The organism is Cohnella sp. WQ 127256, assembly GCF_024519285.1.
GTDB lineage: Bacteria > Bacillota > Bacilli > Paenibacillales > Paenibacillaceae > Cohnella.
The window spans coordinates 1,672,319-1,729,989 of the sequence record NZ_JAMZCY010000001.1; the positions used below are offsets into that span (position 1 = coordinate 1,672,319).

53 protein-coding genes and 1 riboswitch (2 of these 54 running past the window's edge) are annotated in these 57,671 nt (G+C 44.7%); of the genes, 18 read left to right on the plus strand and 35 right to left on the minus strand.

The genetic code is table 11. From position 1 onward, the window contains the following. A protein-coding gene (locus M1K58_RS07465) for a KamA family radical SAM protein (protein ID WP_256758022.1) crosses the window boundary here: on the minus strand, positions 1–954 show its 5' portion. The gene continues 228 nt to the left of window position 1, outside the view; 954 of the gene's 1,182 nt are visible here — the first part of the coding sequence; its start codon is at positions 952–954; its stop codon lies beyond the left edge, outside the window. Positions 955–1,145: 191 nt separating this feature from the next. Further along, a riboswitch (cyclic di-AMP (ydaO/yuaA leader) is annotated at positions 1,146–1,285 on the minus strand. 149 nt (positions 1,286–1,434) lie between these two features. Here M1K58_RS07465 and M1K58_RS07470 point away from each other — a divergent pair. Next, positions 1,435–2,589, plus strand: coding sequence for an AI-2E family transporter (locus M1K58_RS07470; protein ID WP_372339115.1), 1,155 nt, complete (start codon positions 1,435–1,437; stop codon positions 2,587–2,589). An 83-nt stretch (positions 2,590–2,672) separates the two neighbouring features. Here the strand turns inward: M1K58_RS07470 and M1K58_RS07475 are convergent, their stop codons facing one another. The 10 genes from M1K58_RS07475 to M1K58_RS07520 all read right to left on the minus strand — a co-directional run bounded on the left by M1K58_RS07475 (position 2,673) and on the right by M1K58_RS07520 (position 12,947). Continuing rightward, complete coding sequence (locus M1K58_RS07475; RefSeq protein ID WP_256758023.1) at positions 2,673–3,068, minus strand: hypothetical protein; 396 nt, start codon at positions 3,066–3,068, stop codon at positions 2,673–2,675. 137 nt (positions 3,069–3,205) lie between these two features. After that, positions 3,206–3,541: an antibiotic biosynthesis monooxygenase gene (locus M1K58_RS07480; RefSeq protein WP_256758024.1), complete on the minus strand. Its 336-nt coding sequence runs from the start codon at positions 3,539–3,541 to the stop codon at positions 3,206–3,208. Between the two features lie 48 nt (positions 3,542–3,589). Then, positions 3,590–4,594: a siderophore ABC transporter substrate-binding protein gene (locus M1K58_RS07485; protein WP_256758025.1), complete on the minus strand. Its 1,005-nt coding sequence runs from the start codon at positions 4,592–4,594 to the stop codon at positions 3,590–3,592. Positions 4,595–4,657: 63 nt separating this feature from the next. Then, on the minus strand, positions 4,658–5,416 hold the full coding sequence (locus tag M1K58_RS07490) for an iron ABC transporter ATP-binding protein (RefSeq protein WP_256758026.1): 759 nt from the start codon (positions 5,414–5,416) through the stop codon (positions 4,658–4,660). Beyond that, a complete protein-coding gene (locus tag M1K58_RS07495; protein ID WP_256758027.1) occupies positions 5,413–6,360 on the minus strand; it encodes an iron chelate uptake ABC transporter family permease subunit in 948 nt (315 codons plus the stop codon). The genes M1K58_RS07490 and M1K58_RS07495 overlap by 4 nt, the downstream gene beginning before the upstream one ends. After that, on the minus strand, positions 6,353–7,303 hold the full coding sequence (locus M1K58_RS07500) for an ABC transporter permease (RefSeq protein ID WP_256758028.1): 951 nt from the start codon (positions 7,301–7,303) through the stop codon (positions 6,353–6,355). Before M1K58_RS07500 ends, M1K58_RS07495 begins: the two co-directional genes overlap by 8 nt. 90 nt (positions 7,304–7,393) lie before the next feature. Then, positions 7,394–8,959, minus strand: a complete 1,566-nt coding sequence (locus M1K58_RS07505) for an AraC family transcriptional regulator (protein ID WP_256758029.1) — start codon at positions 8,957–8,959, stop codon at positions 7,394–7,396. 120 nt (positions 8,960–9,079) lie between these two features. After that, the gene (locus tag M1K58_RS07510; protein WP_256758030.1) at positions 9,080–9,280 is read right to left on the minus strand and encodes a copper ion binding protein; all 201 of its coding nucleotides are present in this window, start codon (positions 9,278–9,280) and stop codon (positions 9,080–9,082) included. Positions 9,281–9,441: 161 nt separating this feature from the next. Further along, positions 9,442–10,641: an MFS transporter gene (locus M1K58_RS07515; RefSeq protein ID WP_256758031.1), complete on the minus strand. Its 1,200-nt coding sequence runs from the start codon at positions 10,639–10,641 to the stop codon at positions 9,442–9,444. 29 nt (positions 10,642–10,670) lie between these two features. Then, a complete protein-coding gene (locus M1K58_RS07520) occupies positions 10,671–12,947 on the minus strand; it encodes a PAS domain S-box protein (RefSeq protein WP_256758033.1) in 2,277 nt (758 codons plus the stop codon). Positions 12,948–13,159: 212 nt separating this feature from the next. Between M1K58_RS07520 and desA the strand changes: the two genes are divergently transcribed. The 3 genes from desA to M1K58_RS07535 all read left to right on the plus strand — a co-directional run bounded on the left by desA (position 13,160) and on the right by M1K58_RS07535 (position 16,068). Next, positions 13,160–14,218: a Delta(5) desaturase DesA gene (gene desA, locus M1K58_RS07525; protein ID WP_256758034.1), complete on the plus strand. Its 1,059-nt coding sequence runs from the start codon at positions 13,160–13,162 to the stop codon at positions 14,216–14,218. Between the two features lie 96 nt (positions 14,219–14,314). Further along, on the plus strand, positions 14,315–15,469 hold the full coding sequence (locus tag M1K58_RS07530; protein WP_306220186.1) for a sensor histidine kinase: 1,155 nt from the start codon (positions 14,315–14,317) through the stop codon (positions 15,467–15,469). Next, positions 15,466–16,068, plus strand: coding sequence for a response regulator transcription factor (locus M1K58_RS07535; protein WP_256758035.1), 603 nt, complete (start codon positions 15,466–15,468; stop codon positions 16,066–16,068). The genes M1K58_RS07530 and M1K58_RS07535 overlap by 4 nt, the downstream gene beginning before the upstream one ends. Here M1K58_RS07535 and M1K58_RS07540 read toward each other — a convergent pair. Beyond that, positions 16,061–17,176 (minus strand): glucosaminidase domain-containing protein, encoded by a 1,116-nt coding sequence (locus tag M1K58_RS07540; protein ID WP_256758037.1) that lies wholly within the window; start codon positions 17,174–17,176, stop codon positions 16,061–16,063. The genes M1K58_RS07535 and M1K58_RS07540 overlap by 8 nt on opposite strands. A 375-nt stretch (positions 17,177–17,551) precedes the next feature. Between M1K58_RS07540 and M1K58_RS07545 the strand changes: the two genes are divergently transcribed. The 4 genes from M1K58_RS07545 to M1K58_RS07560 all read left to right on the plus strand — a co-directional run bounded on the left by M1K58_RS07545 (position 17,552) and on the right by M1K58_RS07560 (position 22,087). Next, positions 17,552–18,649: a GerAB/ArcD/ProY family transporter gene (locus tag M1K58_RS07545; protein ID WP_256758039.1), complete on the plus strand. Its 1,098-nt coding sequence runs from the start codon at positions 17,552–17,554 to the stop codon at positions 18,647–18,649. After that, positions 18,642–20,123, plus strand: a complete 1,482-nt coding sequence (locus M1K58_RS07550; RefSeq protein WP_256758041.1) for a spore germination protein — start codon at positions 18,642–18,644, stop codon at positions 20,121–20,123. The genes M1K58_RS07545 and M1K58_RS07550 overlap by 8 nt, the downstream gene beginning before the upstream one ends. Next, entirely contained in the window at positions 20,120–21,271 is a 1,152-nt protein-coding gene (locus M1K58_RS07555) for a Ger(x)C family spore germination protein (RefSeq protein WP_256758042.1), read from the plus strand. The genes M1K58_RS07550 and M1K58_RS07555 overlap by 4 nt, the downstream gene beginning before the upstream one ends. Before the next feature lie 171 nt (positions 21,272–21,442). Continuing rightward, entirely contained in the window at positions 21,443–22,087 is a 645-nt protein-coding gene (locus M1K58_RS07560) for a metal-dependent hydrolase (RefSeq protein WP_256758043.1), read from the plus strand. 130 nt (positions 22,088–22,217) lie between these two features. On the opposite strand, the gene M1K58_RS07565 is transcribed toward M1K58_RS07560, so the two are convergent. From M1K58_RS07565 to M1K58_RS07605, 9 genes are all read right to left on the minus strand, one after another. Next, positions 22,218–22,571 (minus strand): PH domain-containing protein, encoded by a 354-nt coding sequence (locus M1K58_RS07565; RefSeq protein WP_256758044.1) that lies wholly within the window; start codon positions 22,569–22,571, stop codon positions 22,218–22,220. Positions 22,572–22,654: 83 nt separating this feature from the next. After that, the gene (locus M1K58_RS07570; RefSeq protein ID WP_256758045.1) at positions 22,655–27,055 is read right to left on the minus strand and encodes a DEAD/DEAH box helicase; all 4,401 of its coding nucleotides are present in this window, start codon (positions 27,053–27,055) and stop codon (positions 22,655–22,657) included. Between the two features lie 17 nt (positions 27,056–27,072). Continuing rightward, entirely contained in the window at positions 27,073–28,812 is a 1,740-nt protein-coding gene (locus tag M1K58_RS07575) for an ABC transporter ATP-binding protein (protein ID WP_256758046.1), read from the minus strand. Positions 28,813–28,886: 74 nt separating this feature from the next. Next, on the minus strand, positions 28,887–29,405 hold the full coding sequence (locus M1K58_RS07580; RefSeq protein WP_256758047.1) for a GNAT family N-acetyltransferase: 519 nt from the start codon (positions 29,403–29,405) through the stop codon (positions 28,887–28,889). 10 nt (positions 29,406–29,415) lie between these two features. Further along, positions 29,416–30,234, minus strand: coding sequence for a M15 family metallopeptidase (locus M1K58_RS07585; protein ID WP_256758048.1), 819 nt, complete (start codon positions 30,232–30,234; stop codon positions 29,416–29,418). Positions 30,235–30,508: 274 nt separating this feature from the next. Beyond that, the gene (locus M1K58_RS07590) at positions 30,509–30,784 is read right to left on the minus strand and encodes a YqkE family protein (protein ID WP_256758049.1); all 276 of its coding nucleotides are present in this window, start codon (positions 30,782–30,784) and stop codon (positions 30,509–30,511) included. Positions 30,785–30,830: 46 nt separating this feature from the next. After that, positions 30,831–31,736, minus strand: coding sequence for a glycerophosphodiester phosphodiesterase (locus M1K58_RS07595; protein ID WP_256758280.1), 906 nt, complete (start codon positions 31,734–31,736; stop codon positions 30,831–30,833). 171 nt (positions 31,737–31,907) lie between these two features. Next, positions 31,908–33,392 (minus strand): DHA2 family efflux MFS transporter permease subunit, encoded by a 1,485-nt coding sequence (locus M1K58_RS07600; protein WP_256758050.1) that lies wholly within the window; start codon positions 33,390–33,392, stop codon positions 31,908–31,910. Beyond that, complete coding sequence (locus tag M1K58_RS07605; protein ID WP_256758051.1) at positions 33,385–33,840, minus strand: MarR family winged helix-turn-helix transcriptional regulator; 456 nt, start codon at positions 33,838–33,840, stop codon at positions 33,385–33,387. The genes M1K58_RS07600 and M1K58_RS07605 overlap by 8 nt, the downstream gene beginning before the upstream one ends. Before the next feature lie 215 nt (positions 33,841–34,055). Between M1K58_RS07605 and M1K58_RS07610 the strand changes: the two genes are divergently transcribed. Next, a complete protein-coding gene (locus tag M1K58_RS07610) occupies positions 34,056–35,021 on the plus strand; it encodes a helix-turn-helix transcriptional regulator (protein ID WP_256758052.1) in 966 nt (321 codons plus the stop codon). Positions 35,022–35,109: 88 nt separating this feature from the next. Here the strand turns inward: M1K58_RS07610 and modB are convergent, their stop codons facing one another. From modB to M1K58_RS07630, 4 genes are all read right to left on the minus strand, one after another. After that, positions 35,110–35,775 (minus strand): molybdate ABC transporter permease subunit, encoded by a 666-nt coding sequence (gene modB / locus M1K58_RS07615; RefSeq protein ID WP_256758053.1) that lies wholly within the window; start codon positions 35,773–35,775, stop codon positions 35,110–35,112. A 27-nt stretch (positions 35,776–35,802) separates the two neighbouring features. After that, positions 35,803–36,588 carry a molybdate ABC transporter substrate-binding protein gene (gene modA, locus M1K58_RS07620; protein ID WP_372339117.1) on the minus strand — a complete coding sequence of 262 codons (786 nt, stop codon included), beginning with the start codon at positions 36,586–36,588 and terminating at the stop codon, positions 35,803–35,805. A 199-nt stretch (positions 36,589–36,787) separates the two neighbouring features. After that, positions 36,788–37,333 (minus strand): NADPH-dependent FMN reductase, encoded by a 546-nt coding sequence (locus M1K58_RS07625; protein ID WP_306220187.1) that lies wholly within the window; start codon positions 37,331–37,333, stop codon positions 36,788–36,790. Between the two features lie 99 nt (positions 37,334–37,432). Continuing rightward, the gene (locus M1K58_RS07630; protein WP_256758055.1) at positions 37,433–39,379 is read right to left on the minus strand and encodes an ATP-dependent DNA helicase; all 1,947 of its coding nucleotides are present in this window, start codon (positions 39,377–39,379) and stop codon (positions 37,433–37,435) included. 162 nt (positions 39,380–39,541) lie between these two features. Here M1K58_RS07630 and pdxR point away from each other — a divergent pair, with 162 nt between their 5' ends. Beyond that, the gene (gene pdxR / locus M1K58_RS07635; protein WP_256758056.1) at positions 39,542–40,999 is read left to right on the plus strand and encodes a MocR-like pyridoxine biosynthesis transcription factor PdxR; all 1,458 of its coding nucleotides are present in this window, start codon (positions 39,542–39,544) and stop codon (positions 40,997–40,999) included. Between the two features lie 6 nt (positions 41,000–41,005). On the opposite strand, the gene M1K58_RS07640 is transcribed toward pdxR, so the two are convergent. The 6 genes from M1K58_RS07640 to urtA form a co-directional block, all read right to left on the minus strand. Further along, complete coding sequence (locus M1K58_RS07640) at positions 41,006–41,218, minus strand: hypothetical protein (RefSeq protein WP_256758057.1); 213 nt, start codon at positions 41,216–41,218, stop codon at positions 41,006–41,008. A 234-nt stretch (positions 41,219–41,452) separates the two neighbouring features. Next, positions 41,453–42,148: an urea ABC transporter ATP-binding subunit UrtE gene (urtE, locus tag M1K58_RS07645; protein WP_256758058.1), complete on the minus strand. Its 696-nt coding sequence runs from the start codon at positions 42,146–42,148 to the stop codon at positions 41,453–41,455. Then, the gene (gene urtD / locus M1K58_RS07650; RefSeq protein WP_256758282.1) at positions 42,126–42,905 is read right to left on the minus strand and encodes an urea ABC transporter ATP-binding protein UrtD; all 780 of its coding nucleotides are present in this window, start codon (positions 42,903–42,905) and stop codon (positions 42,126–42,128) included. The genes urtE and urtD overlap by 23 nt, the downstream gene beginning before the upstream one ends. Next, the gene (gene urtC / locus M1K58_RS07655; protein ID WP_372339119.1) at positions 42,905–44,011 is read right to left on the minus strand and encodes an urea ABC transporter permease subunit UrtC; all 1,107 of its coding nucleotides are present in this window, start codon (positions 44,009–44,011) and stop codon (positions 42,905–42,907) included. Before urtC ends, urtD begins: the two co-directional genes overlap by 1 nt. Positions 44,012–44,049: 38 nt before the next feature. After that, a complete protein-coding gene (gene urtB / locus M1K58_RS07660) occupies positions 44,050–44,955 on the minus strand; it encodes an urea ABC transporter permease subunit UrtB (protein WP_256758059.1) in 906 nt (301 codons plus the stop codon). A 127-nt stretch (positions 44,956–45,082) separates the two neighbouring features. After that, entirely contained in the window at positions 45,083–46,324 is a 1,242-nt protein-coding gene (urtA, locus tag M1K58_RS07665; RefSeq protein WP_256758060.1) for an urea ABC transporter substrate-binding protein, read from the minus strand. 282 nt (positions 46,325–46,606) lie between these two features. Between urtA and M1K58_RS07670 the strand changes: the two genes are divergently transcribed. The 7 genes from M1K58_RS07670 to M1K58_RS07700 all read left to right on the plus strand — a co-directional run bounded on the left by M1K58_RS07670 (position 46,607) and on the right by M1K58_RS07700 (position 52,344). Next, the gene (locus tag M1K58_RS07670; protein ID WP_256758061.1) at positions 46,607–46,912 is read left to right on the plus strand and encodes an urease subunit gamma; all 306 of its coding nucleotides are present in this window, start codon (positions 46,607–46,609) and stop codon (positions 46,910–46,912) included. 28 nt (positions 46,913–46,940) lie between these two features. Beyond that, positions 46,941–47,312 carry an urease subunit beta gene (locus M1K58_RS07675; protein WP_256758062.1) on the plus strand — a complete coding sequence of 124 codons (372 nt, stop codon included), beginning with the start codon at positions 46,941–46,943 and terminating at the stop codon, positions 47,310–47,312. After that, entirely contained in the window at positions 47,309–49,030 is a 1,722-nt protein-coding gene (gene ureC, locus M1K58_RS07680; protein ID WP_256758063.1) for an urease subunit alpha, read from the plus strand. The genes M1K58_RS07675 and ureC overlap by 4 nt, the downstream gene beginning before the upstream one ends. A gap of 15 nt (positions 49,031–49,045) precedes the next feature. Beyond that, a complete protein-coding gene (locus M1K58_RS07685) occupies positions 49,046–49,738 on the plus strand; it encodes an urease accessory protein UreF (RefSeq protein WP_256758064.1) in 693 nt (230 codons plus the stop codon). Between the two features lie 28 nt (positions 49,739–49,766). Continuing rightward, on the plus strand, positions 49,767–50,441 hold the full coding sequence (ureG, locus tag M1K58_RS07690) for an urease accessory protein UreG (RefSeq protein WP_256758065.1): 675 nt from the start codon (positions 49,767–49,769) through the stop codon (positions 50,439–50,441). Beyond that, on the plus strand, positions 50,431–51,300 hold the full coding sequence (locus M1K58_RS07695; protein ID WP_256758066.1) for an urease accessory protein UreD: 870 nt from the start codon (positions 50,431–50,433) through the stop codon (positions 51,298–51,300). The genes ureG and M1K58_RS07695 overlap by 11 nt, the downstream gene beginning before the upstream one ends. Positions 51,301–51,432: 132 nt before the next feature. Continuing rightward, complete coding sequence (locus M1K58_RS07700; protein WP_256758067.1) at positions 51,433–52,344, plus strand: DMT family transporter; 912 nt, start codon at positions 51,433–51,435, stop codon at positions 52,342–52,344. Positions 52,345–52,671: 327 nt separating this feature from the next. On the opposite strand, the gene M1K58_RS07705 is transcribed toward M1K58_RS07700, so the two are convergent. After that, the gene (locus M1K58_RS07705; protein WP_256758068.1) at positions 52,672–53,628 is read right to left on the minus strand and encodes a hypothetical protein; all 957 of its coding nucleotides are present in this window, start codon (positions 53,626–53,628) and stop codon (positions 52,672–52,674) included. Between the two features lie 75 nt (positions 53,629–53,703). Then, positions 53,704–54,984 carry an ArsB/NhaD family transporter gene (locus tag M1K58_RS07710; protein ID WP_256758069.1) on the minus strand — a complete coding sequence of 427 codons (1,281 nt, stop codon included), beginning with the start codon at positions 54,982–54,984 and terminating at the stop codon, positions 53,704–53,706. Between the two features lie 325 nt (positions 54,985–55,309). Between M1K58_RS07710 and M1K58_RS07715 the strand changes: the two genes are divergently transcribed. Continuing rightward, positions 55,310–56,485 (plus strand): benzoate/H(+) symporter BenE family transporter, encoded by a 1,176-nt coding sequence (locus M1K58_RS07715; RefSeq protein ID WP_256758284.1) that lies wholly within the window; start codon positions 55,310–55,312, stop codon positions 56,483–56,485. Between the two features lie 79 nt (positions 56,486–56,564). On the opposite strand, the gene M1K58_RS07720 is transcribed toward M1K58_RS07715, so the two are convergent. After that, positions 56,565–57,578: a zinc-binding alcohol dehydrogenase family protein gene (locus M1K58_RS07720; RefSeq protein WP_256758070.1), complete on the minus strand. Its 1,014-nt coding sequence runs from the start codon at positions 57,576–57,578 to the stop codon at positions 56,565–56,567. A 15-nt stretch (positions 57,579–57,593) separates the two neighbouring features. Continuing rightward, positions 57,594–57,671: the final stretch of an aldo/keto reductase gene (locus M1K58_RS07725; RefSeq protein ID WP_256758071.1), read on the minus strand. The gene runs 867 nt beyond the window's last position; 78 of the gene's 945 nt are visible here — the last part of the coding sequence; its start codon lies beyond the right edge, outside the window; the stop codon is at positions 57,594–57,596.

The window sequence follows — 57,671 nt, forward strand, 5'->3', positions numbered from 1 at the left end:
GATTTCGATTTTCCCTGACGTATGACTCATAGAAAGTCGAACACGTTTGCCCAGTCCAGATGTTCGAGCTTTCGCCTGCTCCACGAGTTCATAAACCTTGGCTAGAGGTAATACAAAATCACCATTACCTGCGACAGGCCGATTTATGAAAAAATAGTATGGTGTCACACCTGCCCAAGATAATCTGTCCAGAAGATCGCCGAGAACTTTAGGATCATCATTAATGCCTTTTAGCACAGGGGTTTGGTTAACAACAATTGCCCCCGCATCATGAAGGGCTTGAAAGCCTCGGATGGCTTCCGGAGTAATTTCCCTTGGATGATTGATGTGCGCCATCACATATATTCTTTTCTCAGCGCTAGAGAACTCCCGGATCGCTTCAAGTAAATGCTCGTCTTCATAAATTCGCATAGGGTTAAACACGGGAATCTTAGAGCCCAAGCGAATGATTTTAACATGATCGATTTCCCGTAATCTATGCAAAATTGCACGCAGTTTAGATGTGGCAAGGATCAAGCTATCTCCTCCCGTGAGGAGTACGTTGCTGATTTCCGGATGTGCCGCAATATATTGCAATCCCGGTTCAATGTCCGAGGTCGCTTCATATACGTCATTGCGGAAGAGCCGTTTGCGGAAGCAGTACCTACAGTAGGCTCCACACACTTCGGAGACAATTAGGAGTGCCGTGGATTGATACTTATGCTGACATCCCTTAACCACATAATTCGTATCTTCATCTGATGCATCCCATCTGCCGTATTCCTGCAATTCTTCCTCGTTTGGGATGACTAGCTTGCGGATCGGATCATTTGGATCATTCCAATCAATGAGATTCAAATAATACTCATTGACACGAAACACAAATTTCTCCGTAATTTGCTTCAGCTTTTCACGTTGCTCCTCGGGTATGCGAGTGATTTTTCCGATATCGGTAATATACTTGGGTTGCGGCATTCCATTTCCTCCTCAAGGTATATTCATTCGAATTCGAGAACGAATCCATTCCAATCCCCCATAACTCCCCCTTCTTATTTGAAGTCAAAAAGACCCTACGAGCAGAAGACCATCCCTTCTGCTTGTAGGGTCAAAAGAAAACAAAAAAAGACCCCAACGGGTCATAGAATGAGCAGATATCTGCACATAACAGTCCGACCCATCCATTGCTGACGAGGTTAGCTGTCGGACTCGGGATAGATGGTTCCCTACATTCAATATGAATGATTCGCCCCAGAAAAGTGGTTCCCCCGCTTTCCAGCCTTAGCTGGAAACTAAGCATAGGGCTACTATAGCCCAATCAAAAATATATGTCAATACTTGCATATTGTGAAGGACAACTGGAAACCGTTATTAACAAAGACGACAATTCAATGTTCCAAACATTGTTCTCCCTATTCGAAGTCGGGTAAAATAGAAAATAGCAAAGGGGGAAATTTCGTGGAGCCTGCAAGTAAGTGGTCCGATCGCTTTAAATGGATGTTGCTTAATCAGAAAGTCATCTTATTCCTAGTCGTCATTTTACTCATAAGCTTAAACATCTGGGTACTCGACAAAATTTCTTATGTCTTCCATCCATTCATTGTCATTATGGAAACAGTCTTTCTTCCTTTCCTCCTAACCGGGGTTGCCTACTACTTATTAAATCCGATTGTGGAATACTTCGAAACCCGTAAAGTTCGCCGCATCTATTCCATTATCGTTCTGTACCTCATTATTATTTCCGTCATCACGGTAGTCGTCATGAAAATCGTCCCTTTACTCAGCGAGCAGATCACCAGCTTTATTGGACAGTTTCCTACCTATAGTAAAGATGCACAGTTGAAGTTCGAAGAGCTGATCGGGAATACATATTTCAATCAAATCCAAGACACTCTAGGATTTGATTCAGAGAAGATAGTGAATGATTTCTCCGGTCGTGCTGCCGATCTCATGAACAATGCTTGGTCCGGCATCGGGAGCTTGGTTGGCAAGATCACAGAAACTATTCTGGCCATTATTACGGTGCCTTTCATCCTCTTCTATTTACTGAAGGATCGGAAGAAGCTGACTCCATTCGTGCTGAGCTTTGTTCCGACCAAGCTGCGTGAGCGCTCATTCAACGTCTTGCTGGAGATGAACCACCAGATCAGCTCCTATATACGTGGGCAGATCATCATCAGCTTCTGTATCGGTGCATTGCTGTATATCGGCTACATCATAATCGGTTTGGACTATTCCCTTGTACTAGCTGTTATCGCCGCTTGTACGAGCATAGTCCCTTACCTAGGTCCAGTTATAGCAATTACACCTGCACTAATCGTAGCAATGGTAACTTCCCCTGTGATGCTGCTCAAGATGATTATCATATGGACAATCGTTCAGTTCATTGAAGGTAAATTCATCTCCCCACAGATCATGGGTAAAACGATGCATGTTCATCCGATCACGATTATTTTCGTCATCATTGGAGCTGGCAACTTGTTCGGTATGATCGGGATTATTTTAGCTGTTCCGGGATATGCCATCCTGAAGGTTATTACTACACACTTGTTCCGTTGGTTCAAAAAGCAGACAGGCCTTTACGATCCAGACCCGATTGAACCTAAATCTTAAGATGTGTACGCGTTGAGTAAGAGCTGGGACTAATAAAAGCCGATCCTATTAGGGTCGGCTTTTGTTTGGGATGAGTTACAAGCTCATGGAAGATTACTATTTATTGGATTTGAGGGTACGGTCGCTCCCATTTGTAGATTAACAAGATTTAGCGCTTCTTTCGCATTAGTACTCATACCGCTCTCATTCATATTTGGGCTCGGGGCTGCTATAGTTGGGGGCTGATAATTCTCAGTAGCTGTTGTATCGTCCTCAGACTGCTTCGTTTCGCTTAATAAAATTTTACTTCCATCCGATCCAACGAGGTATTGGCGCACGTACGCCCCTTCTTTTGTTGTAACGAGCTTCCCCTTCTTCTCTTCCGGCTTCTCTTCCTTGTTCTCCACCTTCATAAGGGTTGATTCAAATAATTGTTGAGAAGCACCGTTGCTTGAACGCTGCGAGTAAGTTGATACGGTTTGACCAGCTTGTATCCGCATGATTATTTCCTCTCTTCCCGCACTAATGTGATCTACTTGTATTATCGGAATGGAAATGAGTGGAATGTAGAGATGCTCTCCAGTTTGGTTCCAATACAACAAGAAAGGACATCCACTTGGATGCCCCCCTCTTGTGACTATTCTGTGTCCCGTACAAACTGACCGCTGCGGATCTTCTTTACTTCATACATATTGACCGTCGTGCTAATCACATACTCGGGTGGTGTGCTTCCCTTGTTGTTTCGATGTCCTTGGATATGCTCCGGGCTTTTCTCCCAAGCCTTCCAAGCTTCCTCTGACTCCCAACGAATCAGAACAACGACTTCTTCGTTTTCTTTGCTCCTCTTATTAACCATCACAGAAATATCAATAAGTCCTTCTCTTCCGTCGAGCAGACCTTCCTTGCTAAAGCGCTCCACAACCTTATCGGAATTCCCTTTTTCCACCACAATTGTTCTGGTTTGAATTAACATCTAGTTGAACCTCCTTTACAACTTTCAATCCCAATCCATTTTTCCCTTCTATTGAACCGCTTGAGCCGCTTCTTTAACCATTTCTACTTCCGTTTGAAGGCCGCCACCGGACAGGTACCAATAGTTTGCATTCAAGTAAATAATTTTACCGTTCTTGTAAGCATTTGTTTTCTTAACGAGATCATTCTCGATGACTTCCTTGGCGGGTATTGTTCCATCGCCACTTACAACCGCATCACGGTCGATGACGAATAGAATGTCAGGGTTTTTCTCCGCGATATACTCGTTGGATATTTTGTCGCCATGTGTATCGGTCTTAATCGATTCGTCAACTGCTTCGAACCCGTAAGTATCATGAATGTTGCCGAAACGCGATCCCTTGCCGTATGCGCTAATCTTGCCGCCTGTTGTCAGAACAATAAGTGCTTTGCCTGCTGTGGAAGCTTTACCTTTAAGCTCTTCGACTGCACTATTGTAAGTAGCGAGTTCAGCGGACACTTCAGTCTCTTTGTTAAAAATTTGGCCAATGATGTTGGCGTTCGTTGTGAAAGATTCCGCATATTTGCTGTAATCGAGCGACATTTGAATCGTTGGTGCAATCTTATTCAGTTCTTCATACGCTTCTGCAGTTCTGCCACTGATGAAGATAACATCTGGCTTCAGCTTGTTGAGCTTCTCGAAGTCTGGTTCGAACAACGTTCCCGCATCTTCATATTTCGCATCTTTGAATTGGGATAAGTTCGAAGGAACGGAAGCCTTCGGCAATGCAGTAACCTCGATACCTAACTTGTTCAATGTATCCAATGTCCCAAAGTCGAACACGACAACCTTTGCAGGGTTTGTTTTCACAGTTGCTGTACCTAATGCGTGCGTAATTGTGACTTCAGCAGGAACCTCGGACGCGGAAGCGCTCGGACTAGCTGCAGGTGATGTACTTGGACTTGATGAAGCTGAAGGGCTTGCTGCACCTTCATTATTGTTTTTCGAACCACATGCCGACAGAACCGCAATCAGCATCACAGACATAAGTAGCAAAGATAAACTCTTTTTCACAATCAACCACTCCTAAGTATGTTTTTTTATATAGTCAATTGGGGCATTCACCGCCAACATAACTCAAGCAAAATAGACGCATATTTTCTTGCCCTCAACAACATGAATCGGAATATCCATATCGTATACGCTCTTAAGTACAGCGGAATCGATCATCTCATCGGTCGACCCTTCCTGTACGATTCTGCCATCCTTCATCGCAACAATGTAATCCGAATACGAGGAGGCAAAATTGATATCGTGGAGCACGAGAATGACCGTTTTGCCAAGCTCATCAACTAACCTACGAAGCACCTTCATAATCTGCACAGAATGCTTCATATCCAGATTATTAAGCGGCTCATCAAGCAGGACATAGTCCGTATCTTGAGCAAGAACCATCGCTATAAAAGCACGTTGCTTCTGTCCCCCACTAAGCTCATCGAGGTACTTGTCTCTCATTCCATCAAGCTCCATGTAATGAATGGCCGATTCGACGTGACGACGATCCTCAGCATTTAATCTCCCTTTGGAGTAAGGAAATCTCCCAAACTCCACCAGATCGATAACCTTGAGCCTCACGTTAATGTGGTTCGCTTGCTTTAGGATCGAGATTTTCTTCGCAAGCTCACTACTTTCCGTCTTACCTACATCCATCCCATCAATCAGCACTTGGCCCTGATCCATCTGAAGTAGACGGCTAATGACGGATAGCAGGGTGCTCTTCCCTGCCCCGTTCGGACCGATAAAGGATGTGATCTTCCCTTTGGTGATGGTAGTCGAAACCCCGTGAATTCCATGTTTACCGCCGTAGCTTTTGGTTATATTCCTTGCCTCTATCACGATTTGTTCTCCTTAAGCAGTAAGTATAAAAAGTAGATCCCCCCAACAAAATTGAGGATGACGCTTAGTGTCGTTGAGAATGTAAATACGCGCTCAACGATCAACTGTCCCCCAACGAGAGCGACAATACTAATTAATAGGGTGCAGACGATGACGACCCTATGTCGGAATGTACTCATCATCCTATAAGCAATGTTTGAGATTAGCAGTCCGAGGAACGTAATGGGCCCAACTAGAGCCGTCGACACTGCAACGAGCAACGCTACCGCAATAAGTAATTTCTTGGTGATTCGATCATACGGCACACCCAGGTTAACCGCATGATCTTTCCCTAACGACAATACATCCAAGTATTTGAAGTCCCGGTAGAAGTACACGACGACCCCAATGACCAGCACAACAGATATCATCAAAATATCGGTGTTAACGTTATTAAAGCTGGCAAACATCTTATCCTGAACGATCGAAAATTCATTCGGATCAAGCAGCATCTGCAAGAAGCTAGATATACTTGAGAAAAAAGTGCCACATATTATGCCGACTAGGAGAAGGAAATAGAGATGGTTCCCTTCTCTCCTGAATAGCAGCTTATAGAGCAGCGCTGCAAACAACACCATTAACCCAATCGCAAGGATAAACTGTGTATTTTTACTCATCGTCGTAAGCGCCGTTGAGCCGTAGAAGAACACGATTGCTGTCTGAAGCAATAAATACAGTGAATCTAATCCAATTAAGCTTGGCGTCAGAATCTTGTTATTCGTCATCGTCTGAAAGACGACGGTTGATAGTGCAATCGCTGAGCCCGTTAGCAGCATGGCGAGAATCTTCTTCGCTCTACGCGGGAGGACATAATCCCAATTTCCGCTGCCATCGATGGTCATGAATAGGACAATTAATCCGGTCGCCAGGACAGATAGCAATATCAGCTTCCATTTATCATGCATTACTCTTCCTCCTCAAGATCAGATAGAGGAAGATCCCACTGCCGAGTACGCCGACCATAAGACCAATAGAGACTTCATAAGGATAGATGATAATACGTCCAAGAATGTCGCAGGCAAGCACGAATATGGCACCCAGTAAAGCCGTGTGAGACAAGCTGCTCCGTAAATTATCCCCTTTGTAAATCGAAACAATATTGGGAATGATCAGTCCGAGAAAAGGCAACGAACCTACTGTCAGTAGAATGACCGCTGATACTAATGCCACAATGACGAGACCAAAATTGACAACCTGTCGGTATTTAAGGCCAAGGTTTGCCGCGAAGTCCTCCCCCATGCCCGCAATCGTGAATCGATTAGCGAACACGTAAGCAAGCACGATGAGTGGTAGGCTTACATACAACATTTCATATCGGCCCTTGAGGATGACCGAAAAATCTCCTTGGAGCCAGCTCGAAACGCTTTGCAGCATATTGTACTTGAGTGCTAAGAAAGTCGTTGCTGAACCTACAATACCTCCGAACATAAGACCAATAAGTGCAATCAAGATAGGGTCTCGAAACTGAACCTTGGTCAAAATTCTCATGAATAGCATCGTTCCAACAAATGCAAATACGAACGCGATAAGTATTTTAATTAAGGGTGATGCTCCGGGAAAAAGTAACATGGCCACGAGCACGCCCAAGCTTGCAGAGTCCGTCGTTCCTGCCGTTGTTGGTGAAACGAACTTATTCCGAGCAAGCTGCTGCATGATCAATCCAATAACACTCATCCCAATTCCCGCAATAATAATGCTAATTAGGCGTGGTATTCGGCTGATCTGCATCACTTCCCATTGATACTCCGTCATGCGGAATAAATCCAATGGGCTTAAATCCGTAACTCCGACAAATAAGGATGTAAAAGAGAGCACGACTAACAAAATCCATAGGTATCCGATTTTCATTTCCATTCTCTTTCTTTGATAATGATTATCATTTGCACTTTCAAATCTATTTTACAGAAAAAAAAAGAAACCGGAATGGACATTCCGATTTCAGCATGGACTTTCCTGTTTGGAGAAATCTTCCGTATGTAATTGAGAAACCAACTGATCGACCAATCGCTCATGCATCGCTGAATGATAGAGAAAGGGCTGCTCCAAGCGAATGAATATACAGTGTCGTTCTCTCCCCGCACCTTGGTTTGCGCTCTTCCATTGTTGCTCCAACTGCTCATAATAGGCATCTGAAGCGGAGAATTCGATTAAAAACAAGGCGTTATCACTATCCAGTTCAGTTACACCTTCTATCGTCGCTGTATCCATAAATCCGATCTCGGCTGCCACAGGAGGCGCATTGAAGCCAAGCTCGTCGTATAACAAATCTGTGAACTTTCTCCTCTGCTTACCATAGGTGCGGAAATTACCTGGACGCACTCCGATAATCAAATAAGGTGCTTGTGGCCATAACTCTTCCACTTGTAATCTTGCATTTGCAGTTTTGCGTTCGAAGTCTGCTAGCCAACGCTCAGCAACCGTATCCAATCCGAATAGCTTGCCGAATTGGATTAGTCGACTTTTCCAAGAGTAATCATGCCAATGATAAACAAATAACGGCGCAATTTGACGTAACTCACCTTGTAACGCTTCCGAGATCGGTCCTGTCAGGATGAAGTCCGGCTGAGAAAGCCTAATCTCTTGAATATACAACTCTTTATTATCCAGTTCCAGGTCCCAGTCTCTTTCCAAGCTTACTCTTGGGGTTAGTCCGAGAACAGTTAAGTCTCCTGCAAAAATTGGACTTAAGCTTGCGATAGACACTTGGGCACGAGAAGCATATTCCGTTGGTGTAACTCCCATTTGCTTCTTAAACAATCTGCTGAAGTAATACTCATCCAAATACCCCACAGAGTGTGCGGCTTCCGTAACATTGACATTAGGATCCGCTAACAACCGCAAGGAGGCATTAAGCCTAGTTGTAATTAAATATTTAAGCGGGCTAAGCCCCGTATACTTACGGAACGCTCTATAAAATCGGCTCGAACCGACCCCAGAGCTTTTCGCCAGCTGCTCCATATCTAATGAGGTATCGAATTTATTAAGAATGGTTTGTCTTGCTTGCTCTACAACTCTTGTTAAGTCAGCTGGAATACTTGTCGCACTATGTGAACTCTTCATAGCGGCGGAAGCCAAAGCATATAAACGGGATTGAATCCGGTAGTAATCCACTTGCAGATGTTCCTGTTCATAATTAATAAATTCAGAAATCCAGTTCTTCATTTGTGGAACACGAAAACTCCTTAATACGAAAGGATCGATCAATGATGAAGATCGGCTGGCAAACTCAGCACGAAATGAAATAAATACAGCCGTCGAATTCGTCGAAGTTAGCGATTCAATCTTGAAGGAATAGCCTTGAGGAATATAAAATAATTCGCCAGCGGTTATATCAATCCATTGCTCTTCTCCGTCAAGTAATGACACTCGTAAATCCGATTGTTGGCAAGTTCCGAAGCGATCATATAAGCTTGAAGAAGCTTTGTACGCCATCAAGCCAGGTAACAGCACTTCACGAGTATCCGAATAAAATAAAGAGGCTGGTTTTCCTTTTGTTTTGTTCATATTTCCTGCCCCCTATCCATAGAACAATATCCCTTTTTATCTCCTTCATTTTAGATGATCACAATTCTCAAAGTCAAAAAACATAAAAAAAGGAGCCATCCATGATGACTCCTCTTACACTTAGACGATGTCGTAGCCTTGATCCTCAATCGCTTCTTTAATTGCGGCTAGTGAAGCTTTCGAATCATCGTATTCAATCGCAACCGAGCCTTTGGCAAGATCGACTGTAGCTGTCGCTCCTAAGTTTTTAACCGCAGTTTCTACCGAATTGACACAGTGACCACAAGACATTCCTTGTACTTTTAATGTAACGTTACTCATCTAAATCCCTCCATTTTTGTATTAGATAATAAATACCTATGTTTGTTCCTATTTCATTTCATTGTATCCGAATGATGGCTTTTTCTTACTTCGATATCACGTCTATTATACCCCCGGTAGGTATAACTTGATTCTAATATACCCCCCCACAGTATATTGTGTCAATGGGATATTTGCGGTCTATTTGTTATACGCTTCATTTTTTGCTCTTTGAACATAAATATTACGATTGTCGTTAATGAAACGATGACTAGAGCCGCCGGTATGTAGAAGATATTAGGCGTTATCCCCTTGATCATAAGAGGCAGGACGTACCCAATAAGCGATGCAGTCTGGGTTATAAATACGTATACACTCGCGCCAAAGCCCGTGCGATGTAGGAACATTCGTTGTACGTACCCCATCGCTACCCCGAGCAAGATGGATACGAAAATAGAATATAGCGGCTGTACGATAAAAAATACGGGAAGGTAGTCGACAGTAGCATAGGTTATATATGTGATAAAAGCACACACTCCCCCGAGTATGATAATCCGTATACTGCCATACTTGGCTGCCCAATAACCTGCTATTGTCATGAATAACAATTCGAATATCGCTTGCGCACTCCATATGTACGAGGCTAATCTCGGATCTCCAAACCGCTCGTTCACAACGAGTGGCAAGTATAAGCCCCGAATGGCATCCGCACACAACAAGAGCAATAAAGCGATTAGCATAACAAGTGAGAATGGCTCCCCGCCTTTGGGTTTTCCGCTGACAGGCTCAACAGAAACCTCACGATAGAATACCAGTATCGCGAATAGAGCCACGTAACCGAACAGGTTTCCCCATAGCACACCTTGAAAGGAAGCGATAAGGAAAATGTTCGCACCTAACAGCAAACCCGTGAAGAAGCCAACACTGAATGTCGCACGAAGCCAGAGCTGTGACATCTCTACGATCCCAGGCGCCCACCGTGTAAAATGATTACGTGCCATGGCAAACATTTGCCCCATGATCATCCCTGAAGGTGCTGTTGCCAGCGCCATGCCTAGCAATGCTAAGACAAATCCGTCAGCTTGCATGTAGAGCAGCAATCCAGCAGCACATAACACTGCCGCAACCATCGGAATTCTTTTTCTGCTTTTAAGTTTATCACTTATGAAACCTACACAGATGGTGAACACCATGTTCAATAGCAATGAGCTCATGAATACAACAGCGATCTCAACTTTCGTCAAACCAATATCGTCCTTCAAGTAGACGGCGTTCATCGGAGCTAGAATACCTACTCCTATACCGTATAAGAACATAGCTGTAATTAGCATCCATGCCCAGCGTACCCGGATAAAAATACGAAAATCTGAAGCGACGCTCACCCTATTAGCCCCTTTTTTTCCTGAATAACTTACTGCTGCTGTGACGTTAAGCGAATCTCTACACAAGTGCCCTCTCCCAGCTTACTCGTGATATTCATCGTCCCCTTGTGGTTAGCAATAATGCGTTGACTGACCATGAGTCCAAGCCCATTACCCGATGGCTTGCTTGTGAAGAAGGGCTCCCCGAGCCGGGCCATATCCTTTTCAGATATTCCTCGACCCTGATCCTTGAATCGAATAACGACAGCTTCATATGCGGGGTCATTTTCCAATTCAACGATAATGAGTCCACCTTGATCCTGCATCGCTTCAAGACTATTCTTAATAATGTTTATAAAAACTTGCTTCAACTGGTTCGGTTCACATAATAGTAAAGGAATATCAGCAGCAAACCGGGTGTCGAACTTCACATTATTCAAGCTAGCTTGAGAATCCAACAAGGTAACCATATCATTCAGTAGCCCTCGAACGTCCACAAGTTCATAGTGACTTACCTGCGGTTTAGCCAAAACAAGAAATTCACCCACAATAAAATTAATCCGATCAAGTTCAGAAATCATAATATCTAAATAAGAATTTGAAAGAGATCCCTGCTGCTTGTTGAGCTGAACGAAGCCTCTTAAAGTCGTTAGCGGATTGCGAATTTCGTGTGCAACCCCTGCAGCTAGCTGCCCAATCACAGATAGCTTCTCGGAACGACGGATAACCTCTTCGGATTGCTTGCGTGCTGTAATATTACGGGAAATTTCCGCAATGGCAATGACAGTCTTCTTCTCGTCACGGATCGGGGATACTGTAATGCTTATGTCTATGACTTGTCCATCCTTCCTATAACGGACAGTCTCGTAATCGGCTAATGATTCACCGAGCTCTATGCGCTTACGAATCGTGTTGTATTCTTGCTGTAATCTGTCTGGAATGTGACCTAGCGTCTGATGCAGTACTTCTTCTCCACTCCAACCATACATCGTCTGGAAAGCATCATTGATTTGTATAACGCGTCCTTCCAAATCCGTCACATGAATCGCATCCGAAGTATGATTCACGAAAGATTCCAAATACTCCTTCGTGCTTCTGAGCTCTTCTGCTGAAGCTTGCAGTCTCCCCATATATTTCTGGAGACTGTCCGCCATAGCGTTTACCCGCGAAGATAAGAGTCCGAGCTCATCTTGGCTTCTGATCGCAATTTTACGACCAAACTTTCCTTCAGCGATCTCGTTTACATAGTCGAGAATATGGCGGAGAGGTCGAATGAGAAATCCAGAGATCAAATAGCTTACAAACCATGATGCCACGATCAAGCATAAAGAAATGATTGCATGGATGAAGAGCTGGTGGTTCAACGCTTGTTTATTTGCTCCATAATCGAAATTCACGCTGATTACATAAGGCATTTCTTCACTAAGTGGGATGAAGCTCTTCATTACTTCCTGCCCGTCCCTAGTAAACATAGTCGTGATAATTTCTCCTGTTCTCGCTGCTTGCAGAACGTTTATCACATCTTGCTTCTTATCTATAAAGTCATAATCGCCAAACGGAACGCCTCGAACATCCAGATTGTAGACGATCTTATCCCTCTTCACTTTCACGATCTGGGGTTTACCGAAAAAATCTGGATTAAAGCCGGTTATTCCTAGAATATCTCGATTATCATTCATTAAGTTGCGGATGAGTGCCGTTGTTCCAATGGTATTCTCATAGTCGAGAAATACTTTAGCACTTATATAAGGATTAATGATGTAATCCGTGGTGCCATCATAATAATAGCCCCATTTATTAATTTTATCAGGGTCTGAAGTCGCGTATTCATAAGGACCCGACCAAAAATGAAGGAGCTTCTGTCCTTGCGGGACCGTGACACGCTTCTGGTCAAGCAGTTGATCAAAAGCTTTATACCAATAATCCCAGGTTTTTGAACCGATATTGATCTCGTTCGGCTCCGATGACTTAAACACAACGATATCGTCTTTCGTTCTCTTCCAAAGCGATATGTGATTGACCCCTAATTCGCGACTAAGCTCCGCAAGCTGATGATTACTAACATTCTCTATACGAGGATCTAGCTCCGTTTTTGCTGCAATAGCGACAGCCCTCAGCTTCTCCCCAATAGTTTCTTCCATAAACTTCTTGGATTTCTCCGCAGCATCTAAGCTTGTTCCAATCTGCTTAGCAATCGTAATCATCTCTAGCTGCATTTTCGTTACCAGCTCAGTTTTCGTGGAATAATAATAGATGGATAGGTTTAAAGAGAGGATAATCGTGACAATGATGGATATGAGAAGCGAAAGCTTGGCTTTTATGGTCAAGAGACTTGCCTCCATCATCTAAGGTGATCTATATAAATTATACATTATTCGATAAAATCCTTTGTTTTTCTCCATTTCATAATCATCACATGACATTTGTCATATGAGTATACTGACACTTGTGACTAACGGACAACGGTTCTAACCTTTACAATAGATTTATAACACCTAACTTAGCTACCAAAAAGCTTCACAACATAAGGAGGAAACTCATGTCTAGTCCAAATCATGCACAATTGAAAAAAGGTGTCGCTCCTTATGAAAAACCGAATACGAAATCAAGTGTTAGACAGCTTCTAAACACTTTGCCGCCTTTTTTCATTTTATGGGCCGCTGCTTACATGAGCTTGTCCGTTTCCTACTGGCTCACCCTACTGTTCGTGATACTAGCTGCTGGTTTCGTAATCCGCACCTTTATCATCTTTCACGACTGCTGCCATCAATCGTTTTTCAGAAGCCGCAAAGCAAATGAAATTCTCGGTACGATAACGGGAATCTTAACTATGTTTCCTTATCAACAATGGAAGCACAGCCATTCCATTCATCACTCCACCAGCAGTAATCTAGACAAACGTGGAATCGGCGATATGTGGATGTTAACTGTGGATGAATATCTCGAGCTACCTAAATGGAAAAAAATATACTACAGAATTTATCGGAATCCACTCGTGATGTTCGGAATCGGTCCGATCGTGATCTTTCTCTTCGAATATCGCTTTAACGTCAAACGTGCCAAACGTGCAGAACGCATCAATACGTGGATTACAAACATCGGTATTGTCGTACTCTATGGAGCACTTGCTTGGGCGCTAGGATGGCAGAACTTCCTACTTGTACAAGCTCCGATTTTCTGGCTTTCTGGAGCTCTAGGAATTTGGCTGTTCTATGTGCAGCATCAATTCGAGGAGTCTTATTTCGAGCATGACGAGGAATGGAGCTACGTGAAGGCAGCGGTTGAAGGCAGCTCGTATTACAAGCTACCTAAAGTGCTGCAATGGATTACAGGTAACATCGGTTTTCACCATGTCCATCACTTAAGCCCAAGAGTACCTAACTATTTGTTGGAGGATGCTCATAACGCCGTCCCTCCACTTCAACATGCATCTACGGTTACTTTAAAAACCAGCTTAAAGGCTATTCGATTCAGACTGTGGGATGAAGAGAAAAAGGATTTCGTTTCCTTCAAACAAATCAAGCACCTTCTCAACAAACCTGGTGCAAACAATGATCCAAAAAAGCCCAAATCCCGAGTCGGAGATGAAGTAGCCTAAAGCTACCTTCGACTTTCGGTCCCACAACGGTAACATAAGCTCTTCGTTATGATAAAATGAGTGTACGACTTGTACCCATAATGAGGAGCGTTACTGATGTTCACGAGCTTAAAGAATATGAAAAAAATTCAGATCTTCCCTAAAACAACAGGAATAAGCCCTTATGTATGGCTTATGTTCTGCATATTACCGTTTTATTTTATTTTCCGCGCTTCAAGCGATATTGAGATTGTTTCCGGAATTCTATTGATCGTAGGGTTCTTCGTCTGCTACCGGTTAACCTTGAATGCTAAAGGTTGGCCGGTTTATGTCGGGACAAGCATCCAAATTCTCATCTCCATCGCGATGACCCTACTATTTAACTATGTATACTTCTCTTTTTTCCTTGCCTTTTTCATCGGAAACATTCAGAACAAAGCCGGATTCATTACGTTATATACGATTCATGTTGTGAGTAGTTTTATTACCGTTAACTTCGGCTTTATTATGCAGGACAAATTTTACATTACACAAACTCCATTTATCCTAATCAGCCTGCTCGGCGTTATCTTGCTCCCTTTAGGTAGTTATAATCGTAACAAACACGGCGAGCTTCGAGATCAGCTTAAGGATGCTAATATTCGAATTTCAGAGCTTGTAAAGCTTGAAGAAAGGCAGCGAATTGCACGCGACCTGCACGATACACTTGGGCAGAAGCTGTCCCTTATCGGACTGAAAAGCGATCTTGCTCATAAGCTAATCGCCAAAAATCCAGATCAAGCCCGAATTGAAATGAAGGATGTTCAACAAACCGCTAGAACAGCCTTACAAGAAGTACGTCTACTCGTTTCCCGAATGCGCGGAACAAGACTCGATGATGAGATCAAGCGAATTAAACAAATTCTCAAAGCAGCGCAGATCGAATTCATCATGGAAGGCAACTCCACGTTGACCAATGTTTCTCTCTTATCGGAAAACGTACTCAGCATGTGTCTGAAGGAAGCTATCAATAATGTGATTAAGCATAGTGGCGCCTCCATTTGCTATCTCACCCTAGAGGAAACGAAAACCGAAGCTATCATGAAAGTGAATGACAATGGAGTCAGCCCGACCGGCGAGTTGAATTTTAGACAAGGTCACGGCTTACAAGGAATGAAAGAACGACTGGAATTCGTTAATGGCACACTTGAGATTACATTAACAGAAGGAACGACAATAATAACAAGAATTCCACAAATCATGAAGCGCATGGATAAGGAGGATAACGCATGATTCGCATCGTCATCGCCGAAGATCAGCGTATGCTGCTCGGTGCTCTAGGCTCCCTACTCGATCTTGAAGAGGATATGGTTGTTGTCGGTAAAGCTTCCGATGGCGAGAAAGCCATCGAGCTCGTGCGTCTCCATCAACCCGATATTTGTATCATGGATATTGAAATGCCAGGAAAAACGGGACTGGAAGCCGCAGAAGAATTGAAGGAACTTCCTTGCAAGGTAATCATCTTAACGACCTTTGCTCGCTCTGGTTATTTCGAACGTGCAATTAAAGCTGGTGTCAGTGGCTATCTATTAAAGGACAGCCCTAGTGATGAGCTGGCCAGTACAATTCGGAGTGTACTAACTGGGCGTAGAGTGTACGCACCCGAATTAGTGGATGAAGCCTATAGCGATAATGAGAACCCTCTAACCGTCCGAGAGAAGGAAGTACTGGAGATGATTGCCGACGGTAAGAACACGAAGGAAATTGCTACAGAACTGTATCTCACAACCGGTACGATACGCAATTACATTTCGATCATTCTAGATAAGCTTAAAGTGAACAATCGCGTAGAAGCGATCAAACGGTTTAACGAGAAAGGCTGGTTCAAATGACGTTAAGCTTCTTGTAATCCTTCTTCATTATATTCTTAACTAAACCAGACCACTTGGAATTGGCTGGGCAATATTTCGTCGAGATCTTCTCAATCGTCGTATACCCTTTCCCCACGTAATTTTTAGCCAATAGCTGCCCGAACTTCCGAACACTATCCCCTTTTGTCTCAAAGCTATACGCCCTGTTATGCGCATCCTTGCCTGATGCATTAAGCCCAAATAAATTGTTCTTATTCTTAGCGAGACGGCTACTGCCGTTACCGCTCTCCAGCTTCATTACAGCAATTGTGAAGAGGGCATTGATTCCATATTCCTCTTCAACCTCCAGAATCGCTTCCTCCAGCCCATGACCAGCCAAAGCTGTTCCATCAAAGATGGCGGATATATCCTCTTCGTTTAGGCCTGAATCAGTTTCAACAGCGGACGACGGTTTTACGATTTCTTCGGATTGCTCGGGATCTACAGCGTCTGCAGGCTCTGCAGGTTCTATGGAATCTCCGCGAGTAGTCGGATCCTCTAATTGTACAGGTTGATCTGCTTCCTTCTGAATGGGTTTAATGCTCAGGTTTTCCCCGCTAATCAACTTTGCATAGTCACCGTGTACATACCCTCCACCTTTGATCCTCAGCCAGCCTTTATCGGTCATGCTCACGATTTCCAGCAATGTTCCTTTCTTGACAACGTTAAGTATTTTCGATTTTGGAAAAGGATTCGCACGAACGTTCAAGTAGTACGCCGTAACTTCATATGTCATTTCCTGTGACGCCGCGGAGATATGTACTTCATTCTCTTGATTTTTGGCTATGTCCTCGACGAGCGCTAACTCCATACTTTGCTGAGATAGGTTGGAGGCTTGTGAGTCTTCTATCGAACCTGCTTTAGGCGGCTCAGGAGCACCTGGTTGATTAGGAGCATCAGTAGGATCCGTGACGTTAGGAGCAATAGACGCGCCTACAAACGATATAGGCATATGAGACTGGGGAATTATTGAGGAGGAGGAAGCTCTCGTCGCTTCGTATTGCGAGGGTTGAGTTCGCATACCCAAGGTTAAGATCAACGCCAAGCCTAACACATAAGCAATCAACTTTTGTATTCCTTTTCTACGCATGACTACACCTCTTTCTTGTAATGGTGAAGGCTATTCGCAGTAATATAGGTTAGATTGTACATATATGCGGATGAAAAGCTTGTCATTCTTTAAGTGAATATAAATTGTTAATTTGTCGATGTCGGACTAACTAGACATTGTTATGGAAAATAAAGAAAACCCGCTACCAGCGCGGGTTTAAGTCCTTCTCCATATTCAAACAGCAAAAATTAACGTTTTCTCAGAATTAATGAGTAGCCTCTCCCATACAAGCCTAATTATGCAAGAGTCTGAAAACCCTCCACTATGGACGAATTGGATGAATTACATAAATAAGTAAAATCGGCACATACTATCGTTGTTACTCGCTTTACCAACAGCTTGGGAGGTAAAGACTTGTCGGCAACGAGCGGTAAGATCAGTTTTCTTCAAGTAAGCATGATGCTGCTGTTAATGAATGGCCTGACAAACCACGTGATCGTCAATCCAATGCTACTAGATGCTGCGGGGAGAGATTCATGGTTGTCCGTCCTTGGGACTGGCATCTTATTTATAGGTTGGTGCCTGCTTCTTTTATTATTTATGAAGAGGTCAGGACAACAAAAATTGCAGCCATGGCTTGCTGAACGTACCCATCCAATCATCTCTTGGATTCTTACAATTCCTTTATGTATCCAACTATTAATGATTGGCGGGATGACCGTTAGCTATACAGCAGCTTGGACAGCGAGCAACTATTTACCCAATACTCCGAAGTTCGTTCTGTCACTTACGTTAGCCTTGCTATGTGCTCTGTTCGCAACCTGGGGCATTCATGTGATTGCGATTGCATCAGGATTACTACTTCCAATCGTGATGATACTTGGCATATTTGCAAGCGTCTCGAACGCACCTGAGAAAAATTTCAGTCTGCTTAAACCCATTGTCGAACACGGATGGAATCCCGTATACGAAGGTATGATCTACGCAGGTGGAGGATTCATAGAATTAGTCGTTCTCATCGCCATGCAGCATCATCTAAATACAAAGGTTCGCCCCTGGTCTCTGCTCATCTATGCCGCAATTTCTATCTATATTATGCTAGGTCCGTTAGTCGCTGCTATTGCGGAGTTTGGTCCCTTCGAAGCAGCGAAACAAATGGTATCTCCATATGAACAGTGGCGCTTAGTTAAGCTAGGGACCTATGTAGAGCACGTTGACTTTTTTTCCATTTTCCAATGGTTATCAGGTGCGTGTATTCGGATTAGTCTGTCCATCTTCATAGCCATAGATTTATTACCCAAACGTATTACTCAACATCGAAAGCTATTCGTATGGATTATAGCGGGAATATATGTCCTTCTCTCTATGATTCCAATTAACGAGTACTCCTTCTACACTTGGATGTATCGATATTACTTTCCGATCACTTTAACCGTTGCCTTATCCGTGTCACTCGTATGGATATTGATTTCTTATCTAGCCAAACGTCCCGAGGAGGCATCACATGACTGAGCCATCAAAAACTAACGAAGTGCGTTGGAACGAAATCAAACTACGTGATCTATTCAGTCATTCATCCGATGTTCAGTTCCAACGGTGTCAATTCGACGAGCATAAGCTTTCAGAAGTCATTCTGATCTATGGCGAAGGCTTATGCGATTCCGCACAAATTGGTAAAGTAGTGCTGCCCGAATTAGGAAATCTGTACCGCGAGCAGGGGGGATTTGAGTTACAATCGGGTATGATATTCGGAAAGCTACCCTTAATCCCCATTGACGACAAGGAAGCATCCGACATCCTAGCAGAATATGTTTTTCAGGGGGATCTTGTTCTCCTATTTACCGCTAGCGGTGTCTTGTTTAAGATGAATATATCCAATCGTCCCCAGAGATCTCCATCGGAATCCAGCACAGAAATATCAATTCTAGGACCCCGGGATGGCTTTACCGAGGATATCGTCATCAATGTAGCTCTTATTCGCAAAAGGATTCGCAGCTCCAGCTTAAGTTATGAAACCTTTATTTTAGGGCGAAGGACAAAGACTAGAGTGGGTTTGCTCTACATCGAAGACATCCTTTCACCTAAAATCTTAAAAGAAGTTCAATCTCGTTTACAAAAAATCGATATCGATGGAATCTATAGTATAAATCAGCTACAGGAAATGCTCGCCGACTCCAAATCATCCATACTTCCACTATTCGCCTTGACCGGGAGGCCAGATTATGTGGTGAGCAGTCTGCTGGCCGGAAGGTTCATCCTCATTGTCGACGGAATTCCTATGGTACTCGTCGGACCTGCTTCGTTAGCATTACTTATGAAATCACCCGAGGATATTCACTTTAATTACATTTATGTCTCTTTCGCCCGAGTTATCCGATTTATAAGCTTATTTCTATCCATTATCCTGCCAGGGTTTTGGGTTTCACTTACCGCATTCCATCAGGATCAAATTCCATTCCGAATGATGGCTACGATATCTGGAGCACGCCTCGGTCTTCCCTTGTCTGCTCAGATGGAAATGTTTATTTTACTAATGTTGCTGGAAATATTTCGAGAAGCCGGTGTTCGACTTCCAAGCTCTATCGGACAAACCTTAACCGTTGTCGGGGGGCTAATTATTGGCGATGCCGCAATTCGTGCTGGATTGGTTTCTCCTTCCGTTGTCGTCGTTGGCGCCATCACGGCTGTAACCTCTGTTACTTTAGTCAATCAATCCTTAAGTACAGTCGTGAGTGTAATCCGGTTATCCATATTTCTCTTTAGCTCCATCATTGGGATGTACGGGCTCATCCTTAGCCTCATCCTCTTTGTGGCTTATTTATCGAGGCTTCACTCCTTTGGTGTACCCTTTCTGACTCCCCTGTCTCCTCTACATTACAAAGATTTGGCGAACGCTTATTTAAGATTGCCTTGGATGAAATTAAGAACGAGACCACAGGCTCTACATCCAACAGATCCCGACCACAAGGGAGATCAGAAGCCATGATCAGGCTTAGCCTGAGGGGACTCTACTTACTCATTCTGCTCATTCTAGCGGGCTGTTGGAACTCCAAGGATATTCAGAATTTGGATTACGCAACGGCTATCGGAATCGACTATGATTTCGAGAAAGGAGAATATATCACCCATGTCCAAGTGCTCAATTTCTCGAATGTAGGCAGGTCTGAAAATGTGGAAGTCGGAAAACCGGTTCCGATATGGATTGGGAAAGGCCAGGGGCAGACAATAGCCGAATCGTTATCGTCTATTTATGCCACTTCGCAGATGCGTATATTCTGGGGACATGTTAAATCGATCGTATTTACAGAAAACCTATTGAAAGAAAAAGTCGAAGAGGCCTACAACGCAGTACACCGATTTGGAGACGTGCGGTATAACATCTTAATCTATGGAACGAAAGAAAAACTATCCGATATTTTCGTACAGAAATCGATATTCAACCTCTCTCCACTGGATACGATCATGTTTTCACCCGAACAAATCTATGCTCAGCGTTCTTCCATTGTTCCCATCCCCGGGTTTAAGTTTATCGCGCAGCTGCGTGAGCCTGGTGAACCGGCCATGTTACCTTCCTTAACGATTAACGATACCGTATGGAAAGAGGACAAAAAATCGAAACCGTTGCTTCAGATTAATGGCGCCTTTTTCTTCGCTGGAACGAAAATGGCCGCTTGGCTATCGGAGGAAGAACTTGCCGGAAGTCGGTGGACACAGAAAGCATTGAAGCGTTCATTAATAAACATCCCTTCAGAGGGAAAGCCAAGCGCCTCGTTGGTGCTCATTAAACCGCACTATAAGGTGAAATCAGGGGTAGAGAGCGGCAAAGCTTGGTTTGATATCCATTTGAAGCTGGATGCAACTCTCGATGAATTAAATGAGAATAAATCTATACGCACTATTGAAGAGCAAGCAGCGGAAGTCGTTCGAAAAGAAATCAGGAGTAGCTTCAAGAAGGGACTCGACAAAAAAGTTGATGTATTACGGTTAGAGGAAACACTCTACCGTACACATCCAAAGCAATGGCATGAGTTGCATCGTAATCAAACTTTTATATTGAAGCAAGAAAGTCTGAGACACATAAACGTGAAGGTTCACTTAATCAACACAGGTAAATACAAAGGCAGAATAAGTTAATCAACCGGGAGTGCTATTCCAGCACCTCCCGGTTTTTTTAGTTTCCTAGTAGGATGTTTGTTTATGCCTTATACATGTATAATTGCCAAGCAAACGTATGTTTGCATAAAACTGCAGGAAGTGGCATAACGATCTTACATCAGGTTCAGTCAACGGAGGGAATTAGGGATTATGAAAGGAACGACTCATCTCGCCATCGGCGGTGCTGTGGGCGTGGCAGCAAGCTTGTATTATCCAATTAGCTTCAACAGTACGATTATGTATTTATCTGTCGCTGGATTTTCCGCATTGAGCGCGGATCTGGATGGTCCTAGTCTATTAAGTGGCAAGTTAAGCAAAGTCTCTAAGCTATTACGCAATCTTGTGTTATGGGTTGGAGTAGGTCTCATCATCACCTTAGCTTATATGTATTTCATGCAGAACAAACTTTATCCGATCTTCACAACAAGTGCGGTTACCGTGTTCTTGTTAGGCTTCGTCACCAAAGAAGGTACGATCCGCAACGCTCTCGTAAGCCTGATCGGTCTCGCCCTACTCTATTTCGGCTGGGATTCACAGCAAAATTGGTTAATGGGATTCGGATTGTTCATCGCTTGGGCTCCATGGTTAAAGCATCGAGGAATGACACATACCGTGTGGGCACTCTTATTGTGGGGGGCCATTGGCTGGGGGCTGGAGCAGCAGCTCCAAATCGTTGGCATTACATTCGTTGCTGTCGCTGGATACGCATCACACCTTCTCGCCGACACTTTGACGCCTAATGGTGTGAAATGGCTGTATCCTCTCTACAAGAAGTCCATAAAGCTTCGTATTTAATCGCTTCTGACGTGAGGAGTCTCATCATCGCATGTGACTCCTCCATGGGTCTCCTGAGTGAACGACAACTATTCAATGAATATGCATGAATGCAATTCACTCAGGAGCTATAAATCCAACCTATTATTATTTATTGAACTTGTACTTCTGTTAGCTCCTGTGCCTTATATTTAAGTCTAGCATTCTCAGCGGCTTGGCCGAGTAAATCCGATACCTCAATGCTCCCCCTAATGTTCCTTAACGTGTAAGTGGGCGAGGTTGTATCCGTAGAAAATACTGTAATATCTCCGAATTTCAAAATTCTCTCCAGCAAATTCCGTTTCAACGTAATGTCGCGGATGCGATACAATTGAATTTCCTCACGTTTCTTCGTGAATATACCTCTCTCTACAATGACTCTGCGTTCTGTAATCTGATAACGGGTAAAGCTCGGAATCCCATAATTGAAAGGCTTACCCTCCCACAACACGTTCTCATTCAACATCTCAACATCTCCTTAGAAATGGATGATTTCTACAGTTATTGTACACTAGAATAGTTTCCTTGGCTCCATAAATTCAGAGATCGCTAGCTTGACCAGAACACGAGTGAGCGGAGATCCCGTTCTCCACCAAGCTTTATTAACATCGTGCCGATGGTTGTCTCGGTTATGGGTTCGCCATTCCACAGCTCTACTTTGAGCTTGACTAGCTTCTGTCTACGGATAATGGATTGGAATACCGATTGGAGTATCGTTGCTTGCTGCTCCATCTGCGCCAAATCCTCGTCCTTCCCAGGTACGGTGAATACTCTCTTCCCATTGTTTTCGATCCAGAATAACCACTGTTCACGTTGAAGCACTAAGAAGTTCCCTGGCTTTCGGGCGTAAGAGGTCGATCTTGTATCTTTCGGCCAATCGATAAGCACACCATACGGATTGGCTGGATCTGCGGAAGAAAGCACTGTGGAAGTGGTCTCGGATAGCGTTGGAAGCGGCTGTCTCACAGAATCACTGAGTTCCCGAGTTGTGAACTGCAGGGTAGACATCCCCCGGATAAACGTTCCTCTCGTGAGAACACCCCATTGTTCCAGCCTCTTTAATACCGGATAAAAATCATCCCAGGAAAACGGAGCAGATTTAGCTACCAAATCCTTGTTAATTAACCCATATCCCTGTAGCAAATGATGCGTCCACACCAACAACGGTGATTGCTCCTCCGACGAGGCTTCCGGATTAGGTGAAGAAGCAGCTTCAACCTGCTGTAATGTACTCGTCGCATACCAACGCCCTAAACCTGAGCCTGTCTTTGCCCAATGGGCGTGTTTCGTACTGTTCTGAAGACGTAGAGGTGCAAATTGATCGTTAGAGACACGCCCTTCCCATACGAGGTCAAGCAAATCCACGAGTAGCTCTGATGGAGGCTTGTCTGCATCTCGGCTAAGGCGAGTGAGGAAGCTCGCTCCCCCTGTTTCTAATACATTCAACAGCTTCGGATGCTTGGTGGGGTGATGGGCTGCCTGATCTAGGAAAGGCGTGTATAAAGACTTCGAGCTCGTCAGGAAGAACGCAATCTTCCCCTCCTTGTCCCCCTCCTCCTTACGACCGATCCATAACACTTCGCCGGAAGCACATAGTAAATCAAGATGCTCCTTACGATAGGACATCAGTCGAGTAGGAAAAATAATCGTCTCCCAATGAGACAAGGGTAGAAATAGTCCCTGCAAACGTTCTACGATCGTGAGCAGCCCTTCGCTACCTTGCTGTTGTGTCCCCTGTAAGGCATGCTGCAGCAAGGCGATTTGACTACACCATCTAGCCGCCTCGGCAGGCTCAGCCTTACTTCTCGCATGACGGATCGACAAACGCACGAGGCGTGAAGCAACCTTCGTACTCGTCCATATCCGCTCATCGTCATCAGCGGCATGAGGTGCCCTTTCAATTACTCCATTGTCTATGAGCTGTTCGACTGCATGACTCGCCATCTTAAGCGTCATTGCAGGGTATCTTTCACATAGCTCAGCTTCCGTAAATGAAATGACGTGATCCACATACCTGCCTAGCACAAAAGTAATGGAAGTCGCACGAGAGGGGAATTCAGCATAAACCTCTCTTTCATCTGCTGAAATCCACCGAAATTCACCGTCACCAGTCAAATCGATAGGTACCACATTACCTTGTTCATGGAGCAACTGAAGCCATGTCAACGCAGCCTCACCTGCAAGCTTAGAAATTTCCCTCGATGTTAGATCCCCTCGGCTCTTGAGAAGCTTCGCAAGCCCATCCACATTTGCAGGTGGATGCTCAAGCACGTTCATTCCTCGACTTTCCTCCTCGATAACCTCACGGCTGATCGCATCGGTGAATGCGTTCGAATCGAACAATTGTCCTGCTAGCTCCTTGCTTACATTAAGCAATTGAAGCCGTGTAGTCTCATCTAAACCGTCGCCTTCATACACTTGCATGTTCACATATTCTGCAATAAATTGTGCCGCCAATGGAGAGGGGAACGGTGTTTCCCTGACAACGACTGCAATTTGGCCCGCCACGAGCTGTTCTAGCAGAAGCTTCAGATCGTCGTAGGCTAAGTAGTTATGAATACACTCTGACATCGCTTCTCTCAAATAAGGAAAATGCTCCGCATACGGTAGCGCTCCTTTAATCAGCTCCTCACTCCGAAGCCGTTTCTGCCATAATGGAGTTCGCGTGAAGCTACGAGATAATAAGAGTGATGTCTCTGCGATTTTTCGAAACGCAATTCCGAGTAAAGGAGATCCAGTTATAGCTTCGGTAAGTAAGGTGTTGAGATTGGCTGGTGTGACTTGATTAATGATCTGGAGCCAGGAAGCATCCCATTCAGGCAGCACGAATTCTATACCGTTATCCTTCGCATTCCCATAAGGTCTGTAGGGAAGAAGCTGTTCGAACTGTCGACCGATCGCGAGCAACCAGGCACGGTTTACGTCCCGTCCCCATTGATTATGGATGATGACATGAGTCTTATTCATGACATCGCGGTAATGCTCTATAACAATTCTCTTATCTGTCGGCAATGCGCAAGCATGGTGCTGTGATCTAACAAGAGTGATTAGCTCATTCGCTGAAGTCCTGTCCATTCCATTGTTTTGTTGAAGCCATTCATTAACTAGATCATTCGTTTCCGCTTCATTTTCGCTATTCACATGATCATCTCTAAGGCCAAGACGTTCCGATAAATCCCGCATGAACGAACCCATCTTGACTCCTAATTCGTAAGATCTGCTTCCAGCTTCGTTTCTCCAGAAAGGAACCTCACTGAAACGATTGCCTGCTTCAGACACGTACACTCGATCATTACGAATATCTCGAATCATCCAAGAGCTAGTTCCTAACTGAAAGACGTCTCCAACACGACTTTCTTGGATGAATTCCTCATCCAGCTCGCCTAGATGTGCCCGACTATCTAGATGATGCACCGGATAATTACCACTTTGCGGAATTGTCCCTACCCCTGTAATAGAAGCCATCGCAGTATTACTTCTCTTCGTCAGCTTATTTGTAGAATGGTTCCATTCCAGTAATGGCCTCACGAAGGGATAATAACCGGAGAGCACTTGAAGCACACTCTCCAGTTGTTCTCTCCCATAGCTCCGATAACTATCGCTATGTAGGATCAACTGATGAAGGTCGTCCACTTCCCAGTCATCCATTGCTACCATCGAAACGATTTGCTGGGAGAGTACATCCATCGGGCCATAAGGAATACGAATCTCCTCAATCTCACGGTTAGCGATTTGCTTACTTAATACCGCAAGCTCCGGTAGGGCAGCTTTATTCCGCGCTAACAAAATGCCACGGCTTGCCTCTCCAACCGCATGCCCTGCACGACCGATTCGCTGAATTCCGCGAGCCGCCTCCTGTGGGGAATCTACTTGGATAACTAGATCAATATGGCCAACGTCGATGCCAAGCTCCAACGAGGAAGTCGCAACAATACAGCGCAACGTGCCCTCTTTTAGCATCTGCTCGACTTCCAGACGACGCTCTCGCGAGATGCTACCATGATGAGATCTGGCCATCTCGTAACCGACATGATCGTTAATCCGTAGACACAATCGTTCACATAGACGACGGCTATTCACGAAGAGCAGAACCGAGTGACAGCCCTCCATCGCTTGCATGATCCGATCTAATAGGGGTAACCAAACAGCCTCCCGCGAAGCGGCAGGCTTGCTCTGGTCTGGCATTGTAACGAGCACGCTCATTCTCTTAGTCATCTTGCTTTCGATAATTGTTACTGATCTCGGCTGCATTTGCTGCATATCGGCATGAGAATCACTTTTAGGCTCCCACCCCGCAAGAAACCGAGCCACCTTATCTAGTGGCTTCTGAGTAGCCGAGACACCGATTCGCTGCACTGGAGTCTTACAGTGGTGAGTTAATCTCTCCAGCGTTAGTGATAGATGTGAACCTCTCTTATCCGCAGCAAGATCATGAATTTCATCGATGATCACTTGCTCTACCGTTTCTAGAATCGCACGTCCTTTGGCAGAGGTAAGCAACAAGAATAGGGATTCCGGTGTTGTGATCAACAAATCAGGAGGATTACGCAGCATAGATGCTCGCTTACTCTGACTTGTATCCCCCGTCCTTATCTCACAGCGAATACCCGGCCAATTAGCACCAAGTGCTGTGGCTTGTTTGTCTAATTGCTCAACAAACTGTAAGGCATGATGATGGATATCGTTATTCAATGATTTAAGCGGAGTAATGTATACAATTCGTACACCAGCTGCTGTCGATTGAGAACGAGTGCGAATAAGCTTATCCAAACATGGCAGCAATGCGGCAAGGGTTTTACCTGAGCCTGTAGGAGCCGCAATTAAGGTGTGCTGATCTTCTCCGATCGATTGCCAGGATTGACTCTGAACGTCAGTCGGCTGCCCGAAGGCTTGTGAGAACCAAGAAGAAATAACAGGATGAAAAGAGACTAGCCTATTCAAATCCGTCACAAGGTCGGCTCCTACTCTTATAAATTTTGAACATTGTATAGTCGAGCATACGAACCGTCTAGCTTCATTAAATTGTCATGAGTTCCTCGTTCCACAATATTCCCGTGCTCGATAACAATGATTTGATCTGCATGTGTGATTGTAGAAAGCCGATGAGCGACAACGAGTGTTGTCCGATTATTCGTTAGTGCCTGCAGCGACTCCTGAATCAGATGCTCAGACTCTAAGTCAAGCGCTGAGGTTGCTTCATCAAGCACTAATATTGCTGGATCTTTAAGGAAAACCCGCGCAATCGCAATTCTCTGCTTCTGGCCACCAGACAGCTTAACGCCACGTTCACCTATTTCTGTGTTGTAACCATCTGGTAAGCTCATGATAAAGTCATGTGCATTCGCCCGTTTGGCAGCTTCGAACATTAGAAGCTCTGATCCCTGCGGATTGCCTAGCATTATATTCTCTCGTACGCTTCCACTAAACAAGATATTATCTTGAAGCACCATCCCAATTTGCGAACGTAGACTGATCTGAGTTACCTTGGAAATGTCTTGCCCATCAATCGTTATAATCCCTTGCTGTATATCATAAAACCTTGGAAGCAAACTAATTAGCGACGACTTCCCGCCTCCACTCATGCCTACAAAAGCTACTGTCTGTCCTCGCTCAATAGTCAAATTGATATTTTTCAGAACATCATCACTTTCATCCCGATATCTAAAGCTGACATTTTGAAATTCAATTTTCCCTGCTATTTTCTGAAGTGGCTTCGCGCCTGCTTCGTCTTCAATTTCTTCAGGCTCGTTCATAAGCTCCATGACTCTCTCTAAGGAAGCAGAAGCTTGTGTCAATTCTGTTGAAGCATTAACTAGTCTTCGTAGGGGCATATATAATCGATCCAGATACCCATAGAATGCCACAAATCCCCCTATTGTTAAACCTTCCGTTATGACAAGGTAACCACCATATAACAAAATAAGCAAAGGTGCTATTTCCGTAAGGGTGTTAATGATCGCATTCGTTAAGGCATTCCACTTCGTCAAGGCAATGGCCCGATCGAGGAATTTTCCATTCTTAATCCCAAATTGCTTCTGCTCATGCTGCTCAAGGGTAAAGCTCTTAACGACCGGTATCCCAACGACATGCTCGTTCAAATAGCCTTGCATATCCGCAAGTGCTGCTGAACGAGATTTGGCATAAGAACGCAATCTCTTAAATAGCTTAGTTACCGCAATTCCATAGAAAGGTAAAATAACGATGGCACACAAAGTTAAGGTCACATTCATACTAAACATGATTCCAAGCGCGATCGTCAACGTAAACAAATCCAGCCAGACGTTCATCATGCCCGTCTCGACGATGGATTTGGTTCTTTCCGCATCGTTAATCATTCGTGAAATAATTTCACCAGATTTGCGTTCCTGATAGAACCGTAGAGACATTCTTTGCAAATGACCATACAGTTGATTACGAAGATCAAATAGAATTCGACTTGTGGTTAGTTGGGCAAAATATTGCCGGAAGTACTCTATGGGATAACGAATCACTACAAATAATACAAAGGAGATTCCGATGAGCTCAAGCAAACGAGAGATCTTATCGTCCTGGGATAATTCGGCAAGTAAAATATCGTCTACAGCATATTGCAATAACAAGGGAACAGCGAGCGGGATGGCGAACTTCAACATCCCGATGATAAGCGTTAGCGCCACAAGCCCCCGATAAGGTTTAACAAACCTAAAATACATTCGAAAATCTTTCATTAACACGGTTCCCCTTTATCATATAAAAACCGGAAGTGCCTCAAGTAAGGCACTGTCCGGTCCACGGATAAGATTTATAGTTTTTTCTCAAACTTATTGAAATCACCATGTGAATTTGATGCTTTCCCAATGTGCTCATAGCCTAGTCCACTGTAGAACTCATTAAGTACTTCATTATGGGCGAGACAATCGAGTCGGATTACTCCTTTGTCCAGCTGAGATGCCCCTGTGTCTTCTATCCACTTCATCATATGCTTTCCGTAGCCTTTACCGGCAAATTTGCGATTAATAGCTAAACGATGGACATAAATCGCTTGATCGTCGTTCGCTCTCTCGCCCCACAAATCGTGATCCCAAGAGTTAGGCTTCTGTAATAAAATGACCATACCCACAGTTTGTTCCTCTTGGTTAAAGAGATAGACTTCTCCACGATTAATCGCTTCAGGCGTATTATGTGAATCTTCACCTCTAAGCAGATGACTCCATTGGCTCGAACCCTTTCTGAGCAGCCATTCCGCTGTGTTGACGAGAAGACGCATAATCTCCTGCGTATCTTCCGGTTCTGCACGGTTAACGCTAGTAAAAATAGACATCGTGTTCCTCCTATTCCACGTCGAAAGTAAAATACTTGTTCGGATACGGTTCTTTATTCAGTGTATAGTGCCACCACTCTTTATTATAGAACTTAAACCCTTGTTTCACCATGGCATTTTTAAGAAGATTACGATTAGCAGTTTGCTTTGCTGTAATGAGCTTCGTTCCATGGCTGGATATGGCTCCGAAAAAATCATACGGACTGCCCATATCCACAATCTTTCCTGTTTTCTTCTCAACAAGGGTCAGATCTACAGTGCTCCCACGGGAATGTCCAGATTTCGAAGCGACATACCCGAGCTTAAACACTTTAGTTTTGTCCACCTCAGGATAGAACTCCTCTTTCATTTTCGTATCCTTTGCATCCTTGGACCAGCGGATAAAATGATCAACTGCCTTCTGTGGACGATAAGCATCATAGATAAGTAGCACATAGCCCTTGCTGTCAAGCTCCTTGTTGACAGCCTTCAGAGCTTTAGCCGCCTGACTCGTGAGAATAGCTACCGGTTCCTTATAGCCATCAATCCTCTCACCGACAAAGTTGTACTCTCCATAATAGCGGATTTCGAATTTTGCATCAGGAATGATGTCTTCCACGTAAACGAAGCCTTTAGGCAGCATTTTTTTCTTCGTGACGGCCTCGACTTCATTTCCCTTATCCTTCTCAACAGCTACCCTTTTAATGAATGAGATCGACTCAGGCTTCATTTCAGGGCTGGCTGATTGTCCCCTAGCTTGCTCTCCCGAGGTACACGAAGCCAGAGGAAGTAGGAGGAAGGATATAATGACTAACAATGAAATAGAGCTTAAGTTCCTCCTAATGTTCATCGAGTAATTCCCTCTCTTCTCCACCCAAAAAGTGATAAATAAGTTATAATAGTTTTATTTTCATGTCAGGAGGAAGATTGAGTTGTCAGCAACACCACGAATCGATTGTACCAAATGTCGTCATTACTATGTAACCTGGGATCCAAAGTTCCCTAAAGGCTGCAGATCTTTTGGCTTTAAGACCCACGTCATGCCCAGTATTAACGTACTCTCGTCATCCGGCAAGCCTTGCATGAGCTTTGAGCCTAAAGAAATGAAATAAACAAAAAGTCATTTAATTATATTTCTTCCCAACCTTAGTGCTATTGTTCAACAAATACTCAAAGTCATTCTCCTTAAGCTTCTGCTCCGCATTTCTTGCGGCCTCCGCTTCTTTCTTAATATTCTCCTGCCGAGTATTCTCCTCCTGTTTCAACGTCTCCGCCTGTAGCTTCAGCTTGGCTAACGTTCCCGCACCTAATAAATCCTTGAGCGTCACAGGCTTATCCCCTTGATCCTTTGTCGTCGGGGAACCGTTCCTCTGTTGTTGTTTCTTCTTGTTGTTTGCCATAGTAACTTAATGGCCTCCTTATCGCATGTTCAGCGAATATTTGTGTTTATGCCGTAGGATTGTTGAGTTCTTCAACGACTTCCTTGAAGCGATCCGGATAGTCGGTATGCACCCCATCGACACCCCATTTTAACGCTTTATCCATATTGACTTGATAATTAACGGTGTAGGGATACATAAGTAGTCCCGCGTTTTTGACCTTGTGTACGTAATTCTCATTTATTCTTAAGAAATTCGCACCAATTCCAGTTGCATAGGAACTAATTCGGGTTAGAGTAGCGTCGGATATGTAGGCAGGACCGTTATACCATAACAATTGAAATAAGGGAACATCTTTGTTCCATCCTCGTATTTTCATCAAGCTTTCCTTGCTGAACGATTGCACTGCAACATAGTCGACTAGGTCATATTCTTCGACTAAAGCCCACATCTTTTCCTCTAAACCCGGATTCACATCCGGAGATTTTGTCTCCAGCATGTATCTGGTATCTTTACCAAACTCCTCGAATACTTCGCGTAGAGTGGGTACCGTCTCGTTCGCATATTCTTCTCTTGCGTAGATTTGATACTCTTGATTAAACCTAGATCCCGCATCCAAAACTTTAATTTCGTCTAACGTCATATTCTTAACCCGTCCAGAACCATTCGTTGTGCGGTTAACCGTCTCATCATGCATCACGATGAGCTCACCGTCCTTAGTCTCTTGCAAGTCAATTTCAATATAATCGGCCTGCATCCTAACCCCCAACCGATAAGCGGACAGCGTGCTTTCTGGAGCATAACCGGAAGCGCCACGATGAGCAATTACGGCCACTTTCGTTTCATTGGAGAACATGCTTCTAAAGTGAACGTTGGCATCCGTATACCAGAAAATAAATACGGTCAAAGTGAGGAGCAGAAACATATGCATCATGTAGAAATACCATCTTGGAATTAATATCTTTTTAAGCATTGTCTTCAATATTACGCCTCCTGATGCATGACCCAAGCATCTAACGCTCATGGTGTCGTGGCTTATAATAATACCACTTTTACGTTAGTTTCTCACTCCTGGAAATAATTAAAACGTGGTCACCCTCAAAGTAGATGAGGTTGACCACGTTGCTTTGAAAACAACATCATATTAGCTGCTTTGTTTTTCTAGCTGTGTAGACTTAATCGTCTCCGAATGAGGCTTCACTTTCTTAATGAAGAAAGCAAGCACTAACGCGGCTACAGTCATCCATGTTGCGATAACGAAGGCATGATTGATTCCATAAATCGTACCTTGCTGAGTAATTTCCAACATACCAGCCTTATCACTTTCTGCAACTTTCCCTTGGATCGCAAGTTCCTTCACCCGACTAGCTGCAGTGTTTGTCATAATCGTGACAAGGAATGCCGTTCCAAGCGCCCCCGCGACATTACGCAAGGTTTGGGACATTGCAGAACCATGTGCATTTAAGCGTTGCGGCAATTGATTCATACCCGCCGTCTGAATCGGCATCATAAGCATGGACATTCCGAACATCCGGAAAGTGTACATCCACACCATATGGGTGTAGGTCGTATCGATCGTTAATTTGCTAAACTCAAAGGTCGTAATAACAGTAATGATTAACCCGATCACTGCGAGCCAACGAGCGCCCACTTTATCGAAAATAATCCCTGTGATCGGTGACATGATACCCATAATAATTGCCCCTGGTAATAAGAGTAATCCGGCATCTAAAGGGGTAAATCCGCGAATGTTCTGAAGATATATCGGCAGCAAAATCATACCGGAGTACATGGACATCGTAATAATCATATTAATGGCTGTCGTCAAAGAGAACATATTGTACTTAAATACACGGAACTCCAGGATCGGCTTGTCTGACTTGAGTTGCCGAATAAAGAACAGAACTAGTGCAACTACACCAACGATGAGACAGGTAACAACAATCGTACTATCCCAACCATCGCGACCCGCATCACTGAAGCCGTAAAGTAAGCCACCGAATCCGAGCGTTGATAGAATAACGCCAAGCGAATCCAATTTAGGGTTAGAAGTTTTGGTTACATTTCTCATCGATACAATTCCGAAGATCAAAGCAAACACGGAGAGTGGCAATATAATGTAAAACAATACTCTCCAATCATAATGCTCTACGACCCAGCCAGACAACGTTGGACCTACTGCAGGAGCGAAGATCATGGCTAGTCCCATCATCCCCATCGCCTTGCCACGTTCTTTGATCGGGAAGATCGTTAGGAAGATTACAGTCATTAAGGGCATCAAAATCCCAGCGCCAGCGGCTTGGATGAGACGACCGGTTAGCACTAACTCGAAATTTGGAGCAACTGCACATAATATCGTACCTGCCGTAAACAAACTCATGGCTGTCGTAAACAACTGCCTCGTTGAGAACCGCTCGATTAAATAAGCGCTAACAGGAATAAGCACACCGTTTACTAGAAGATAACCTGTGGCAAGCCATTGGATGGTATTTGCACCAATACCTAGGTCTTCCATCATTTTAGGCATTGCAACGTTCAATAAGGTTTGGGCTAGTATCGCTACGAATGCGCCTATAAGGAGAGCGGCGACAATCGGCCCTCTTTTCAATGTGGAGCTTGTATTACTCATCAATCTCTTCCTCTCTCTGTCTCTGGATGTTGTTTACAATTTCCTTTTGAATTCTGATCAGATGCTGTTCATCCTCCTCAGATAAATGCAGTAAGGATATGGCGAGCTGTGAGAATCGCATTTCTCTTGTCTGCTGCACGAGAGCTATCCCTTCATGCGTAAGAGTCAAGCTAATGGAGCGACGATTGGTCGCTGGACGTTCACGTCTCAACCAGCCCGCTTTGACCATTCTTTCCACGATGCCACTTGTTGTGCTTGTTACGGAATATATTTTTTCGGACAATTCATTTAATCCGATCCCTGGAGTTTCCGCCACGACGATCAGAACATAATACTGTATGGGTGTAATCCCTGTCCGTTGAGTTGCATGCAGCATAGAGTGGTTCAAAGCCTGATTAACTTCACGGAATGAAGTGAATATATTTTGAATTCTCTGTTGATCCTTCATAGGATCTCCTACTCTCCTTTCCGATTATTATTCGCAACAGAATATTTCGCATACGAATTAAAATACTCTTTTTTAATAACTATGTCAATGTTTACATATGCCAATTTCGACATAAGGTTTCTTGGTTGCTGTTGATGCAATCAACGGCCACATTATTTCGCTTGTGCTATAATATGGAATAAGATTAAGCCCCTACATCCCTACGGAGGATTACGATGATCAACGAGTCCTATACGACGGAAGAAATCGCGAAATTACTTAAAATATCAAAACTAACCGTATATGACTTGCTTAAAAAGGGCGAGCTTGCTTCCTATCGAGTAGGAAAACAGATGCGGGTAGATGCAAGCGATCTTAAAGCGTTTAAGCTCCGTGCTAAAGGTGTAGTTGGCGCCGACATTTTACAAGACGCCGCGTCATCTTCGATACAGAACGATCTTACAAGGAAAACCTCCTCCCCCGCTCCTATAGGTGATAGACAGCTCGTCATTACCGGACAAGACGTTAGTCTTGACATCCTTTCCAGACATATCGAGAAACAGGCAGCAGGCACTCGTTCTCTACGGTCCTTCACTAGCAGTATGGACAGTCTAGTCTCCATGTATCGTGGGGAGTCGGATATCGTGAGTGTCCACCTACTTGATGGCGATACCTGCGAGTATAACATTCCCTATATTCGTAAACTCTTCGTTAGCCAATCCTATATCGTTGTACATCTCTTGGCGCGTTCTGCCGGACTTTATGTACAGAAGGGTAATCCCAAAAATATTATGGGGTGGGACGATCTCCTTCAACCGGGAATTACAATCGTTAACCGGGAAAAAGGTTCGGGAGCTCGCACATTGCTTGATGAACAGCTTCGTATTCGTAAGCACCGGTCTTCCGAGCTTCTCGGCTATGAGCACGAAGAAAGCAATCATCTCGCAGTTGCCGGTCGAGTGGCAGCCAACGAAGTAGATGTAGGTGTTGGCATTGAAAAAGCGGCGCAGCTCGTTGGAAATATGGATTATATCCCCCTCATTCAGGAGCAATATGATCTCGTCATGCTCAAGCTTCCCGATAATTTACATTGGATTCAATCTGTCATACAGACCGTTCAATCAGATGCATATAAAAATGAGCTTAAGATGATTCATGGATACGATCTGTCACGTACAGGACAAATCCTGTATGAGACTTAGAGGGACTTAGAGCAGCCTCTGTACTTAGCGATTAGTAGCTGAAAGAAGCCTTAGCTCCACGATTAAGTGGGGGCTAAGGCTTCTTTGATTAATCTGATCTCGTAAATCGGTTCGCTACAAGGAGCATTAAGAAAGCTAGCAAAGTCATGATACCGACCCATAACCATACGATTCTCATATTTCCACCATCGACCGCAATATAAATGGCTGTCGGAATCGTTTGGGTTCGTCCCGGAATATTACCGGCTACCATTAGAGTAGCTCCAAATTCACCAAGTGCGCGTGCAAAACCGAGGATGTATCCTGCTGTTAAAGTTTTTGCCGCAAGAGGCATTGTGATATATCGGAACACCTGCCACTCCGTCGCTCCTTGGGCTCTAGCGGAATCCTCTAGGTTACGATCTACTTCCTCGAAGCCGGCTCTCATCGTCCGATAGGCTAGAGGGAATGCAATAACGACGGCAGCGATTACCGCGACTCCCCAAGTAAACAATATGGGCCCGTTGAACAGCTTCTCGTACCATTCCCCAATTAAACTCCGACGACCTAGCGCAACGAGTAGAATAAATCCAACAACAGTCGGTGGTAAGACCAGCGGCAACAGAAGCAAAGTCTCAACCAAATTCTTGCCATAGAATTTCGCCTTAGCCATCCAGCGAGAGAATAAGACAGCTAGGACAAACACTAGCACGCTTGCAATGGCCGATACTTTAATCGAAAGAATGATAGGATCTAAGAAATCATGGCTGTTCAAACTTCAAGCACCCTCATTCCTCAATTATCATTTGGGTAATTCAAATCCAAACTTTACGAAAACAGCTTTTCCTTCAGTGGACTGTAAATACTCGTAGAAAGCATCCGCTTCTTTCTGATGCTTGGACTGCTTCAGTACAGCCGCTGGATATACGATAGGCTTATGAGCATATGGACTAATTTTCAAGGCAATTTTCACCTTATTGGAAGTTAGAGCATCCGTTCTATAGACGAAACCTGCTTCGACATTGCCTGTCTCCACATAGGTTAACACTTGACGCACATCTTTCGCGAAAATCAGTTTGTCTTGAAGCGTATCCCAAACCTTGCGGGCAGTTAATGTTTCTTTAGCATATTGTCCAGCGGGAACGGATTCAGGTTGGCCGATCGCGATCATCTTGATAGCTTTATCACTGAGCTGTTTAACGGAAGAAAATTTGGACTTGGAATCGTTAGGCACGATGAGTACGAGATCATTAAGAAGTAATGTCGTGCTCTTAGAAATCATTTTCCCGTCAATCAACGCATCCATTTGCTTCTTCCCTGCAGACAGGAATAAGTCAGCCGGAGCTCCCTGCTCGATTTGCTTCTGAAGTGTTCCTGAAGAACCTAGATTGAATTGCAGATCAATATCCGGATGTAGTTTCTCGTATTTCTTCTCGATTTCATCCAGGCTATCTTTCAGGCTAGCAGCAGCCGACACTAGCAGTTCTGTTTTAGAAGCTGCATAAGAGGGATTTGCAGGTAAGGAAAACGTGGCCACAACTAAGGCTACACTCAAACTCGCTAACAGGCTTTTTCTCAACATGATCATTTTCCTCCGAAATCAAGATAATGGACTGGATATATTATGGAGACTACCATAAGATTGCAAAAAACGAAATGGTTTTCGTTATGTTTAGTATGATTTGATGATAAATAGAGATATCCTAAACGAAAAATAGAAACAAAAAAGGATTGCCCTGTATCGACAATCCCAACTTAAAATCATATCTACGCGTTTACCTATTTTGTTACTTAGCAAACTCAATAAACTTTTCGATTACACGATCGATAAAACGAAGAGTCGAATCATCAACAAGTCGACTAGTCGTTTCGTCAAACTTCAAGCCTGCGGAGCTAATGTAAATCTCATTACCTGCTGGAGGTAGAAGCTTTGCTTGAATACCTGGACTTGCTAGAATTTCTCGAAGATGAAGCTGGGCACGAATCGTACCCATCATTCCAGGGGATACCCCCATCGTTAATACGGGTTTATCAATGAGTACCTTGTCCACTCGAGACAGCCAATCGATCGCGTTCTTAAGAACGCCTGGAACCGACCAGTTGTATTCCGGAGTAATGATGAACACGGCATCCGCAGCTTTAATCTTAACCAATAATTCTTTAACTGACTGTGGGGGGTTTAACTCGATATCTTGATCGAAAAACGGAAGAGATCGAATGTCCGTAATTTCTAGGTCTATTTTATTAATATAGCGTTCCTTCAATGTATGAGCTAATTGTAAGTTGTAGGAACCTTGTCTAAGACTTCCGATAATAACGGCGATTTTCAACATTCGATCACAACCCCTCTAGTATTATCCAATGAACATCTTATTCTATTTTAGCATCGAATCCCTAAAAAGAACAAATGCTAGTTGAAGTAGAATTGTTCGTTACTCCAGTTTCAGATGAACACCCTCTGGTAACAAGCTTTGAATATGCTCCCGCAGCTCTGAATCCGAATGAATTTCCGCACTTAAAATGACGATTATTCCGGAGTCTTCCCGGGTACGGATCAAGCGACCAATTCCCTGCTTAAGACGGAGCAGCATATAAGGCAAATCCACTTCCTCATAAGGAGAAGTTGCTTCCTGATGCTTAGCCATAAATACTGGATCCTGGGGAGGATACGGAAGTGAAAAGACGATAACGTTGGATAACGACGGACCAGGAACATCGAGTCCTTCCCATAACGTAACCGCGCATAGCACACTCCTCTCGTCACTCTGGAAGTCCGAGATCAGATGGCTAATTTCACGATCCCCTTCAAAGCCGAAGCTCATAGCCTCACATTCCGAGAAAGCAGGGATCGCATCTTTGAATTGCCGTAATAGTTCTTTTGATGGGAACAATATTAAGGCTCGTCCTTCTGTTCGCAGAAGCATCCTTACCGTTGCTTTCATTTTTTCCGCAAATGAAGCTTCATTCTCCCACTTAGGCACGACAACTTCCATCCGGTTCTCGTACTCATACGGAGAATTGACGCTGAAGGATAAATACTTCTCAATCCCTAAACTATAAGCCAAGTAATCGAATGAACCATTTATAGATAAGGTTGCGGATGAGAAAATAACAGGCATGTCCATCGCGAAAACTCGCTCACGTAGAACTTCCTTAACTGCTTTCGGCATAATGACTAAAGTGAGTCCTGTCGTGCTTTCCGTTACCCAGCAGATGAGCGAGCTAGAGCCTTGGAACAAGCTAAGTGCCTTCTGCATCATTTCCAGATGCTCTTCCACTATACGGAGCTGGTAGCTATCCAACGTATAAAGCTCACTTTCAAAAACGAGCTCCTCTTCAATGCCATCAATCACGCGACGTAATTGAGTTACCTTTTGGATAAGTGCATCGTTTAACGTAATCTGGCGGCGATCTGAACCCGGAATCGCTACGCTTTGGACTTCCAGCAGCTCAAACAAAGCTTCACTATGCTCAATAGCTTCATCGATATGCACAGCTAGCGTTTCCCGAATTTCATTTTTCAAAAGTCGAGTAATTAATTCTTCGAATATATTGTGTTTAATCCGATAGGTCAGAGCCTTCTGAGCCGCAGATTCTAAGAGATGTCCTTCATCGAATATGACTGTACAGTGATCTGGAAGTAAGGGAAGCTGCCCTTCCCTCTTACGTCCTTCATACGTCCATACATGCTCCATATAGAAGTCATGCGAACAAATGATCAAATCCGTCGACTGTCTATAATGCTCACGCGACAGTGTTTGCCCACAGCGGTGTCTCTGATCGCAGACGAAACAATCCTGGAATGGATCCCAATTAATTCGCTCCCATTGCTCGTCGTTCAAATGAGGATATTGCTTACGATCCCCGTATGCATAGAAAGATTGCATGCCTCCACTCTTATGGACGAATGAAGGCAAATCTTGATATAAGGAATTATACACGTCAACATCAACATGATCTGATCTCGCATTATCCAGCTTGGATAAACAGAGATAACGATCCTGAGACTTACCTAATCTCGCATCGATAATCAAGTTCAAATGCTGAGTGAGCTTCGCAAGATCCCCTTCTGGTTTAACCAGCTGCTCAATTAACGATTCATCTGCACAGGCTATGATCGCAGGCTTGCGATGATAACGAGCATAACAAATCGCGTATAGTAAATAAACTAACGTCTTTCCTGTTCCCACTCCCGCTTCCGCGAAAATCGTTTGCTTCTCAGCGAAAGCTCGTTCTAGCTGGAAAGCCATATAAATTTGCTCATCACGAACCTCAAAGCCCGCGTCAGGCAATATATCGTAAAATACATCTGCTACCCATTCCCCAACCTGTTGTAAAAACGGCTTGGAATGCTCATATTCAAAAGGATATCGACTCAATAAGATGCTGCCTCCACTATATGGTGTCGTGACATTATCACATGATCGTCCTATAAAAGCAAAGATACTGTGTGATCCGTATGCTATAATCAGCTGAGCACGACTGTCATACACTTTTAGACGGTACAAAAAAGATTCAAAATTGGGGGAAAATGAAGCATCATGGAGTGGAAACCAGACAAGTCTTCACAAATCCCGGTTTACATACAAATATCCGATTATTTCGAGACGAGGATCATGAACGGAGAATATCCGGCGGGCAGCTCGCTACCTTCAGAACGTACGCTTGCCGCTCTTCTTGACCTTAATCGAAGTACAATAATTTCAGCATATGATCAATTGAATTCATTAGGATTAGTCAAAAGGGTTAAGGGGTTTGGTACCATAGTGACCTTATCTACATCAGCAGAAGGTCATGTGAAGCGCGTTCCGAACTGGGAGGAATACGTAAAGAGTGGGTTCCTCCAGTTGAACGATCCCATAACACGTACAATTCACAAGATCGTAGGCTCGGATAAGCCTTACATCAACTTTGCGATTGGTGAGTTAAGCGCGGATCTGTTCCCTGTCACTCTCATGCAGGAGGCCCATAGCCAATTGGAGTTAAGTCAGTACTTGGGCTATGAACATATTCAAGGCAATCTTAAGCTACGGGAAAGCATAGCGAATCACTTGAATAGGTATCGGAATATCGAGTCTTCCTCTTCTTCTATACTGGTCACTTCTGGAGCACAGCAAGCTTTACAGCTCATTATTCAATGCTTGCTGAAGCCTGGCGACAGCGTAGCGATTGAAGATCCCTCGTACTCCTTTTCCTTACCTATTTTCCATTCCGCAGGGTTAAGAACTTTCCGCTTGCCTGTCGGGGAAGAGGGAATTGATCCCGAACAAATTGTTTCGCTATATAAGCAGCATAAAATCAAAATGGTTTTCGTTAATCCTATTTTTCACAATCCGACCGGAACGACACTTGCTTATAATAGAAGGAAAAGGTTGCTAGACATCTCAACAAAGTATGGGATTGCAATCGTGGAGGATGACCCTTACAGTCTGACCAGCTTTAATCAAGAACCGATGAGTACATTGAAGTCTATGGATCAGGATGGTTCCGTGCTCTATATTAGCTCATTGTCGAAGATCGTATCTTCAGGACTTCGTATTGGATGGATGACCGGACCCCAGGCTGTCATTCAGAGACTGACGGATGCGAAGCAGCAATTAGATTTTGGACATTCCAATATCCCGCAGTGGATCGCCGCTCAGCTACTCTCCTCGGGGGAATTAGACAACCACCTGATGCAATTAAGAGTTGGCCTACAAAAAAAACTGCAGCTCACGATGAATGCCCTCCGTACGGAATTGGGTGACAAGGTGCGTTTCCATATTCCATCCGGAGGAATCCACCTCTGGTGTGAATTGCAGGGTGATTGGGACGAGCTACAAATGTTCAATCTAGCCATCGATAAGGGCGTTGTGTTCACCCCAGGAAGTACGCTTGGTTCACAAAGTCGCCATGTGCGATTAACGTATAGCAAGGTTGATGACCTCTTGATCGGTCAAGGCATTCAAAGGTTTGCAGAAGCCTATCTTCAATGCAGGGATGAGAAAAATTCGCGCTAATTCACATTACCTTCTCATAATAACGATGAATACAATCAGTACAGCCACAATGACGACAAGGTATATATAAAGCAGTCGCCTTATTTTGCGTCCTTTATTGGCGGCATAGCTGCTATTATTCTCTTCCTTATTCCCAGCGGATAAACCTACTCTGATCGTCAATATTGCAGCAATCGCCATAATGATAAAGGTCACAATTAACATTATATTAGTGTCCATAAACCTGCACCATCCTTTGTGCTCAGTTTAACCGATTTGTTATTTGCTGAGACCATCCACTTTACAAAATTGTAGACCCTCCAGTTGGATGACTACAGGACCGTGAGCTTTGAGTGGGTGACATCGTGGATTTATTGATATAAAAAAGCATGCTAGGTCAGCCCCTTTCGGAGATGTCTAGCATGCATAATGAACTCTCATTAATCGGATCCATCCATTTCAAGCTGTACACGGTCAGAATACTAGGTGATTCCGCACGTGAGAATCATCAAAGCTCGCAATGTCCCCTTCAGCAACTACGGTACCTTTTTCGATAATATAGTAATAATCCGCAACGCTCTTCACGAACGCAATACTCTGCTCTACGAGCAGAATGGCTGTTCTTCCCTGTGTTTTGATCCCACGGATAACATCTTGGATATCCTGCACGATGGAAGGTTGAATCCCTTCAGTCGGTTCGTCAAGCAACAGTAGATCAGGTCTAGAAGCAAGTGCCCTTGCAAATGCGAGCTGCTGCTGTTGTCCTCCGCTCAAGTCCCCTCCCCTTCGTGCATACATCGTCTTAAGCACTGGGAACTTCTCAATCGCTTCCTTGGGCACTGTAATTCGTGATTGCCGACTCGCTTCAATACCAAGCAGCAAATTTTCCTCCACGGTCAACTGTCCGAAGATCTCCCGTCCTTGCGGCACATACCCTATGCCTAGCTTCGCACGCGCATAGGGTGGGAGCTTCTTCATGTCCGATCCATTATAGGTAATCGTCCCGCTTTTCACCTTGAGCAAGCCCATGATACTCTTGAGGAGCGTCGTCTTTCCGACACCATTTCGCCCCATCAAGCACACCACCTGCCCAGCTTGTACCCGAATTGAAATATTTCGCAAGATCACACTTTCGCCATACCCTGTTTCAAGCTGTTGGATTGACAACATGTTCATCCCGCCTTTGTCCGAGATACACTTCTGCGACTTGTGCATCCCCCTGCACTTCCTCCATATTCCCTTCCTTAAGCAGCTTGCCCTCATGCATCACAGTTACCTTGGAAGCATAGTTCCGAACAAACTCCATATCATGCTCCACGACAATTACTGTGCGTAGTTTGGTGATCTCCTTCAGCAGCTCCCCAGTCTTTACCGTCTCTTCATCAGTCATCCCCGCAACCGGTTCATCAAGCAGCAGAACGTGCGGTTCTTGCATCAGAATCATCCCGATCTCCAGCCACTGCTTCTCGCCATGTGACAATCCGCCTGCATTCGTATTCGCATAATCAGCTAGACCGACTAGCACTAGCTGCTCTTCAATTCGCTTCGCATCTACCGCAGTCATCTTCGCTCGCAAGGTTGAGAATACACCCCGCTTCTGGCTCATCGCCAGCTCCAAATTTTCCATAACTGATAATTGCGAGAAGATCGACGGGGCCTGGAATTTGCGACCGATTCCAAGCTCTGCAATCTGATACTCCTTCTTCCGACTAATGTCGTTATCCCCCCTATAGCGAATCTTGCCAGATGTCGCTCGTACTTTTCCACAAATCACATCAAGCATAGTCGTCTTTCCAGCCCCATTCGGGCCGATCAGAAATCGCAGCTCACCTTGTTCTAAGGTAAGATTCATTTGGTTAACCGCTTTGAACCCATCGAATGACACCGTTACATCTTCACAGGATAAAATCGGACTCTTCAAGCTCATCACGATTTAGCCTCCTCAATAAGGTTTTGTGTGGTCGTCACATTCGTTCTCCTCAGCTTATATCTCACCCATGCAATGATCTGTGGCAATGAACCAACAATTCCCTTTGGCATGAATACAACGACAACGACGAAAAGTGCACCCATGAAAAATAACCACATATCCGGAAACGCAGAGCTTAATCCACTCTTAGCCGCATTTACAGCAATTGCCCCAATGATCGCACCAATCAATGTCCCTCTTCCGCCCAATGCAACCCATAGCACAATCTCAATTGAGGGGACAATTCCCATAGATGTAGGAGAAATGATCCCTACATGAAGGACGAATAGCATCCCTGCAAGTCCTGCGATTCCTGCTGAAAGACTAAATACAAATAACTGGTATTTAACTGGATCATATCCGATAAATCGCGCCCGATTCTCCGCATCCCGAACAGCTGCTAATACTTTCCCCGTACGGCTGCGCACGAGATAGCGACATACTAGATAGACACCCACGAGCGCAGCGACTGTAACTAAATATAAGACAACCTTCGTAGAAGGTTCCTTCAGAGCAAATCCGAACAATGTTTTAAAGCCTGTAACGCCATTCGTTCCACCCGTGAACTTCTGTTGTCCAATGAACAGAGTCGTTGTAATAATAACGAGCGCCTGCGTTAATATCGTGAAATACACACCACGTATTCGATTTCGAAAAGTAAAATAGCCCAAGATCAAGGCAACAACCATCGGAACGATGATCCCAGCAGGAATGGCAAAAGCCGCATATTGGAACGGTTTCCAGAATGCTGGAAGCTGAGACAGACCGCTCCAATTCATGAAGTCCGGGAGCTTCCCCCCTGTACTCTCCAGCTTCAAATACATCGCCATGCAATAAGCCCCAAGCCCGAAGAACACCCCATGTCCTAAGCTCAAAATCCCCGTATAGCCCCAGATCAGATCCAATCCAATCGCAACAATCGCAAAAGCGAGAAATTTCGCCAATAGATTCAGATTGAAGTCAGATAGAAACAGCGGGGCACTCAAGAGGAGGATAACCGCTGCACTCGAACCAACGGAAAGCCATGCTTTCTTTTGCAAGGAAAGCGTCATTGATTTCAACATTCAGTTTGCTCTCCTTTCCATTCCAAGAAGTGTACAACTTAGTCAAGCGACCGTGAGCGCATCGTGACAAGCCCCATTGGCTTCCATTGCAGGAATGCCATAATGCCAGCAAATACAATTACCTTCCCAAGTGATGCTGTTGTCCAGTATTCCAAATAGGCTCCCGTAAGTCCGATGCCGAAGGCTCCAATCACAGTACCTATCAATTTGCCTACACCACCAAGCACAACAACCATGAACGCATCCACAATATAATAGGTACCGATGGACGGACCGATGGAACCAAGCAAAGTTAATGCACACCCTGCAACACCCGCAATTCCCGATCCAATCGCAAAGGTCATCATATCAACTCGTCTTGTTGAAATCCCTAGACAGGAAGCCATCTCCCGATTTTGCATGACGGCGCGCATTCTTCTTCCTGCATCACTGCGATAGATGTAGAAGTACATACAGATGAGACAGAAGGCCACAAGACCAATAATGAACAAGCGTTTATATGGAAGCACTGTTCCTGCGACAATTTCCCATCCTCCATTAAGCCACTCGGGGCTAATGACTGCCACATTTGGAGCTCCGAAGATGTTACGGGCAAGCTGCTGGAGAATTAACCCCACACCCCAAGTTGCGAGTAAGCTGTCTAATGGTCGCCCATACAGAAATCGTATCAAGCTAACTTCGAGAATGAGCCCAATAATAAAGGCGACTAGGAACGCGAAAGGGATCGCGAACATGAAGTAATAGTCAAAACCTGCCTTAGATACATTGCTAGTGAAAGCCTGCTGAATGACATAGGTTGAATAGGCGCCAATCATAATGAACTCACCATGTGCCATATTAATCACTTTCATCAGTCCGAAGGTAATCGCGAGACCTAAGGCAATCAACAGCAATATCGAGCTCACACTCACTCCGTTAAAAAGCTGTAGCATAATGACGCTCATCAGGCATCTCCTTCTCTTCATTAATGGTGAATATAGTACGGTTCTCTTATGGCTCTAATAAATAAGCCATAAGAGAACCGTTCATTCACCCTATTAATTAATCAATTTCGCAAATTTGGCTGTAACACTATCCATTGCTCAAGCCTTTTGCCCAAGCATAGCCCTTCAAGTAGGGGTCCGGCTTAACAGGCTCTGGCGTACTATAGAGCTCCTTAAACATGCCATCAGCCTGCACTTCACCGATCAGTACCTTCTTGTAGATGTGTTGTGTCTCTCCATCAATTGTCACTTTGCCTTCTGGTGCATCGAACTCAATACCCTTCGCAGCTTCTCTCACTTTATCTACATCTGTGGAACCAGCTTTCTCTACCGCTGCTGCCCACAGGTAAACTGCAATATATCCTGCTTCAATCGGGTCAGCCGTTACACGGTCGGCACCGTACTTCGCTTTATAGGCTTCAACGAACTTCTTATTCGCAGGCGTATCCGTTGTTTGATAATAGTTCCATGCTGCCAGATGACCCACGAGTACATCTGTACCAATCCCACGAATTTCTTCTTCTGCAACACTAACGGATAGTGTCGTGAGATCACTTGTCGTAATCCCCGCATCCTTCAATTGCTTGAAGAACGCCACATTGCTATCTCCATTAAGTGTGTTATAGACAACATCAGGCTTCGCCGCCTTGATTTTACTAATAACTGTGCTGTAATCTGTATAACCCAGCGGTGTATATTCCTCCCCTACGAGCTCTCCACCTTCTGCAGCTAGCTGAGCTTTAATGATCTTGTTCGCTGTTTGCGGGAAGACGTAGTCAGAGCCTAGGAGAAAAAACTTTTTGCCGCGGTTTTCAAGCAGCCAAGTTACAGAAGGAACAATCTGTTGGTTTGTCGTAGCACCTGTGTAGAAAATGTTCGGAGAGGATTCCAGACCTTCATATTGAACTGGATACCACAATAGACCATTAAGCTCCTCGAATACGGGTAGCATCGCCTTACGGCTTGATGATGTCCATCCACCAAATACTGTCGCCACCTTATCTTGCTGTAAAAGCTTTTTTGCCTTCTCGGCGAAAGTCGGCCAGTCGGATGCACCATCTTCAACGACTGGTACGATCTTCTTCCCTAGTACACCACCCGCAGCATTAATCTCTTCTATAGCAAGTAGTTCAGAATCCTTAACGGAAACCTCACTGATTGCCATCGTGCCACTAAGAGAATGTAGAATTCCGACTTTAATTGTATCTTCGGTCGAACCTTCACTTGGACTGCTGGATGAGCCACTCTCCTTGTTTGATGAACATCCCGCAATCACCATACTTAGAACTACAATCATAAGCATCATACTGGACCCTAACGATTTCTTCATCTCTCCACTCCCTCATCTTGTTTGAAAATTTGTAATTAACGAACAATCTTGCTATTTTTTTGTAAAATGTTCGCATTTCAAATTATATGTGGTTAATTTTTCCGCGTCAATATACTTAACATAAAAATCCTAATAATATTTTTTTTCTTGTTTTTTGGCAATAATTCACACATAATAGCTATTAAATAGGTGATTAGGAGATGTGCATGTAACATATATATACATCTCAATCCTATTGATGTTATGTTAAGTGACATTTTTTTAAGATAGGAGGGCAATGTTGTGCATTTCACAGAGCGTGAGAAGGAAAAGCTGCTCATCAGCTATGCCGCCGATGTAGCTCGAAGACGTCAAGAGCGGGGGGTTAAGCTCAACTATCCCGAGGCAATGGCTATATTGATCTCTGAGATCATGGAAGGTGCACGAGATGGGAAGACCGTAGCTCAGCTCATGGCCTATGGGGGAACTGTACTCAAGAAGAGTGATTGTATGGTTGGTATCCCTGAGATGATCGGCGAAGTACAGGTTGAAGCGACATTTCCTGATGGTACAAAGCTCGTTACTGTTCACGAACCGATTCGTACTTAAATTCCTACTTAAAGAAAGGTGATCGCCTATGATACCTGGGGAATACCGCGTTATGTCAGAAGATATTACGATTAATAAAGGGCGTGAGCTAACTGCACTCATCGTAACTAATCTCGGAGATCGCCCTGTTCAGGTCGGCTCTCATTATCACTTTTTCGAAGTAAATAGAGCTTTACAGTTCGATCGGCTACAAGCCTACGGCAAACGATTAGACATCCCAGCCGGAACTGCGGTCAGGTTCGAGCCTGGTGAAGAGAAGCCTATTACACTCGTCCAGCTTGGAGGGTCACAGAAGGTATATGGATTCAATCGATTAACCGAAGGCATTGCGCACCTACCAGAAGACCCCGCCCAATTGCTTGAGCGATTACAGCGATGGAAGGCGGAGCTTCAACAATGAGTATAATGTCACGCAAGCAATATGCCTCCATCTTCGGCCCCACTACAGGAGACGCGGTACGTCTCGCAGACACCGAGCTATGGGCGACAATCGAGCATGATTACACGGTCTACGGTGATGAATGTAAGTTCGGCGGCGGTAAAGTTATTCGCGATGGAATGGGGCAATCATCTAGAATTACGCGTGCTTGCGGGGCGCTTGACCTCGTCATTACGAATGCGATCATCATCGATCACTGGGGCATTGTAAAAGGTGACATCGGCATTCGCAACGGTCGCATCGTCGGCATCGGCAAAGCAGGCAATCCCGACACAATGGATGGTGTTCATCAGAACCTCATCGTGGGTGCCTCGACCGAAGTTATTGCTGCCGAAGGTCTAATTGTCACCGCTGGAGCGATCGATACACATATCCATTTTATTTGCCCACAACAGATTGAAGTCGCGCTTGCCTCAGGAATCACCACGATGATCGGCGGTGGCACAGGACCCGCGACAGGTACGAAGGCAACAACTTGTACACCCGGTGCATGGAATATCCACCGTATGCTGGAATCCGTAGAGAATTTCCCAATGAATATCGGCTTCCTTGGCAAAGGCAACTGCGCAACACCAGAGCCGCTCATCGAACAGATCGAAGCAGGCGCAATCGGCCTCAAGCTTCACGAGGATTGGGGTACGACCCCAGCAACAATCGATTGCTGCTTAATGGTTGCCGATCAATATGATGTGCAGGTAGCCATTCACACCGATACGCTCAATGAAGCCGGCTTTGTTGAAGATACGCTCGCAGCCATTAAAGGACGCACCATTCATACGTATCACACCGAGGGGGCAGGAGGAGGTCACGCACCTGATATTATTCGTGCAGCCGCAGAATCCTACATCATCCCCTCCTCCACCAATCCAACACGGCCATTTACCATCAATACGATTGAAGAGCATCTTGATATGCTCATGGTGTGTCATCATCTCGATAGCTCAATTCCTGAAGATGTCGCTTTTGCCGATTCTCGTATTCGCCCTGAGACGATTGCCGCAGAAGATATTTTGCATGATCTTGGCGTATTTAGCATTATTAGCTCTGATTCACAGGCGATGGGTCGCGTCGGAGAGGTCATCATGCGCACATGGCAGACAGCGGACAAAATGAAGCGACAGCGAGGGGAATTACCGGAGGATGTACAACAAGGTGGAGGAGATAATTTTCGAATTAAGCGCTATATCGCAAAATATACGATTAATCCCGCCATCGCTCACGGCATCTCTCATCTTGTTGGATCGCTAGAAGCCGGCCAGTGGGCGGATCTCGTCCTATGGCAGCCTTCCTTCTTCGGCGTAAAGCCTGAACTCATTGTTAAAGGAGGCTTTATCGCTTATGCCCAGATGGGAGATCCGAACGCTTCTATCCCAACTCCTCAGCCTGTATATGGTAGAGCGATGTTCGGCTCCTTCGGAAAAGCAATGCATCGCACATCCATGACCTTCTTATCAGAAGCCGCCTACCTAGCAGGTGTGCATCAGAAGCTAGAGCTGCAAAAGCATATAGAGCCTGTACGCAATTGTCGTGCCATCAGCAAGAAGGATATGATCCATAACGATCAGACTCCGCTTATAGAGGTGAATCCAGAAACGTACGAAGTGCGTGTAGATGGCGAGATTGTGACCTGCGAGCCAGCTGAGATGTTGCCGATGGCCCAACGTTATTTCATGTTCTGATTGGAGCGTTTTGAGATGATTAGCAATCGATTTGCTTTCGTACAGCTGTTAGATTCAGCTCTGCCTATTGGTGGATTCTCCCATTCCTTCGGACTCGAAGCTTATGTGCAGGAGGGGAAAATAAACGATGTGAAGCAGCTCGAGGCTTACATCGTCGGGCAGCTCCATGCCGGATGGGTACGGCTAGAGGGACTAGCGATCAAAGGGGTATATGCTGCGTTAGACCGTGATCGAGATGATCTACACAGTATCGTGCGATTAGACCAAATCATCCATGTACAGCGCATTGCGAAGGAATCTCGCGAAGGTATTCAGAAGATGGGAAAGCGACTACTAAAACTTGCTGTAGCGATGTACCCTGAGCTTGCAGTCACTGCGTTTGAACGCGTGTTAGTACAACGCGGTGGTTATTGTACGTTGCCCATTGTATTCGCCTGGATCTGCCATCACCTGAAGGTTGATTTGGAAACCACCGTAGAAGGATATCTATACACAAACATTACAACAACGGTCAACAGCGCACTTCGGCTCATGTCGATTGGCCAAACAGAAGGTCAAGTACTCATCCGTAGGCTTCAGCCCATTGCACATGAGCAGTGGTTGATGGTACGTGATCTTGCACCGGATCAGCTTCACAGCTTTACCCCCGCCCACGACATCCGAGCGATGAAGCATGAGACGTTATATTCAAGACTATTTATGTCATAGAGCCATTACATTAGAGGAGGAATTATATATGTGCCAAGGAGCTAATCATTCACATGAACAATGGATCACACCTATAAGAGATCTGGATCGTCCAATTCGCATCGGCATTGGAGGTCCTGTCGGATCAGGGAAAACCGCACTCGTAGAAAAGCTAGCGAAGGCGCTGCGCGATCAGTTTAGCCTCGCCGTCATTACAAATGATATCTACACAGCAGAGGATGCACGTATCCTTATTCGCCAAGCCGCATTACCTGAGGATCGCATCATTGGTGTAGAGACAGGCGGATGTCCGCATACAGCGATTCGTGAGGACGCTTCGATGAACTTCGAGGCAGTCGAGGAGCTTGAACAGCGATTCCCTGATCTAGAAATCATCTTCATCGAAAGCGGTGGTGATAATCTTGCCGCAGCGTTCAGTCCTGAGCTCGTTGATCGCTTCATCTATATTATCGACGTTGCACAAGGGGAGAAAATACCGCGCAAGGGCGGGCCAGGCATTATGCGGTCGGATCTGCTAATCATTAACAAAATCGATCTCGCCCCCTACGTTGGTGCGAGCCTTGAAGTAATGAAGCATGACACTGAGCAGATGCGCGGCACTCGTCCCTATGTCATGTCTAATATGATGTCTGGCGAGGGGTTAGGTGAGATCATTCATTGGTTGGAGCATCAGCTCGACAGAGCGCACTCCCATGACCATTGAGTTAGACACAACGGAGTCTTCTTTTCGATTCAGAACCTCTCACTTAAACGCCGTATGCCGACTTATCGAGGGCAAGACCGTACTGACTGACCGCTATCACGAAACGCCTCTGAAGCTGACGAAGACGTTTCGCGAAAGCTCAACAGATGCACTCATCGTCTACGTGATGGATGTGTCGCCTGGATTAATGGATGGGGATCGGTATGTGCTCGTTTTTTCACTTTACGAACATACCCACCTCATCCTAACCAATCAATCTTTTACGAAGGTTCATCCTTCTCCTAAGCTTGGTGCAGATGTTAGCTTCACCTGCACAATCGGTACGAATGCTGTGCTTGAATATTTCCCAAAACCTACAATTCCTTACGCTGGTAGTCAAGTTCATTGTCGAACAACGTTCCACCTTGCGGCAGGCGCAACGCTGTTGTATGCGGATATATGGACACCTGGACGCACACAGCGCAATGAACTGTTCCAATACGAGTCGGTCGCGAGCGACCTTGAGGTCTACAAGGAAAATAAGCTGATCGCTTGGGACCACTTTCTACTCGAGCCCGCTAGCCAGAACTATCTAGTGACGGGGGCCATGGAGCATTTCACACATAGTGGTGCGTTTTGGATCTTCTCAGAGCATGTAGACGGTCATTTATTGGAGGCCATCCGCGCCATCCTATCCACTGCTTCTTCAACGACCTTACTCGCAGCAGCAAGCTCCACCGCTCAACATGGCATTTGCATACGCCTACTTGGACACAACACCTGGCAGCTACAAGCCTTAATCGATAGGATCTGGAACGTTGCTCGCCACAATCTGCTCTCTGCCAAATACCCCAATATGAGCACAATAGCCTTATCTTGAGTTATCCCCCCATTAGAAAGTCACAGGAATGGCGACGTTAAGGAGACATTATCCTTGCGTCGCCTGTTGATCTTTCTGTTCTCCAGCATTACAATAGCTTAATTGCTCCAGAGAACAGGAAGGTAACTATTCATGAATAATAAGAATCCACCCGTACCCACACTCATCCCCTTAATCGTGGGTATGATTGCTATTTCCTTCGCCCCCATACTTGTTCGTTATTCGGATGCTCCTGTATCGGTCCAAGGTATGTATCGTATGCTGTTCACAGTCATCCTCATGCTCCCTTTCGGAACCCGTCAACTTCGAACAGTTCGATCAATCACGCGAAAAGATTGGGTGCTACTTGCCTTAGCAGGCTTTTTCCTGGCGCTACATTTCCTGCTCTGGATGGCGTCGTTGAACTTTACGTCCATTGCCAGCTCTACGATAATATTGGCACTAGAGCCTGTCTTCGTGATGATCGGTGCCTACTTTGTATTCAAGGACAGAATCGGTAAGCTTGCCTTGCTTGGAATGACTGTTGCGCTTATCGGCGCGTTTTGTGTAGGTTCCGGCGATATTAGCTTGTCGGGTGAAGCATTTAAAGGCGATGTCCTGTCGTTACTCGGTACACTCGCCGTAGTTGTAAACATTCTTATTGCTAAGGTGATTCTCACCCGGGTCTCTTCCTTTTTGTATAGCTTGATTGTATTTGCCGTAGCGTTCATTTGTTTCTGGGTCTACAATTTCTCCATGGGCATTAACATGTTGAGCTACCCTTCTTCTGAATGGATCATCTTCCTCTTACTCGCCATCGTCCCTACTGTATTTGGGCACTTAATCTTTAATTGGTTGCTTCAATACGTGAAGCCGACTACGATATCAATTGCCGTTTTCGCTGAACCTGTAGGTGCGAGTCTACTCGGCATGCTACTCTTCCAAGAGATGATTAGTACATCTCAACTCATAGGAGGAGCATTCATTATTGTAGGATTGCTACTCTATATGAGGAACGAATACACCGACGACAAGTCAACAAAAGCTACATCCGAAGCCGCATAATGGATGGGGAACTGCAATAACGTGGTGGATCAGCGGCATTGTAACGGGGATCATCTTTTTCGCGATGGGGATGATGCTTGATTACTTAGAAGACATCTCTTACAGATTGCGGAATCTTGAACATGAGTCGATTGCCAGCTCATCTACTCGTCCTCCTAAACTCGGAAATACTAAAGCGAATTTGGACAAATTATAAGATTTCAAAATATCGTGTAATGCTCAGCTCAGAATGTACGCAACTGAGCAAAAAAGAAAAAGTGCGGGTAGTGGAAGCAATCTTCCGACACCCGCACTTTTTCTTATTGAAAGTTCAGAGGTTTGTAGCTCTTATTGAATCGGTACATTATCTTTACGAAACTTCTCACCCTCAACTGTTAGCTTATATTCATTGTCCTCAAGTAAATTCATGAAAGCCTGCAACTTTGTCAGATAAGGACTAAGCTCAACATCGTTCCTTTGCAGCATCCCCATGTATCCCCTTAATGCGTTCGGCTGGATCACTTTATTTGAATAATCGAATAGTGGCGTATTATTCGTTCCATAATACGTTAACGTTTCATAGCTGCTGAAAAGATTACGAATGTGTGCAGCACGGTTAGAATACGGGTATTGGACGATGAAGCTTTCTTGATTCAGGGCACGGCCAACAAGTTGTTGGTAACTAATCATGATTCCCGCATCCTTGACCTTAACTTGATCGGACTCGACAGCCATAATATCGATATACGCTTCTATATCCGCATTAATCTTACCCACATAAGGTTTGAATCTTGAATAATCTACGACTGGAAAATAGAATCCTTCAGCTGTCTCCAGCTTATACCCACTATCACGCGCTTCCCGCAATAACACCTTCAAGCTCGTATCCTTCGTACGAGTGATGATGTTATCGAAGGTATCCCCTCTCGAGTACACTTTACTAATCGCAAGCTGTACGGAGCTTTTCTCGAAACGCTTCTCTATCGCTGTCATTTGCTTTTTAATCGCATTTTCCAGATGTAGAACCATGATCGTGGCCTCAGATTTGGTTACCTCATTAATATTTACCTTCAAATATGCGATTGCTTGAGGTAATTCACCTTGTTTCTTAACATAAGCCTCAAATTGGGACACTACTTTTGCAGCTGTTGCACTGCTAGAAGCTGCTATTGTGGTTACAGAAGCTAATTGTGTAGAAGTGGAACTCGCCGCAGCAACACTAACAAATTGTATGGATAACGCTAGTGCCGCAATCGTAGCAACAGTCATCGTCTTCTTCTTCGCTCTCCGTGATCTCTTGTTCATATCTACTCTCCTTTGATTAAACAGAATCATAAGAATTTGTTTACTCGAAGTCGATGGATATATCCGGATCTTTGCCTACATCAAGAACCTCAAGTAAACATAAACACTTGCTACAGCAACCGATAAAATCATAAGGGGGAACCCGATCTTCAAGTACTTCATAAATGTGATGGGATGTCCTTCTTTGGCGGCCATACCCGCTACGATTAGATTGGCGCTAGCTCCAATCAACGCACCGTTGCCACCCAAGCAAGCACCTAATGCAAGACTCCACCACAGCGGCTCTAGATTATCTATACCCATGACTCCCATTTCTTGAATCATTGGAATCATCGTAGCAACGAACGGGATATTGTCTAGGAAGGCTGAAGCGATAGCACTTAACCAGAGAATGAGCATGGAGGTCGCTGCCAAATCTCCGCCCGTCCATTCGATGGCTCTCGCAGCTAGCTGTGAAATAACGCCTGTCTCAACTAAGCCGGATACAAGCGCGAACAGTCCGATGAAGAAGAAGATGGTCATCCATTCTACCTTCGAGAAAGCTTCCTCCATCTTATGCTCACCTGTTAATAGCAGTAAGAAAAAGGCACCCGCTAATGCGACTGTCGCGGACTCCAGATGAAGCATTTGATGTGTGAAAAATCCGAGTATGGTCAGTCCTAAGATAATCAAACATTTCTTCAACAGCTTCGAATCTGTAATTAGCTGCTTCTGATCTATTTCCATAATGCTGCGCTTAAGAGCATCCGTAGTACGAATACTTTTGCGGAATAGCCAGATGAAGATAGGTATGTTAATAAGCATAATAATGGCCGCTATAGGCGCCAAGTTCACAATGAAATCAGTAAAGCTAAGCTCCTTCACTGCACTTCCAATCATAATGTTCGGGGGATCCCCGATGAGCGTAGCCGTGCCCCCGATATTCGAGGCAATGATCTGAGTAATAAGAAAAGGTAATGGATTAACCTTCAATTGCCTTGTTAAGCTAAACGTAACCGGTACCATCAACAGGACCGTTGTTACGTTATCAAGGAATGCTGAACCCACCGCGGTAATGAGCGCCAACGAGACAAGTATACGAACGGGCTCACCCTTCGCTTTCTTGGCCGCGACGATCGCGATATATTTGAATAAACCTGTTTCCGCTGTTACGCTAACTATAATCATCATCCCGATTAATAAGCCTAACGTGTTGAAGTCGATATGATGTAACGCTGTTTCTTGGTCCACAATGCCAAAAACGACCATCAAGATGCCACCGATCATCGCGACGATTGTTCGATGAATTTTTTCCGTAACGATAAGTGCGTAAATAACCAAGAAAATTCCAATTGCCCAAATTGCTTGCTGTTCCATAGTATCCTCCTTGAAGTAAATTGCCTTCATGATGTCCAGATATCGGAAATAAAACCGTTGATCCGTGCACACCAGCAGGAGAAGGAGAAATTTTAAAACGCAACCCTAAAAAAAGCAAAAAGAAGCCTGCTGGTGGCAGGCTCCTCCGGTGTTCCCTATTTAGTTCATCAATATTACAATCATACTCCATTTTACTTCGTTTCTCAAGACTTTTCGCTATTTATTATCCACACTCAACTATTTATTGATTATGTTATGATACATGGATGCAAATATACCATCCATTGGTCAATGATATAAATCGAAGGTGATGTTCTTGAAACGTATGCGCAATTATCCTTTTTATTTGAGTACACAGAACATAGCTGCTGGAATCCTGTCTGCTTTAATGGCGTGCACAGGTGGAGCTATATTAATCATGAATACGGCAGAGCTGATGGGATTATCTCGGCCCGAGCTCCTATCATGGTTATTCATTGTTTATTTTATTGGCGGAAGCTTAAACCTTATTTTGTCACTAGTTTATAAAATCCCATTTGCGGGAGCTCATTCCATTACTGCTGCAGCCTTCCTGAGCACAGCAGCCGCTCAGTTTTCTATACAGGAATTGGCCGGAAGCTTCATGATGGCGGGATGCTTAATCGCTATACTCGGCTTCACTGGAATTTTCAATAAGCTCTTGAAGCTCATCCCCAAACCGCTCATTGATGCGATGCTTGCAGGTCTCATCCTCAATTTTGTCGTTCAGATTGTCCCTGCATTTAAGGAGTCTCCAATCGTTGTTGGATTAGCAATAGCAGGCTTCTTCCTTGCCCCCAAAATTTCTAGAGCCATTCCTCCGCTGCTTGGGGTTATCGCATTTGGTGTTGTGGGTCTTCTCCTTAGTTATGATTTACCTAGCGTTGCAAGCGTACCGTTTAGCTTGCCGCAGTTCGTTATACCTTCATTTACTGGGCATGGTTTCTTATCGCTTGCCATTCCTCTCGCTGTCTTGATTCTGAGTAATGATCTTGCTGTCGCTCTTGCTGCATTACAAAAAAACGGATTTCATCCACCTATTAATAAAACGATTGCCTTTTCTGGCTTGGGAACATCGATTGCAAGCTTATTCGGAGGACATGCGGTAAATATAGGTGGCATGATGACAGCACTTTGCAGCAGTGAGGAGGCTGGTCAGAAGGACAGTCGCTATCGCGCTGCCATTGTATCCGGTGTATTAGTTGCTCTGTTTGGCGTCTTTGCCTGGAAATTTATTGTTGTGATTGAGATTTTGCCTGCATTCTTCATTACAATGCTAACTGGCTTTTCCTTAATGGGCGTGTTATTAGGTAGTCTGAAATCTGCATTCTCAGAGACGACTTACAAATACTCGATATTGTTTGCCTTTGTTATCGCTATTTCTAATATATCCTTTCTTGGTATTTCATCCGCAGTATGGTCATTGCTCATAGGGGGCATCACAGCCAAGCTACTAGGTGAAGGTAAAGCGAACGACGAGTAAGTTGATTTGCCGAAAACAAAGCCGTCTGAGGAAGCATTGCTCCCCAGACGGCTTTATTTCCGAGCATGTCCACCTATCTTTACAGTTCAACCATCGCTTTGATCACTTTCGTTTCTGGCTTCAACCAGCTCTCGAATTGACCAATCATTCCATCGAATGGCGACCGATGTGTAATATAGCGACTGACGTCAATGCTGCCACTCTTAACGGCCTCGTATACATGAGAGAAATCTTCCTTCGTTGCGTTACGGCTGCCCATAAGCGTGAGCTCCCGCTTGTGAAACTCCGGATCGTTAAACGTTATATCCGCTTTAACGAGACCCACATAGACGATCTTCGCACCATGCGCAGCGAGTCCGAAAGCACCTGTCATCGATTTCGCATTGCCTGTAGCGTCGAATACAACTGTTGGGAAATCTCCATTTGTCAGCTCAGATAGCTTCTCCTCCGGTTGATGCAAAGCATTCAAAGTGTCATCTACGTTAGCCCATGACTGACAGAAGGCAAGCCTTTCGTCGTTAATATCCATCGCAATGACTCGAGCACCCTCGTATTTAGCGAATGCCATGACTCCTAATCCAATAGGTCCACCGCCGATCACAAGCACTGTCTCGCCTTTGACCAGACCGGCACGTCTTACCGCATGAGCTCCAATACTTAGAGGCTCCAATACGGCTGACTGATCGAGTGATAAGCCATTCGTTCCTACCAGATGCGTAACTGGAACGGAGATGAGCTCACGCATTCCCCCATCGATATGAACACCAAGCACCTTCATCGACGTACAGCAATTGGTTTTCCCGTTACGACAAGCGATACATTGTCCGCAATGCATATAAGGGATAACGCTAACCTGATCGCCTACCGTGAGCCCTTCGTTATTGTCACCGATCTGCTCGATGACACCTGCGAGTTCATGACCTAACACTCGAGGGTAGCTGAAGAACGGCTGATTCCCCTTGAAGGCATGTAAATCCGTACCACATATCCCAACTCTTTTAATGCGCACAATCGCTTCGCCAGCAACAAATGAGGGCTCAGGAAGCTCCACTAGCTTAAAGCGTTCAATCTCTTCACACACGATTCCTAACATAACGACACTCTCCCCTTATACTCTGATATCTTCGTTATATTCCGGTCTACCACTTACCCATGTCCGATTATGAACCGGCTTCAGAATGTCTAA

Excerpts from the sequence above, each read along its gene's own strand:
- M1K58_RS07475 (WP_256758023.1), bottom strand. The coding sequence starts at position 3,068 with ATGCGGATACAAGCTGGTCAAACCGTATCAACTTACTCGCAGCGTTCA.
- M1K58_RS07480 (WP_256758024.1), bottom strand. The coding sequence starts at position 3,541 with ATGTTAATTCAAACCAGAACAATTGTGGTGGAAAAAGGGAATTCCGAT.
- M1K58_RS07495 (WP_256758027.1), bottom strand. The coding sequence starts at position 6,360 with ATGCATGATAAATGGAAGCTGATATTGCTATCTGTCCTGGCGACCGGA.
- M1K58_RS07500 (WP_256758028.1), bottom strand. The coding sequence starts at position 7,303 with ATGAAAATCGGATACCTATGGATTTTGTTAGTCGTGCTCTCTTTTACA.
- M1K58_RS07505 (WP_256758029.1), bottom strand. The coding sequence starts at position 8,959 with ATGAACAAAACAAAAGGAAAACCAGCCTCTTTATTTTATTCGGATACT.
- M1K58_RS07510 (WP_256758030.1), bottom strand. The coding sequence starts at position 9,280 with ATGAGTAACGTTACATTAAAAGTACAAGGAATGTCTTGTGGTCACTGT.
- desA (WP_256758034.1), top strand. The coding sequence starts at position 13,160 with ATGTCTAGTCCAAATCATGCACAATTGAAAAAAGGTGTCGCTCCTTAT.
- M1K58_RS07530 (WP_306220186.1), top strand. The coding sequence starts at position 14,315 with ATGTTCACGAGCTTAAAGAATATGAAAAAAATTCAGATCTTCCCTAAA.
- M1K58_RS07535 (WP_256758035.1), top strand. The coding sequence starts at position 15,466 with ATGATTCGCATCGTCATCGCCGAAGATCAGCGTATGCTGCTCGGTGCT.
- M1K58_RS07540 (WP_256758037.1), bottom strand. The coding sequence starts at position 17,176 with ATGCGTAGAAAAGGAATACAAAAGTTGATTGCTTATGTGTTAGGCTTG.
- M1K58_RS07550 (WP_256758041.1), top strand. The coding sequence starts at position 18,642 with ATGACTGAGCCATCAAAAACTAACGAAGTGCGTTGGAACGAAATCAAA.
- M1K58_RS07555 (WP_256758042.1), top strand. The coding sequence starts at position 20,120 with ATGATCAGGCTTAGCCTGAGGGGACTCTACTTACTCATTCTGCTCATT.
- M1K58_RS07560 (WP_256758043.1), top strand. The coding sequence starts at position 21,443 with ATGAAAGGAACGACTCATCTCGCCATCGGCGGTGCTGTGGGCGTGGCA.
- M1K58_RS07565 (WP_256758044.1), bottom strand. The coding sequence starts at position 22,571 with ATGTTGAATGAGAACGTGTTGTGGGAGGGTAAGCCTTTCAATTATGGG.
- M1K58_RS07575 (WP_256758046.1), bottom strand. The coding sequence starts at position 28,812 with ATGAAAGATTTTCGAATGTATTTTAGGTTTGTTAAACCTTATCGGGGG.
- M1K58_RS07580 (WP_256758047.1), bottom strand. The coding sequence starts at position 29,405 with ATGTCTATTTTTACTAGCGTTAACCGTGCAGAACCGGAAGATACGCAG.
- M1K58_RS07585 (WP_256758048.1), bottom strand. The coding sequence starts at position 30,234 with ATGAACATTAGGAGGAACTTAAGCTCTATTTCATTGTTAGTCATTATA.
- M1K58_RS07590 (WP_256758049.1), bottom strand. The coding sequence starts at position 30,784 with ATGGCAAACAACAAGAAGAAACAACAACAGAGGAACGGTTCCCCGACG.
- M1K58_RS07595 (WP_256758280.1), bottom strand. The coding sequence starts at position 31,736 with ATGCTTAAAAAGATATTAATTCCAAGATGGTATTTCTACATGATGCAT.
- M1K58_RS07600 (WP_256758050.1), bottom strand. The coding sequence starts at position 33,392 with ATGAGTAATACAAGCTCCACATTGAAAAGAGGGCCGATTGTCGCCGCT.
- M1K58_RS07605 (WP_256758051.1), bottom strand. The coding sequence starts at position 33,840 with ATGAAGGATCAACAGAGAATTCAAAATATATTCACTTCATTCCGTGAA.
- M1K58_RS07610 (WP_256758052.1), top strand. The coding sequence starts at position 34,056 with ATGATCAACGAGTCCTATACGACGGAAGAAATCGCGAAATTACTTAAA.
- modA (WP_372339117.1), bottom strand. The coding sequence starts at position 36,588 with ATGATCATGTTGAGAAAAAGCCTGTTAGCGAGTTTGAGTGTAGCCTTA.
- M1K58_RS07625 (WP_306220187.1), bottom strand. The coding sequence starts at position 37,333 with ATGTTGAAAATCGCCGTTATTATCGGAAGTCTTAGACAAGGTTCCTAC.
- pdxR (WP_256758056.1), top strand. The coding sequence starts at position 39,542 with ATGGAGTGGAAACCAGACAAGTCTTCACAAATCCCGGTTTACATACAA.
- M1K58_RS07640 (WP_256758057.1), bottom strand. The coding sequence starts at position 41,218 with ATGGACACTAATATAATGTTAATTGTGACCTTTATCATTATGGCGATT.
- urtE (WP_256758058.1), bottom strand. The coding sequence starts at position 42,148 with ATGTTGTCAATCCAACAGCTTGAAACAGGGTATGGCGAAAGTGTGATC.
- urtD (WP_256758282.1), bottom strand. The coding sequence starts at position 42,905 with ATGAGCTTGAAGAGTCCGATTTTATCCTGTGAAGATGTAACGGTGTCA.
- urtC (WP_372339119.1), bottom strand. The coding sequence starts at position 44,011 with ATGTTGAAATCAATGACGCTTTCCTTGCAAAAGAAAGCATGGCTTTCC.
- urtB (WP_256758059.1), bottom strand. The coding sequence starts at position 44,955 with ATGAGCGTCATTATGCTACAGCTTTTTAACGGAGTGAGTGTGAGCTCG.
- urtA (WP_256758060.1), bottom strand. The coding sequence starts at position 46,324 with ATGAAGAAATCGTTAGGGTCCAGTATGATGCTTATGATTGTAGTTCTA.
- M1K58_RS07675 (WP_256758062.1), top strand. The coding sequence starts at position 46,941 with ATGATACCTGGGGAATACCGCGTTATGTCAGAAGATATTACGATTAAT.
- ureC (WP_256758063.1), top strand. The coding sequence starts at position 47,309 with ATGAGTATAATGTCACGCAAGCAATATGCCTCCATCTTCGGCCCCACT.
- M1K58_RS07685 (WP_256758064.1), top strand. The coding sequence starts at position 49,046 with ATGATTAGCAATCGATTTGCTTTCGTACAGCTGTTAGATTCAGCTCTG.
- ureG (WP_256758065.1), top strand. The coding sequence starts at position 49,767 with ATGTGCCAAGGAGCTAATCATTCACATGAACAATGGATCACACCTATA.
- M1K58_RS07695 (WP_256758066.1), top strand. The coding sequence starts at position 50,431 with ATGACCATTGAGTTAGACACAACGGAGTCTTCTTTTCGATTCAGAACC.
- M1K58_RS07700 (WP_256758067.1), top strand. The coding sequence starts at position 51,433 with ATGAATAATAAGAATCCACCCGTACCCACACTCATCCCCTTAATCGTG.
- M1K58_RS07705 (WP_256758068.1), bottom strand. The coding sequence starts at position 53,628 with ATGAACAAGAGATCACGGAGAGCGAAGAAGAAGACGATGACTGTTGCT.
- M1K58_RS07710 (WP_256758069.1), bottom strand. The coding sequence starts at position 54,984 with ATGGAACAGCAAGCAATTTGGGCAATTGGAATTTTCTTGGTTATTTAC.
- M1K58_RS07715 (WP_256758284.1), top strand. The coding sequence starts at position 55,310 with ATGCGCAATTATCCTTTTTATTTGAGTACACAGAACATAGCTGCTGGA.
- M1K58_RS07720 (WP_256758070.1), bottom strand. The coding sequence starts at position 57,578 with ATGTTAGGAATCGTGTGTGAAGAGATTGAACGCTTTAAGCTAGTGGAG.